Source organism: Microbacterium sp. LjRoot205 (assembly GCF_056175745.1).
Map to the genome: position 1 here is coordinate 1 of NZ_JBGFFH010000002.1, position 57,671 is coordinate 57,671.

Genomic DNA, 57,671 nt, shown 5'->3' on the forward strand with positions numbered 1-57,671 from the left:
GGCCCGGGCTTGGCCGGCTCGGAGCTGGTGCCGCGGCGGTCGGTGCCGACTCGTCGCCGGTCAGCGCGGCCGCGCGCTCGGCCAGACGCCGGGCGAGCTCGCCCGCGGCAGCGTCCTGCCTGGTCCGGGCGGGAAGGCCGCGCCCGGCGATGGGGGCGTCAGGCGGTGCCGCGGGTGCCCGGTAGGGGGCTTCGCCGGTGTCATGGAAGTTGGCGATGGTGCGCCGCAGCTGCCCGATCGAGACCATGTCGCTCGAGGCCGACACTGTCACCCAGGAGTTCTCGGCGGGCGAGAACTCCTCCAGGACCCAGGTGTATCCGTCGATGGAGCCCATGAAGTCCGCTTCGTCCCAGAACGCGAGGCGCCGCTGGCCGGGGTACTCGAACACGTCCGCGAAGACGTCGTTCGTGTAGTGCAGCCAGTGCGCCCGCGGGTAGCCGGCGGCGATGCGGTCGCCGAGCTCGTACGCCAACGGGTACACGCTGCTCGGGCCCTGTTCGCCGAGGTCGTGCTCGTCGATGAACGCGACGGCGATCTCGGCCATCGCGATCGGGTGCTCGGCGGTGCCCGACTGGCCTGGCACGGGCTCGTAGGTTTCCTGCGCCGGGTCCCAGCGTTCGACCTGCCAGGCGTAGCCGGGGTTCTCGTCGTCGCGTTCGATGCGCAGCAGGATCCGTTCGGGGAACACGATGGTCCCCGCGTTCGACCAGGCCGGGTCCGCGTCGTACGTCCAGGCTCCCGCGGGGCGGTCCTGCGCCTCAATGCGGCGGATGAGCTCGTGCGCGCTGGGCAGGGTGATCGCGTCAGGCATGGGCGGGCCTCACAAGGTGCTTCCGACGTTCAGCAGGAAGTTCATCCAGGCCACCCCGGCGCCGGCCAGCGCGGCGGCGCCGAGGGCGACGAACACGCCGACCCGGCCGCGGGAGGCAGCCTGGAAGTTGCCGTGCGCGGTGGAGACGGCCCACACGATGGCGCAGATCACCAGCATCAGCACGGCGATGATCAGGGTGATCGTCAGCAGCGCGCCGACGATGCTCATCAACGTCGACCGGCCGCCGACGGCGTCGAAGTCCGGGTAGACGTCCTCGGCGACGACCAGCAGCCGCAAGGTCAGGGGCACCACGGGGCCTCCTTCGGTCATCGGATAGCGCGGGGCATCCGACAGGTGCGCACCCCGCACCGGAAAAGGCTCGTCAGTAGGCGCAGCCGGGTCCGCCGGCGGTGGGAGCGTCGATCCCTTCCACGCCGTGCGCGGCCAACCACGGCACCGGGTCGACGGCCTCGGCGCCGGCCCCGCCGGGGTGGACCTCGAAGTGCAGATGCGGGCCGGTGGAGTGGCCGGAGCTACCGACGTCGCCGATGTGCTGCCCGGCGATGACCCGGTCGCCGGCGTGCACGTAGATCCCGTCGGCCCACATGTGGATGTACATGGTCGCGACCCGTTCGCCGCCGATGGTGTGCTCGACGGTGATCTGCCCGGAGTACCCGTCGACCATGCCCGCGTAAGTGACGATCCCGTCGGCCAGCGCGAAGATCGGCGTCCCGTCGGGGGCGGCCCAGTCGTTCCCATAGTGAAAACGAGGCTCTCCGGTGATCGGATCGATGCGGGGCCCGAACGGGGACGTCTGCACGTAGGTGCCGGTGGGCAGCGGGAACACCAGCCGGGTCGTCTCCGGGATGTTCGCGTCGCCGGGCACCCCGGAGCCGCCGGTGCCAGAGGAGATCGTCAGGGCCTGGAGGATGGCGCGGGCGACCGGCTCGTAGTTCTGATAGCGGTCCGGGAACGCCGAGACTTCGACCGACTGGGCGGCTTCGCCCTTGTCCATCTGCTGCCAGCCGGGGACGTCGAGCAGCCCGCGCGGAGAGCCGCCGTTCGGGCCGTCCGGGCCGCCGTAGAACGCGGCCGCCTGGTAGCGGGGATCCATCAGCTGCTCGACGCTGCCCCACCCGGACTGCGGGCGCATCTGAAACAGCCCGAGCGAGTCGTGGTCCCCGCCATCGCCGTCGTTCGGGTAGCCAGCCGACTCCGGGTAGGCCGACGCGTTCGCCAGCTGCCGCAGCGTGGACTCCGTCAGCGCGGCCATCAGCGCGATGAGGATCCCGTCACGGCCGACGCCGGCCGTGCGGGCGCCGGTCTCGATGATCGTGGCCGCGTGGGTGAGCTGGGTCCGGCTCAGGGTGAAGGTGGTCCCGTCGGCGGTGGTCACCTCCAGCTCGTCCGGGATCGGGCCGAGGACCACACCGGAGGCGATGCACACGGCCTGGTTCGTCACGGCCGGGTTCACCAGCACCGCGACGCCGAGCAGGGACAACATCGGGGCGAACAGCATGCTCACCAACGCCAGGACTAGCGCCTTCCTCATCGCCGGCCCCCGGCCTATCGAAGGGGGTTGTCGAGCTGCGACAGGCGCAGCAGCACGCACTGCGCGGTCGCCGGCGGGCAGGACAGGAACATCGTGAACGCCACCGGATGCTCCGAGGCCACCGGCTCGTCGAACCACACCCCGGTGCGGTGCCTCGTGCCCTCGACGGTGTAGGCGATCAGCCCGTCGGCGACTTGCCCGTCCGCCGCCTCGACCGCCTGATCCCACTGATCCGGCACCCAGAGCCGGTCGATGCTCAGGGTCTGCGCGGTGCGGTATTCCTGCAGGCTCCGCCACGTCGACGCGGACGGCAGGTAGTTGCCGAGATCGCCGATCAGCCCCGGGGTCTCCTCCCCGGTCGGATCCGCCGCCTGGAGGATCACCGCCCGGTGGTCCTGGACGGTGAGGGTGGTGAAGGTGTCCCAGGTGAACAGCGCCTGCGCCAACGCCCGCGCGAACACCTCCGGATCCTTCGTGTCCGGCAGCGGCGGCAGCGTCGGCGTACCCGGCGACGCGGGACCGCCGGGCGTGGGCGTGCTGGTCCCGGGTCGGGAGCCGGAGTCCGGGTCCGGGGGCGTCCGTGAAGCCGGGCCGGTGAGCAGGCCGTAGACGCCGACGGCGACGAACGCGAGCAGCACCAGCCCGGCGGCGGCCAGCGAGATGATCAGCCGCAGCCTGCGGGGACGGTCCGGGGTGGCGCGATCGGTCATGACGGGGCTGCCTCCTGTGCGAGTCGAATGCACCCGTCAGGTGCGACCCCCGCGCCGCCGATCAGTCCAACGCCCGCCCCGACGACGCCGGCCCAGACGGGCCCGGGCCGGGGTCCGACTCGTCGGTGAGCTCGACCTGGCGTGCCGCGAGCGCGTCCCGCACGCCGGGCTCGGTTGCCGGCTGCCAAGCGATCTGCCCGGCTGCGGAATGGGCCATCATCACCAGGTCGCTGGCCTGAGCGAGGGTGCTCGCGGCACCCAGCGCGAAGAACGCGGTCGCCCGGGCCTGGTCGGCGCCGGTCTCGACGTTCCCGTCGTCGGTTCGTGCGCGGTCGGTGTGCGCGAGGTTCCAGTGTGCGATCTGCTCCAGGCTCTGGATGAGCGCGCGCAGGGTCGCGGTCACCGCGCCGAACACGTCGTAGACGTCCTCGGGCCGATCGATGCCGCGGGTCGCGTGCGCGAGGCCGCGTGCGCTCTGCCACATCTCCTCCGCGTCGGCGGCCGGGTCACTGAACGTCGGCATCGTCACCGTCCTGAAGGCCCGTGTCGCGGGCGACGGTGGCCGCTTCGAGGAAACGGCTAGTGCCGGCCGCGTAGCTGGCGACCAGCTCCCACTGGTCCGGGTCGGCGTAGCGGCCGAAGTCGTCCGCGTCGAAGCGGTCCCACCAGCCGTGCTCGCGGCGCAGCAGGTCGACCAGGCGACGGTTCTGGTGCTTCTGCCGCAGCAGCGGGTCCGCGTCGGTCCATCCCGTCGGCCCCGCGGCGGTCGCCTGCTGCCGCAGCTGGGCCAGGTGGGTCAGGGCGCGGGTCGCCTCGCGCAGCATGTCTTTGGGCGCCTCCTGCGTTTGGGCGACCTGCAGCTCGGCGGATGCCGCCTGCCGCACCGGCTCCGGCTCGGCCGGGTCGTCGGCGGCGCGGCGCAGCGCGGCGAGGGCCTGCAGGATCTTCACCCGCAGGTAGCGGCCGTTGACCTTCCCGTCGGTGTTCAGCTCGATGAGCGCCTCGGCCGCCTCCTGCCGGATCTCCGGGTCCTCGGTCTCGGTCGCGGCGATCTGCTGCAGCTCGACGACCTGGTCGAGCATCGAGTGCGAGTCCCGCCCGGTCACGGCCTTCGCGGCCTGCACACGCGTCTTACCCGACGCCCCTGCTGCCTCGCTGTGCGGTGGTGTTGATTCGACACCACCGTCCCCACCCGGCCCGGCCGCCGCCTCGCCCGGGTCCGCGCTGGCCCCTTCCGGGTCCTGCGTGTCGGTGTCGGGGCGGGCGCCGAAGCGGGTGGCGCGCTGCTTGCGTGCGTTGTCCTCGGCGAGGATGTCCTTGTACTCCGTGTACAGCTCGGCCTGCTCGACTGGCGTGAGCATCTTCTGCAGGGCGTGCTCGTCCTTGATGGCCAGGACCGTGGCGAGTCTGTCGGAGATACCCGTGACGACCCAGACCGGCACGACCCGGTACTCGAGAATCCGCAACGCCGCCAGGCGCCGCTCGCCGGCGATCAGCACGTTCTGCGGGGTGATCGAGATCGGGACGAGCAGGCCGCCGGTGCGGCGGATCGACTCGACCAGCTCGTCCAGGTCGCCCAGGTCGCGGCGGAAGGAGAACCCGAGCTCGATCTCGTCGATCGAATGCTCCAGTACCAGGTAGCCCGAGCGGCTCATGGCGTCACCGCCGGGCCGAGCCGGGACGCCGCCGCCCGGGAGGCGCGTGACAGGTGCTCGTCGGCCAGCAGCTCCTGCGCGGTGTCGCCGAGCAGGGCACGGGCCAGCAGCCCGAGCCGGCCGGGGTGGCGCTTGCGAGCACGGATGCCGACGACCAGCGCGACCAGCTCCGTCCACACGTCCGGGGTGTAGCCGAGCCGCAGGGCGATGTTGTGCTCGCGGCTGACGATCTCGATCGCGGACTGGTGCGAGCCGAGCCCGGTGATGCGGTGGGCGATGTAGTCCACGGCCTGCTCGACCTGGCGTGCGGGCCACCCGGTGACGACGAGGAAGACGCTGACGGTGCGGATCACCCGCTCGGCGCCGTCGGTCTCGGCCGGGCCGCCGATCGGGGCGGCGTGCGGGTGGACGTCGTAGAAGAACTCTTCGTAGTGCCCGGCGCGCACCGGCTCCTCCTCGGGGCGCTTGGAGGGACGGCGGGCCTTGTCCTGGCTGGTCATGTTCCGGTCGGCGTGCACCTCGGCGGCGATGCCGAGCGCGACGGCGCGGGTGACGACCGCCCACGGGTCGACCGCGCGCAGCGTGGTCGGCTGCCGCATGGCGATGAACGCCTCGAACGCGGCATCGGCCGGGTCGCGGTGCCAGGCTCTCGCGATCGGCGTGTACTTCGCGGTGGCGTAGACCATCAGCGCGGTCGCGACCGGGCTGGAGGACCAGGTGCCGGTCGCGTTCAAGTCCGTGAGGACCTGGCGGAGCCCTTCGGGTGTGGTGAAGTCCGGCACATCGCCGGACGGGAAGGGGATGGTGTGGTGCATAGCGACTCCCTCAACGGATCTGGGTGCAAGCGAGGTATGAAGGGCCCGCAGCCGAAACGATCACGAGGGACGCGGTCAGGGCGTCGCCGGGGGCGTCGGCGGTTTTCGGCGTCGCTGAAGCACGCCACGCGCGCTCGCGGGTGGCTGCTGGGGCGGCCGGGGTTAGCCGGCGTCGATGTTGTGGATGGTCGTCTCGGTGCGGGGGCCGGGCATGCCGAGTGAACAAAGGCCCGGGCGGGATGGGGTCACCGGCTCACCCCCTGCCTTCCCGCCACCGGCGAGCTCGCCGTGGTGGGAGTGTCCGGGGTCAGGGCTTGCTCGCGGCGCGCCAACGCCTGCCGCAGCCGGTCGCGGGCGCCGCGGGCCGCCTCGAGGGCGGCCTGGCGGGCCAGGTCGACGCTGTGCTGGTTCAGCTCCACGCCCTTCTCCAGCACGCGCGCGCCCGCCCGGGCGGCCAGATCGGTCGGGCGTACCCATTGCACCCGCATCCGGTCGTCTTCCTCCGGGGCGTTCTGCTCCTGGGTGCTTTCCGCCTCCCGGCGCAGCGCCGGGTCGGTCCGGATCGCCTCGATGGCCGCCGCCTCTTCCTGCTCGCCTTCGTCCCGGGCTCGTTCGCCCGCTGGCGGGGCGGCGCGGTCCTGCGGGTCAGGGTCGGTGACGCCGGGGCGCGGCGTCGCGGAATCGGTGCTGTCGGGCAACGTGGTGTCGGGCAGGGTGGGGTCGGTCATCTCGCTTCTCCTTCCGCGGGCTGGTCAGGTACGGACAGCCACCGGCCGATCGTGGTGGGGTGCACGCCGAGCTCGGCGGCGATCTGCCGTTGCGAGACGCCGTCCGCGGCCAACGCCACCGCTCGCGCCCGGGTGTCGCTGCCGGTCCGGGTACGCGGGGCGCGTTCGATCGCCGCCGGCGCCCGCCCGGTGCGGGCCGGGGTCGCCACGAGGGCCACGGCGGTCTGCTCCGTCGCCGCCGGGTCGGCGTCCCGCTCGCTGGTGGTGTCGGCGTTGCGCAGCAGCTCCACCGTCAGGTGGGTCATCGCCAGCAGCACGAGGGGCGGGATGCAGGCGACCAGGGCGGCGATCAGGGCCGGCACGCGCGCGTCGGCGGCCACGACGGCGTGCGTGATGTTCGCGGCCACTGAGACTCCGGCCCCGGCGGATAGCAGCAGCCACGCGAAGCGGCGGGCGGAGGCGGCTTGGTTGCGCAGGGCGACGACGCTGATGGTCGCCTCGAGGATCACGCCGTCGACGATGAGGGGCCAGACCCATGCTTGGGTTTCGGGGATGCCGGCGAGCACCGCAAGATCGCGCAGCGCGGTGAAGCTCAGCCAGAACGCGCCCAGGGCGAGCAGGATCGTGCCCGACAGGCTGGTGCCGATCACCAGCCGTGACACGCCCGGTACGAGTCTGGCCGCACCCGCGCCCGACCGCACGTGCGGGTCGGGGCGGGCCGTGCCGGTCATCGCGCCACCGCCTCCCGGCTCGACCGAAACCGACTGCCGGCCGGTGAGGCGTCCGGGGTGAGCCGCACGGTGCGCCAGGCGGATCGGATCGTCGCCTCGATCTCACGCTCGCCCAGGCCGGCGGTGAGTGCCGGCCCGTCCAGGGCGTCCAGGATCCCCGGCTCGTCCATGCCGAGCTCGGCGAGCCGGCATGCCGCCCAGAACAGGCTGCTGTTGCGGTTGCCCTCCACCGCGCCGGCGAGCCAGCCGGCCAGCCGTTGCGTTGCCGGACCCGGGCTCGCTCCGATGACTGGGCGGGGCCGGGGCGGTCGGGGCGGGGTGAGCAGCTCACGGATCGCCTCAGCGTCGACTGGCGACCCGGTGCCACCGAGCGCGATCGTCTCGTACCGGCGCACCGTCCCGGCGACCGCGATGGCAGAGGGTGGGGCGATGATGTAGCCGCCGGTGCCGCGGAAGTCGACATGGGAGGTGCCACGCGCCCAGGTCCGCTGCGGCCGGGCAGGGTCGGACGGGAAGTAGAGGTGCACGCCGCCGGACGGGGAGCGCACCGACTGCAGGGCGCCGGAGACGAGGCCGTCACGGTGCAGCCGCTGCAGCACCTGGTATCCGTCGCCACCGGGATGCACGTCGATGTCGAGCACGTCGACACCATGCCCTGTGGCGATGCCGATGTTCGCGGCCGACTGCCATGCCCACCAGCCCCGGATTCGCCGGGTCGCGGTGGTCGCCTCCTGGAATCCGTTGTGCGTCAGCGGCGTTTTCCCGCCCGGTACGCAGGGAAACACCGGCAGCCCGGTGGCGGCGTAGGCGAGCGCCGCGTCGCGCAGCGCCGCTGGTGGGCGCTCGTGCAGTGCCGCCATGACTTCGCGCAGCTGGACCATGCTCGCCTCCTCCCACGGTCCCGGATGCTCGCGCATCCTGGCCGTCGGAGTCAGGTGCGTGTCGTCTGCTGGTAACCCGTGACCGCTACGGTGACCTCGGGATTTGTGCTGTGACCCTCCCGAGGCGTCCCGCAGCGGCGTCCTCTACCGATACGCGCCGCATCCTTGCTGCGTCCAGCGTCGGACTGGAGGATGCGCGGTTGAGCAATGGATCTGCGTGACTGAGTCACACACGCCGGGCCGAGCCTGCCGCGTGTCGGCCTCTGGTCGTGCTAGCGGGAGAGCCCTGGCCGGTGGTCGTCCGTGGGGCCTTCGGGCTCGGTATCGGGGTCGAGGGATTCGCCGCGTCCGGCGAGCAGACCGCGCAGGAGAGGGTGCCGCCACCCGCGGTCGGTGGACAGGCCGTCGAGATCGGCCGCCGGGCGGCCGGTGAAGGCGAGCACGGCGTTGACCGCCTCGAGGGTGCGAGCCGCCTGCGACCGGCCGATGCCTTCCAGGAGGAAGAAGATCCGGTCCAGCGCCGCCGCGTCGTGTGCTGCGGCGGTGAAGGCCACGGACTCCGCCTGGTCCGTCCCGTCGCGGGCGGCGCCGACCAGCAGGCGCAGCTGCCCGTCCCCATCAGGACTGGTCGCCCGGTAGCTGCCGGCGGGGATCCAGCGGTGCGCCTCGGAGGCGGGCCCCTCGTAGATCGCGGGCTCATCCGGGTGCTCCGGGTCGGGCACCACGACGTCCAGGTCCACCGCGCGCAGCAGCTCGGCGATGCGCTCGCGCTCCGTCGCACTCACCGCCAGGCCGGCGCCGTCCTCGGTCTCGGCGAGCCGGCGCAGCGTCTGCCACACCAGTAGGTCCGCCGGCGGCGGCACGACTGCCCCCGCCTCGGTGCCGGGAACCGGGATCCAGCTCTGGATGCTGGAGACGTCCTCGCCGGAGTATTCCCCGAACATCCGGTCCCCGTCGGTGACCACTGCGTCACCCGGGGCGGCGAGGTCTTCCATCAGGGTCTCCCGCACGATGTACGCAGCCTCCTGCTCGGAGCGGGCGAGCACGTCGAACGCGATCGTCACGGTGTGATGCTCCAGCGGGGCCGGCACATAGCCCAGCGGCGGGAGCCCGTTGTGATCGGCCATCATGACCCTGCTCTTCCTCGGTGCGCGGGCGTTCGCCGTCCGGATGACACGAGCCCGCTCCTGCAGGAAGGTGCGGGGGCAGGGTGCCGGCCCTCAGATCGGGCGCCGGGCGCGCGGGCAGCGCCGGGACGGTGGACTCCAGACGGCATGCGCGGCGTCAGCTCCGGGACTTCGGTTTCATCAGATGCCCGCCAGCCCGGGCACCGGGCGGCCGGCGAAGGGCGGGAAGGCTACGGGCCCGAGCCTGCTTGCGACACCTGATGCTCGGGTGCGTGCGGCAGGATCGGGATGGTTCGTTGGGGCAAGCACCCTCGGGCGGAACAGGTGCAGGACTAGGTTCCCGCAACCGGGAACGTCCCCGCACCTGCCGAGCCCTGGAAGGCAGGAAAAATTATGCCGGATATATATGGCTGACCGGAAGGGTTGTGGTTCGTCACCGTTGGACTCATGTCCTCCAACGCACCGTCTTCATGGGAGGACTACGCCCGCGCCGTCGGCATCGAACTGCAGCGCCGGCGCATCGCCGCCGACCTGACCCAAGAGAAGCTTGCACACAAGGCGGGCATCACGCGCAATCACTACCAGCAGCTCGAGCGTGGCTTCTGGAAGGCAGGCACGCCCGCGAACCCGTCGCTGAAGCATCTCGCCCGGCTCGCGCAGGCGTTGCAGATCGAAGTCGACGTGCTCCTGCCCTCGGTGGCAGAGATCGAATGGCCCGCGGACTGACCGCAGCGCGTTATCGCGACACCTCGTCAGGACCGGTGCCGCGGGTCAGCGAGTCCGCGGCGACGGCGGCGGGGCCGGTGTCGGAGTCCAGGCGTTCGCGGCGCTGACGGAGCAGTTCGTCCAGCAGCATTGCATGCTGCGCCGGGGACGCCGGGACGACGATCCGGTTGGCGACGTGACCGACGGTGGCGAGGATCCCGGCGAGACGGTCGCGCAGATTCCGGTCCGGCGCAGCCCGTGCCGCGAGCGCGATCTCGGTGATGACGGATTCGTTGTGCTGCTCGCGCAGGAACGCCGCCGAGTAGAGGGCGTTGTGCCGCCCTGCCGGCCCCACGACCAGCCGGGCCGGTTCGTCCCCGTACATTGTGGTCGCGTCGTACACCCCAGCCGGCAGGACTGCGGCAGCATGGGAAGCACGCCCGGTGTACTGGTCGGTGCCGTCGGCCCTGCGCACCCGCACCTGCAGGTCCGCGGTGTGGAGCATCGCCCGCAGGTGGGTGCGGACATCGCGCGAGAGCAGCCGTGTGGGTGGGTCGGACGAGTCCTCCTGGTTGACCAGATCGCGCAGCGCCTGCAGGCTCATGAGGTCCCGCGGCACCCACTCGTTCTGGAATCGTGGAGGCAGGGTCGGGCTGCGCCCGCCGGCGTCGGCGAGCAGCTGCAGGAGCTGCGGCTCGCGAGCCAGCGCGGCAGCGTGGAACGCGGACTCCCAGTGAGAGTGGTCCTCGTCATAGCGATCAGCGTCGATCTCGCCCCGGTAGTTCGGGGCGACGGTGACGAGATAGTCGTCCCTGTGGGGTTCCTCCGGAAGCCGGTCCCGCTCCAGTGCATCGGCGAGGTCGTCGCGGAGCGCCTCCGCACGGTCGAGGCGCTCGGTGAGGTCGTCGATGCGGGTGACCTTGATCGCCAGGTCGAGGGCCTCGTCGGTGAAGTTGTCGAAGGCGATGCCCCAGGCGTTCTCGTCGAGCTCGCCGCCGGCCGTGCGGTAGTCCTCCGGGTTAGGGGCCTCGGGGAACGCCTCGGCCAGCAGCTCCGTGACCGGGGTGTCCTCGTACTCGTCGATGAACGCGTTCGGGTTGCGCAGGTGCTGTGCCTCGCGGGTGTTCCCGTCGACGTGCTTCAGCGCCGCCTCGGGGAACCAGCGTGCCTTGACCGGATGGGTCGGGGCACCACGCTCGTCAAGGACGGGAGCCTTGGCGAGGTCGTCGCCCCACCGGGCAAGCAGCGCGTGCAGGAGCTGCGCTGCCTGCTCCCGGTCGCTGCCGACGATCTCGAACACCACCGGGATCCGGTGCCGTCGCTCTTCCTCGGCCATTCACGCCTCCTTGATCGTCCGCATCGGCACCCCGCGGGCGTCGACGCGGATCAGGTAGGTCACAGACCCCCGCGCGACTCGCGGGACGGAGCCGACGGCGCCGAGGGCTTGTTGCCGGTGGCAGCGCCGAGGTCCTGCGCACGCTGGTCGAGGGCGTGCGCAAGTGCCGAGCCGGCCGGTGTCCGGTCTGCCGGGCGGACCGGGATGGACTGGATGGAGAAGCTCGGGTAGGGAGTCGCCTCCTGCAGCGCGTTCAGCCAGGTGTCGACGTCCTCCGGATACTGCCAGTCGGCCGGGGCGGGGTGGGAGGTGAGGAATTCGGTCGCCCCCGCGAACGCGTCCGAGTCGCTGAGCGTCTCGTACAGCGTCGTGGCCATCGTGCGTGCCAGGCGCACCACGCTGATGTCGGCCAGCACCGTCGGTTCCTCGCCCTCCAGATTCGACCAGACGATGACGCCGACCGGCACGCGTGCCGGCGGTAGCGGCGGCCGCTCGGGCTCGCCCTCGAGCGGGACCCATGACGGGAACCCGCCTCTTCGTGTCGTGTTCACACGTCGACTGATCAGGCGGACGAGCTCGTCGAGCGGTTGCTGGCGGGTGTGTTGCTCGAGCAGCCGGGAGATCTCGTCCAAGGCGCGGGCGTCGTTGCGCTCCTTCGGGAACGCGGCCGAGATCCGCCCGGACGGGGACAGCTCCGACGGGGCGACCACGAGGGCGTACTCCCGGTCGTCGTAGTCGAAGGCCACGTAGACGCCCTCGGCGAGTTCCGCGGCGGCGGTGCTGGCGGAGCCCTCGAAGATCCTGGGCCCGCCGGTGCGGCCGGGATCCTCGGCGAAGATGTGCCGGTCCAGGCCCGACAGCACCTCCTGGATTCGCTCCCGAGTCTGCTCCGGCAGCGCACCGGGCGCGCGCAGCAGGACGCCGAGTCCCTCGATCACCGCGAGGTCGTTCACCAGCCCGGGGTACTTCTCCTGCACGAGCGCGGCCTGTGAGGGGCGGGCCGGGACCTGCTGCCAATCGAGCACACCCCACCGGAGGTAGTCGTCGACCTGACGCTGATCACGCAACAGGAACGGTCGCCCATCGGAGTCCTCGGCGGCCAGGACCTGCTCGAGGAGGGCTCGGGCCTCGCCCATGTCGCGTGCCGAGACGCCGAAATCGACGCCGACACGGAACTCCCACAGCGGCTCGCCTTCCTCGGGAGTGCTCAGGTCAACCATGCTCGTCCTTTCCTGCCGACCGACCCCAGCTCTTTCGGCCGGGCACCTCTCAGGTAGGTCGCATCGCAGCGCGCAGGCGGTTCAGGCTCGCTCGGGGTGTTCATGGTCGCTTCCTTGGCCGTGCTTCTCAACTCCCAGCCGTCCGCAGATCAGCGCTCACGGTCGGGAGCCGCACGGTCGCGGCCATGCCGCACCCCCGGGCCGGAGTCGGGCGTCCCCAGCTCCCGTTCTCTGCGCGCAAGCGCGAGCGCGAGCATCCGGGCAGCCTGCGCATGGTCGGTGCCGTCCGTGCCGCCGGTGACCGGGATGTCGTGAAAGGAGAACGCCGGAAACGACGCCGTGCTCCGCAGCGCCTCCAGCCAGTCGTCCACGTCCTGCGGTTCGACCCAGTCTTGCGCGGGCGGATGTTCTTCGAGGAACCTCGCGAGTGGGTCCGGGGCCGGTCCTTCCGAAAGCCGTTCGTGGATCAAAAGCGCGGTCGCTCGCGCCACCGCTGTGGGGTCCGGGCCGGCGAGCAACGTCGGATCGTCCTGCCCTTGGTCGTCCCAGACAATCACGCCGAGTGAGAGCGGCTGGAGGCCGAGTCGTGGCTGGGCTGGCGCGCGTGGGTCGACGCTGCGCCATCCGAGGACGCCCCACACGTCGCCGTCGGGAAGAACCAGTTGATTTCGCTGCACCGGGGCGGGCTCGGCGATCGTGCCTCCGGCCAATGCATCGTCGAGTACAGCGTGCGCCTCCTGCTCGTTCCGTGCGGAGACTTCGAATTCCCGCAGGACGCGATATGTCCACAGCGGCACGTTCTCACCAACCCCAGGCTTCTCTGGATCCGTCATAGCTGCCCGTTCAGTGCCACCCGGTCGACGCGGGAGGCGATCAGGGGGAGGAAGGTCGGGTCCTTCTCGATCGCCACCACCTGCATCCCCTCCAGCAATGCGGCCTCGACGGTTGAGCCGGACCCGGCGAACGGCTCCAGGACGAGACCGCCTGGCGGCGTCAGCAGGCGGATCAGCCACCGCATCAGCGACAGCGGCTTTACCGTCGCGTGCGACACCCCGAACGCGCGCGGCCGCTCCGACTCGGGCGCCTTCTGCTCGTATCGGAAGATCGGGAACCGGGCCGAGACCGGATCGGTTCGCCAGGTGCCCGTCAGCAGGTCCATCGCGTCGGCCTGYGACGGATCCAGCACGACGTTCGCCGGCCACTTGGCTTCTCCGAAGCGGGCCGCGTCGATATGGATCGCGCCGGTGCCGTGCGTGCGCACGTTGTCGACGACCGTGCCGACCATCGGCTTGCGGGCGATGATGATCGGCTCGAACGAGGGCCGCAGCCCGGTGCCCCAGCCCTCCCAGCGTTGCGCGTCCTCGCTGACCGCGGTGCCATGCTGCACCACCCGGCGGGTCGCGCCGAGCACGCCGTCGTGTTCGGACTGCTGCACGATCCGGTCCGGGCGACGGATGCCGTTGCGTTTGTCGAGTGCGTACCCCAGGTCCATGCTCTTCGGCATCCCGGAGGAGTAGATCCATGCAATCTGATCGCGCACCTCGAAGCCTGCGTTCTCGATGCCGCGCACCATCCGGTGCCAGGTGCGCGTGCCGCCGAACGCGGCCAGGTGCGCACCGGGCTTCAGGGCGTGCAGCGCGCCGCGCGCCCACGCGGCGCACCACTCCTCGAACACCTCGCCGTCGCTCATCCCCGCCACATCCACGTCCGGCAGGGACGCGGTGAACCCGGTCTTGCCATCCCAGTCGTTGCCGTTGAACTCCAGGCCGTACGGCGGGTCACTCACCAGCGCGTCCACCAGCTCGCCGCGCAGTCGGGGTAGGAGCTCGACCGAGTCGCCGGCCAGGATCACGGCGCCGTCGCGGTCCAGCTCGATCGGCAGCGGCTCGGGACCGAAGGCATGCGGACGCTCTGAGGGCATCGAGAACCAGCTCTCGTCARCGCTCGCCGCCGTTGCCCAGCGAGCAGGGATGCCAGCCAGGTACGCGGCTCCGCACGCGCGCGCTCGCACCTTCACGCCGCCGGTCCGGCTCGCCGCTCAGCCCCGGTCAGCTCCGCCCCTCGGTCCCAGGCAGGGCGGTCCACACGATCGGCAATCGACGCCAGTTAAAGGCCCCCTAGAAGGCGGCTCACCCGTGGGTGGCCTGCTCGTCCTCCTCCCGGACGGTCGATGACGCTGTTGCCGGCCACCGCGCGGGTGTCGCTCCGCGGGCTTGCACCGCGAAGAGGCTCGGGCTGACTCCATAGCGGCGCTTGAACGCTCGAGCCGCCGCAGACGGATTAATCCAGCCAGCCCTTCGGGCAGCCTCCGACACCGTCAACCTCGATCTCACCAGCAGCTCAGCCATGTGGTCGAGGCGAGCCTGCCAGAGGAAGGAGGCGGGGCTGAGGCCCAGCTCCCGGCGGAACAGACGACTCAACTGCGATTCCGAGATCGCAACTTCGCGCGCCAGCTCGCCTACCGTCCAGGGGTGGTCCAGCCGTGCCCTGAGCACTCCCGCAGCTGCGGCCACCGGCGTTCGTGGCAGCATCGCGCGATACGTAGTTCCGTCGGGCTCCGGCTCGGTGGCGCGGTCGTCGAGAGCAGATACTGCATCGAATAGATCCGCAGTCCGCGCAAAGATTGCGAAAGCAGTGCCGGAGCTCTCGCCGAGCGACACCAAGCTGCTCAACAGCGGCTGCAGCCGGCGCATACCGGCGTCGCCTACGTTGATTGCAGCCATCGCGTAGCCTTCCGATTGCGCGGCAATCGACTGGTGGACAACAGGGTGGCTCGCGGGCAGCCATGGGAGCTGCATCCGGAAGAACTCCTCGTGGACGTAGAACGCCACCGCGTCAACGAAGCCCTCCGCGATTAGCGAGCAGCGCATACCTTCGGGGACCGTCACTATGGAACCTGTCCGCAGTGCGACATCAACGCCGGGACCCCGTAGCCGCGCCCATCCTGCCGTTACGAACACGAGCTTCACGCAGTCTGCGGGCACGCGCAGTGAGCGCCGAGCCGTGGCGATCCGACGCGCAGTCATGGGCAACCCCTGACTCTCGAGCAGGGCCCGACAGGTTGGGAACGTCACCCGCGCCTCGCTACCGCTCCCTCGGCTGCGGCACACAGCCGACACGGACGACGCGCGCTGATCGACGGCCCAGTGGCTACCAGCCCGGAGCAAGGGCCATTCATGAGCCAGCCCGGCCCTCTGTGAAGGTCGCAGTTCACTTGTGCCTCCTCGAGCTGAGCGTCTTCACGCGGCGATACCGTGCAACCATTTGGTGCACCAGGGGCATGCACCACGGATCAGTGCGAGCGACATCGCGGAGTTCGCCCCAATAGGACGCCGCGCTTCGAGTGGCGAGACGGCTCTCGCTCTTGCCGCCTGCGATCTCGCCTTCTCGCGCCACCTGAATCGCGTGCGAGAACCGCTACTTACTCCACGTGATCCCCCTTCCGTCCACGAGCGTCATCCGCTGAATCCTGGGGGTCTTCGGCCCCCTTAAGTCGTCGGCCTACATGCTGTTCTACGACCACCTTGACCGACGTCCGCGCGTGGGTGGCGACCTCAAGCGAATCGGCCGGATCTACAATCGGATCGTCCGCCTCGCCCGGTCTGTCTCACACCGCCGCGGCACGGTGGAACGTAGCGGGGCCAGGACTCGGGACGTGCCTACTCGCCGCGCATTCGAGACCGATACCCCGTCGGACTCACGCCGAATCGACGTCGGAAGACCCGCGCCGCGTAGCTGCCGTCGTGCCATCCGACGTGGACTCCGATCTCGCCTACGCCCAGTTCGGAGCTCACCAGCAGGTGGGCCATCCGTTGAACGCGGACGTCCGACAAGTAGCGCATCGGCGCGATACCGAGTTCCGTGCGAAACAACACGGCAAGATGCGAGGGCGATACGTTGACCTGCCGCGCCAACTCATCGAGACTCCAGCGCCGGTCCATCTCATCCTGGAGAAGCTGCGCAGCCCGGGCGACTTCCACCCGCCTGGCGAGCAGCGGCGTACGTGCGCCACGGCGACGGTGGAGTGAGGACGGAACTATCGGCCGCGATGCCGCTTGGGCGATCGCTAGGGCTTCGAGAATGAGCCCGAGCTTATGGATCTGCACGGTCACATTCCCGAACGCGCTCTCGACTCCCACTCCGGCTCGCATTTCCTCAAATGCGGAGAACAGCCGTCGAGCATCCGCACCGGAGGGGCGCACCCGCCATACCCGGCCCGGCACAGGGGACTGTTCTTCTGCTGCCGGTGCCTCGTCGCCGCGCAGCAGCCAGCCGAGCCGCTCGCCGAGGAACACGTCGTCGATGTAGAGGACGCTTGCGAGCATCGACATCAGTGGGCTGATTTCGTATATCGACCCGCGCTCCAGAACGAGAACATCGCCGGCACCGAACTCGACGCTAGATCGCAAGGTCGCCAATACGCCGGCCCCCTCTTCGACCAGAACCAGCTTGCAACACTCACACGACAGCGGACCCAGCCTTCGGTCCACGAACAAGTGGCCTGCCCTGCCTGGAACGAGCTCAGACGGACCCAGGAGATCGGTACGGGAGAAGCGCCGGACTGGCCGTGCCCATCGGCGCACGCCCACGCCGGCTGGGGCACCGCCCGGCTCTGCTTCGTATCGGGAGCTCCCGGCGGAGCTAGTCACCACGGTGGCCGCGAAGTTCGTCGGCTGTGACGGCGACCTCCGCGTGCTTGACTCCGGCCGAGCGCGCCGGTTCCGGTGAAAGGGCTGGATGCGCCGCACCGGAATCGTGCTTGCCGACGATCACGTTTCATAGGGCCAGCCAGTGTAGGCCTCGGCGAGGTAGGCCCTGCCGGCGTCGGACTCGACGACGGAGCGCAGCTCGCCGAACTGTCGCCGTCGGTCGAACTCGTCGGCGTCGGTGGCGGTGTGCAGCATACTGGTCATCCACCAGGAGAAGTGCTGAGCTTTCCAGATACGGCGCAGCGCACGCTCGGCGTAACTGTCGATCAGGCCGGTGTCGTTCGCGCCCAGGAATGTCGAAAGGGCCTCGGCGAGCAGGATCACGTCGGCGATGGCGAGATTCATGCCCTTGGCGCCGGTCGGCGGCACCGTGTGCGCGGCATCGCCGACGAGCGCGGCGCGTCCGTGACGCAGCTCGCTGGCTACGAAGCTGCGGAAGCGCAACACGTCGCGCTGGAAGATCGGCCCTTCCTTCAGTGTCGTACCCGGGACGCGCGCCTGCAACGTGTCCCAGATCTGAGCTTCGCTCGGGGCCTGGGCATCGGCGTCGGGGGCACACTGGAAGTACATGCGCTGTACCTCGGGACTGCGCTGGCTGATGAGGGCGAAGCCGTCATCGGAATTGCTGTAGATGAGTTCGTCGCCGCTCGGGGGTGCTTCGCACAGGATGCCGAACCAGGCGAACGGGTACTCGCGGAAATATCCGCTCTTCGCCGCACCGGTCACCGCGGAGCGGACGACGGAGCGCGAACCGTCGGCACCGACCACGAAATCAGCATCGATCACGATTTCCTGACCACCGGAGTCCATGGCGATCACCCGGGGGCGGTCGGTGTCGGCGCCTTCCACCCGAGATGCCGAGACACCGAAGCGAATATCCTGTCCTGTGGCCAGGCGCAGGGCGAGCAGATCCTTCAAGACCTCATGCTGCGGATAGACCCAGACGCTGCGGCCGACGAGCGAGGGGAAGTCGATGCGGTGCCCTTCGCCCTGGAAGCGCAGCTCGATGCCGTCGTGGCGGTGGCCGACCGTGTCGACTCGTGTTGCGGGATCGATGCGGGTCAGCAGATCGACGGTGCCCTGCTCGAGGACGCCGGCGCGGATCGTCGACTCGATCTCGACACGTGAACGTTGGTCGATGATCATCGACTCGATGCCCTGCTCGGCGAGCAGGTGCGAGAGGATCAGGCCGGCGGGACCTGCGCCGACGATCGCGACGCGGGTGCGAATTGAGTGGGTCATGGCGTCTCCTTCGACGTGTCGTGCGCGGCGGGCGCTCGTCGATCAGTGTGCGCGATCGCCCGCTCTCGCGCGTCTGAGTTCCCGATGAATGGGATTCAGGAGGTCTTCAGCGAGCTCTCGATGGATCGCGCGGCTTCTTGCAGCACGGCGATCGCCGCGCCGATCTCCGCCTCACGCGGGAGGATGACCGACAGGGAGGCGGCGACCGTGCCGCGGTCGCGCACGGGCACAGCCACCCCGGTGGAGACGGTCTCGATCGATCCGGGCGCGACAACGAAGCCCTGTCGGCGGATGGCCGCGAGGAGAGAACGCAGCGCGGTGGGGTCAGTCACGGTTTCGGCCGAGACGGCGCGGAGCGGCGCGGCGAGGATGCGTTCGCGCACCGCAGGATCCGCGTGCGCGAGGAGCACAAGACCCGACGATGACGCGTGCAACGGAAGCCGGCCGGCGATGCGGGTGATGTTCGCGCCTGCATCCGGATGTGAGAGTCGCTCGAGGAAGAGCGCCTCGTCGTGTTCGAGCACGGACAGCTGGGTGTGTTCGCGGACGAGACGCTGCACCTTCTCCATATGCGGCAGGGCCGCCTGGCGTAGGCGGAGAGCGCTGGACCCTCGGAGCGCGAGCTCCCATAGACGCATGCCGAGCCGCACGCGCATCTCGTCGTCTCGCTCGAGCAGTCCGGCCCGGATCAGATCCCCCACGATCCGGTGCGCGGTCGAGGAGGAAAGTCCTGCGCGGTGTGCGATCTCGGTCGCACTCTGCGTCGTACGGTCGGCCGAGAACGTGTCGAGAACTCGCACGATGCGTTCCGTCATCGAGTCGCCCGAGGGGGAGTTGGCCATGTCGCCAGTCTTCCATGGGGGATGCCGTCACCGACGAGGTAGCCTCGCTGCATGACCTCCCCAGTGCCCAAGTCCGCCACACCCTGGCACGCCTTCGACGTCGTCGAGGTCACCGGGCTGTTGACGGGCTCGCCCGTGCTGTGGTGGCTGTCGGGCGGCGTTGCGCTGGACCGATGGGTGGGTGCGGCGATCCGCCCGCGCCCGAACATCGACGTGAGCGTGACGGCGGCCGATCTTGCATCGTTCGTCGGCGCGCTGCCCGCCGGCTTCAGCGCCTGGGCTTCCTCTGATGACGAAGGGCACGTCGTCCCGTTCGAAGCGGTCGCCGCGGATTCCGACCCGCAGCCGGTACTTGTGCGCGATGAGGTGCGAGGTGCCTGGGTGATGCAGGTGAACGTCGAGGATGGCACCTCGGCTGCGTGGGTCTACAAGCGCGATCCGAGGCTGACGCTGCCTTGGGATCGCGCGGTGCTCGACATTGACGGCATCCCGACGGGCGCCCCCGAGGTGCAGCTGGTGTGGAAGGCGCTCCGTCCGCGTCCTGAAGACACGGTCGACATGACCACCGTCCGGCCGACCCTGTCCGATGAGGCGGTGGCGTTCTTCGAGACGGCTCTGCTGCGTATCCATCCGCACTCGACGTGGTCGATCCACGTGCGCAGCCCGTTCACTCCCGCCAAGGCGAGCTGGAATCGGCCGAAGCGCTCCTAGCCTGGAGCTCGTCGGTACTCCTCGGTGCTGACGGCATCGCGCACGAGGGAGCGGAACCACCGCTGTGCGGGCGAGAGGTTCGCCTCGCGCCGGGTGTAGAGCGACACCGGCGTGCTCTGTGCCGGCCACGGGAGGTCCGAGATCTTTAAGCCCTGGAACCAACCGCTGAACACCTCGGCGACGTGGCGGGGCAGCAACACCACGAGGTCGGTGGTCTGAACGACGGCGGGCACCGTGGCGTACTCCTCGACGGTCAGAGCGACCTGGGGCATGAGTCCATGCTCGACGAGCGCCTGGAGGGGGAAGACATGCCCGCCGCGGGCCGAGACCCGCACGAAGTGGCGACCTTCGAACATGTCTGGCCCGGTGTCGGGCAGGGCGTGTGTCGTCGATGAGAGCGCCACGTACTCGACGGCGCGTACCTGCGTGCGCCAGAGGCGGGGGCTGCCGATCATCGATACCGTCATTGCGAGGTCGATCGCGCCCCGCACGAGTCCTTCTTCGACCTGGTCGGCGTCGAGGCGCTGCACCTGCAGGTGTGGTCGAGATTTCTCGCGCGCGAGCGCGGCCATCACGGGTGGAAGGAAGGTCTGTTCGCCGATCGAGGTGAGTCCGAGCGCGAGCTCGCCGCTGAATCCGGCCGGTTCGAAAGCGTCCGGATCGCTGACCGTCTCGTCGATCCGGGCGAGCGCCTCGTGCAGCGGCCCGAACAGCGCGGTCGCCTTCGCCGTCGGCACCATGTCGTGCCCCTCGCGGCGGAACAGCTCGTCTGCGAACCGTTCGCGCAGGCGTCGCAGGGTGTAGCTCACGGTGGGCTGGGTCACGTGCAGACGCTCGGCCGCCGCCGTGACGCTGCGCAGCTCGTAGAGCACGACGAAGGTGCGCAGCTGGTTCAGATCGGCGAGGGCCATGTATAGAGGCTATCTATGTTCGCAGCTTCCAGTATCTATTGGACTGCATCCGATGTCGCGACTTAAAGTCAAGGCATCTGCATCGAGTGACAAGGACGACACGCGTTGATCATCGACATCCACGGCCACTACACCACCGCCCCCGCACAGCTGGGCGCCTGGCGTGACCTGCAGATCGCATTCACCAAGGGCGACGGCCACGCGCCGAACCCGGCCGACCTGCACATCAGCGACGACGACATCCGCGAGACCATCGAGGCCAACCAGCTGCGCCTGATGAACGACCGCGGCAGCGACCTCACCGTCTTCAGCCCTCGTGCCTCGTTCATGGCCCACCACATCGGCGACCTCGCCGTCAGCGAGACCTGGGCGCGCATCTGCAACGACCTCGTCGCCCGCGTCGCAGAGCTGTTCCCCGACCGCTTCCTCATGGGCGCGATGCTCCCGCAGTCGCCCGGCGAAGACCCGAAGACGACGATCGCCGAGCTGACCCGCGCTGTCGAAGAGCTCGGCGCCGTCACCGTCAACCTCAACCCCGACCCCTCCGGCGGCAAGTGGTCGGCACCGGCGCTCACCGACCGCTCCTGGTACCCGATCTACGAGAAGCTCGTCGAGTACGAGCTCCCGGCGATGGTACACGTCAGCACCACCTGTCGCCCCGATGTCTTCCACACCACCGGCGACCACTACCTCGGTGCCGACAGCACCGCCTTCATGCAGTTGCTCAAGGGCGACCTGTTCCGCGACTTCCCCGACCTCAAGCTCGTCATCCCGCACGGCGGCGGCGCTGTCCCTTACCACTGGGGCCGGTTCCGTGGTCTCGCGATGGCGCTCGGCAAGCCTGAGCTCGACGAGCACCTGCTGAACAACGTCTACTTCGACACGTGCGTCTACCACCAGCCCGGCATCGACCTGCTGACCGACGTCATTCCGACGAAGAACATCCTGTTCGCCAGCGAGATGATCGGCGCCGTCCGCGACATCGACCCGCGCACCGGCCACTACTTCGACGACACCAAGCGCTACGTCGACGCGACCACCAACCTCAGCGACTCCCAGCGCGAAGCGGTGTTCGAGGGCAACGCCCGCAACGTCTACCCGCGCCTCGACCGCGCCCTCAAGGCCCGCGGACTGTGAGAGAGAAGAACATGCGACTGAACAATCTCGGCATCGTCCGGACCAGCATCCAGCGCCCCGACCCCGACGACGTCGCCCGTCTGTCGCAGTTCGGCGTCGCCACCATCCACGAGGCGATGGGCCGCGTCGGCCTCATGCGCCCGTACATCCGCCCGGCGTACAACGGCGYGAAGCTCTTCGGCCCGGCCGTCACCGTGCTGCTGCAGCCCGGCGACAACTGGATGTTCCACGTCGCCGCCGAGCAGGTGCAGGAGGGCGACGTGATCGTCGCCGGCTGCACCACCGAGAGCGAGGACGGCTTCTTCGGCGAGCTGCTGGCCACCTCGCTCACCGCTCGCGGCTGCAAGGGCCTCGTGATCGACGGCGGCGTCCGCGACGTCGCCGACCTCGAGAAGATGGACTTCCCGGTCTTCTCCCGCGCGATCAACTCCAAGGGCACCGTCAAGGCGACGCTCGGCTCGGTCAACGTGCCGGTCGTCGCCGCGAACGCCCTGGTCAACCCGGGCGACGTGGTCGTCGCCGACGTCGACGGCGTCGTCGTCGTGCCGCGCGAGCTCGTGGGCGCAGTAGCGGATGCCAGCCAGAAGCGCGAGGACAACGAGGAGTCCAAGCGGCAGAAGTTCCGCGAGGGCGTGCTCGGACTCGACCTGTACGGCATGCGCGAACCGCTCGCCGCCGCCGGCCTGGAATACGTGGAGGACTGACGGATGCCGCACCCTTCGACGAGCTCAGGGACCGAGACTGTTCACGGCGACACCACCGGCCCCTTCACCAAGACCGAGGGCTGGCTCGACTGGTACGACGGCCCCTCGAAGCCGGCATTCTCTCTGCCCGCAGGCGCCGTCGACGCGCACTGCCACGTCTTCGGCCCCGGCGCCGAGTTCCCGTACGCCCTCGAGCGCAAGTACACGCCGTGCGACGCCTCGGCCGGGCAGCTGTTCGCCCTGCGCGATCACCTCGGGTTCGAGCGCAACGTCATCGTGCAGGCGACCTGCCACGGCGCCGACAACAGCGCCCTCGTTGATGCGCTGCACCGCAGCGAGGGGCGCGCCCGCGGCGTCGCGACCGTCCGCCGTGACGTCACCGACGAGCAGCTGCAGGAGCTGCACGCGGCCGGCGTCCGCGGCGTCCGCTTCAACTTCGTCAAGCGTCTCGTCGACCGGGTCCCCACCGACTCGCTCGAGGAGATCGTCGCCAAGATCGCCCCGCTCGGATGGCACGTGGTCATCTACTTCGAGGCCGAGGACCTTCCCGAGCTGTACGACTTCTTCTCCAACATCCCGACCGACGTCGTCGTCGACCACATGGGCCGGCCCGACGTCACGAAGGATCCGAACGGCCCGGAATTCGAGCTGTTCCTGACGTTCATGCGCGAGAACGAGAACGTGTGGACCAAGGTCTCGTGCCCCGAGCGTCTGAGCGTCACGGGTCCCCGCGCCCTCCCCGAAGAGATCAGAGACGGAGAACTGCACGCGTACACCGACGTGGTGCCGTTCGCCCGACGTGTGGTCGAAGAGTTCCCCGACCGTGTGCTGTGGGGAACCGACTGGCCGCACCCCAACCTCAAGGACCACATGCCCGACGACGGGCTGCTGGTCGACTACATCCCGCAGATCGCGACGACGCCCGAACTGCAGCAGAAGCTGCTCGTCGACAACCCGTCGCGCCTCTACTGGGCCCGTTGAACCGCGGGGAAGACTGAAGGAGAACCATCATGGCACTCGACAAGCCGTACAAGAACGTTCCCGGCACCACCATCTACGACGCCGAACAGGCGCGCAAGGGCTATCACCTCAACCAGTTCGCGATGTCGCTCATGAAGCCCGAGAACCGTGAACGCTTCCTCGCCGACCAGGCCGCGTACCTCGACGAGTGGCCGCTGAACCCGATCCAGCGGCAGGCCGTGCTCGACATGGACCTGAACACCATGATCGCCGAGGGCGGCAACATCTACTTCCTCTCGAAGATCGGCGCCACGCACGGCCTGAGCTTCCAGCAGATGGCCGGATCCATGACAGGCATGAGCGAGGCCGCGTACCGCGACATGATGGTCGGCGGCGGTCGGAACCCTAAGGGCGCGCGCCTCAAGGACCTCGACGGGTGGACGCCGCCGTCGACCGAGAAGGCGACGACGATGCGCCCGGATGCTCCGGCGAAGTACACCTCGGCGCTGTTCACCTCGCACGTGCCCGCGATCGGCGCGGCGATGGACCTCGGCAAGACCGAGGAGCCATACTGGAAGCAGGTGTTCGACGGGTACCAGTGGACCCGCAAGTGGGCCAAGGAGAACACTCCCGACGTCGTCATCCTCGTCTACAACGACCACGCCACCGCGTTCGACGCGTCGATCATCCCCACCTTCGTGCTCGGCACGGGCGCGGAGTACCCGGTCGCCGACGAGGGCTACGGCCCCCGCCCCGTTCCCGACGTCAAGGGCTACCCGGAGTTCGCCGCGCACCTCGCGCAGTCGATCATCCAGGACGACTTCGACCTCACCCTCGTCAACGAGATGGTCGTCGACCACGGCCTGACCGTTCCGCTGTCGCTCGTCTACGGCGAGCTCGGACCCGACGAGCAGTGGCCCGTCCGAGTCATCCCGCTGGCCGTCAACGTCGTGCAGTACCCGGTGCCGTCCGGCCGCCGCTGCTACGAGCTCGGCAAGGCCCTGCGCCGCGCGATCGACAAGTGGGACGGCGAAGAGCTCAACGTGCAGATCTGGGGCACCGGCGGCATGAGCCACCAGCTGCAGGGTCCGCGCGCCGGCCTGATCAACAAGGAATGGGACAACGCGTTCCTCGACCACCTGATCGCCGACCCGCTGGGCCTGACCGAATGGCCGCACATGGAGTACGTCGACGAGGCGGGCTCCGAGGGCATCGAGCTCGTCGACTGGCTGATCGCCCGCGGCGCGATGGACGACCAGTTCGGCGGCGAGGAGCCGTCGACGGACCACCGGTTCTACCACGTGCCGGCATCCAACACCGCCGTCGGCCACCTCGTCATCTCGAACCCGATCGGCACTGTCGCCCTCGCTGCCGACGAGGTGGACACGAGTGAGCCCGAGGAGTCCGTCCTCGTGCCCGAGCCTGCGGAGACCGCCGCCGTGGCCAACGCCTGACACCTCGATACCGAATCTCGAAGAGGGAGAGCGCATGTGCGACAAGATCCGCATCGCCGTCGTGGGCGCGAACGGCGCCTTCGGCATGAAGCACCTGGACGGGCTGGCGAACATCGAGGACGCGGAGGTGACGGTCGTCGCCGCCATCTCGAAAGAGAAGGCGGATGCCGTCGCCGAGCAGTACGGCGTGCCGAACGCGGTCATCGGCCTCGACGCCGTGCTCGAGCGCGACGACGTGGATGCGGTGATCCTCGCCACGCCGACCGGACTGCACGCGAGCCAGACCCAGGCGGTGCTGGCCGCGGGCAAGCACGTGCAGGTCGAGATCCCGCTCGCCGATTCGCTGGCGGATGCTGAGGCTACGCTCGCCGTGGCCGAGGCCTCCGGGCTCGTGGCGATGGTCGGCCACACGCGCAGGTTCAACCCCTCGCATCAGCTCGTGCACCAGCGCATCGTCGCCGGGGAGTTCGCGGTGCAACAGATGGACGTGCAGACGTACTTCTTCCGCCGCACGAACACCAACGCCAAGGGCGAGGCGCGCAGCTGGACCGATCACCTGCTCTGGCACCACGCCGCGCACACGGTCGACCTGTTCGCGTACCAGGCGGGCAAGATCGTCGAGGCGCATGCGCTGCAGGGGCCGATCCATCCCGAGCTGGGCATCGCAATGGACATGTCGATCCAGCTCAAGAGCGAGACCCGAGCGATCTGCACGCTATCGCTGTCGTTCAACAACGAGGGCCCCTTCGGCACGTTCTTCCGCTACATCGGCGACACCGCGACCTACATCGCCCGCTACGACGACCTGTTCACCGGGGCGGACGAGCAGATCGACGTCTCGCACGTCGCCGTCAGCATGAACGGCATTGAGCTGCAGGACCGGGAGTTCGTCGCCGCGATCCGCGAGGGACGCGAGCCGAACTCGTCGCTCCGCCAGGTGATCGACTGCTACCGGGTGCTCGGACAGCTGGAGGAGCAGCTCGCGTGATGCTCCCCCGACTCGGCCTCGGATGCATGAGCCTCAGTCATGCGTACGGAGTCCCGCCGTCCGAGGATGAGGGGCTCGCCGTCATCCGCGGCGCCCTCGACGCCGGCGTGACGCACCTCGACACGGCCACCCTGTACGGCGGGGGCCGCAACGAAGAGCTCGTCGGGCAGGCTCTGCGCGGGCGCCGCGACGAGGTCGTGCTCGCCAGCAAGGGCGGCATGGCGCAGGTCGAGGGCAAGAAGGTCATCGACGGCCGTCCGGAGACACTGACCGCGCAGGTGGACGCCTCCCTGCGGCGCCTCGGCGTGGAGCAGATCGACCTGTACTACCTGCACCGCTGGGACAGGACAGTGCCGATCGGCGACAGCGTCGGCGCCCTGGCCGAGGCCGTGCAGGCGGGCAAGATCGGCGCGATCGGCCTGTCCGAGGTGTCGGTGACGCGGCTGCGCGAGGCACAGCAGGTCGCCCCGATCGCCGCCGTGCAGAACGAGTACTCGCTGTGGACCCGCAACCCCGAGCTCGGGATGCTGGAGGCCACGCGCTCGTCAGGGGTGGCGCTCGTCGCGTTCTCCCCGGTGGCACGCGGCTTCCTCGCCGACGGCGTCGGCGACCCGGCGCAGCTCGCCGAGAAGGACATCCGGCTCGGGATGCCGCGCTTCCAGGGCACGAACTGGGAGGCCAACGCCGCCCTGCTGCCCGCCTGGAGGGATCTCGCCGCCGAGGCCGGATGCACGCCGGCGCAGCTGGCGCTGGCCTGGCTGCTCTCGCGCGGCGATCACGTCGTCCCGATCCCCGGCACGACGAACCCGAATCACCTGCGCGAGGACTTCTCCGCGGCCACCGTCACGGTGGACGCCGCACTGCTCGAGCGGGCGGGTGAGCTCATCGACACATCCACGGTCGCCGGCCCGCGCTACGCGCCCGGCCCTGCCGCCGAGGTGGATGCCGAGACCTTCGAGGACGCCGTGTGAGGGGCATCTCGTCGATGGCGACGCGCGGCGTGCTCGCCGACCTGACCGTCGCCGCCACGGATGCCGGGATGCCTGCGGTCGAGGTCGAGTCGGTCGGGGGAGTGGACGCCGCCGCCCGTGTGGCGGACGGCGAGGCGTTCGACCTGATCTTCCTCGCCACCGGTGCGCTGCGCAAGCTCGCGGACGCCGGGCACGTGGACGCCGCGACCATCACCCCGCTCGTGCTCTCGCAGACCGCGGTCGCCGTGCCCGATGCCTTCGCCGGGCCGGCAGCTCACCCCGATGGTGCCGCGTTCGCGGACGCGGGCGAACTGCGCGACGCTCTGCGCGCCGCGACCCGGATCGGCTACTCCACCGGCCCCAGCGGCACCGCCCTGGTGAAGCTGATCGATGAGTGGGAGATGACCGGCGAGGTCGGCGACCGCCTCGTACAGGCTCAGCCCGGCATCCCGGTGGCGAAAACCATCGCCGCGGGCGTGGTGGACCTCGGATTCCAGCAACTCAGCGAGCTCGTCGGCCACCCGGGCATCCGCATCCTCGGCGTCATGCCCGAGGACTGTGCGATCGACACCGTCTTCGCCGGGGCCGTGACGATGGCATCCGCCGACCCGGACGGCGCGGCCGACCTGCTCACGTTCCTCGCCTCCGAGGCCGTGGCGCCGATCAAAGCCCGGCACGCCTTCAACGTGCCCTCGGCCTGACCTGCAGATGATCAAGTAACGGAAGAAGTGCGCGCCGCTCTCGAACAAGGCGACGTAGTCGTCGTGGTCGATGAAGGCCTGGCGCTCCTGGTCGGCGGAATCGAGCCAGCTGGTGGTCTCGACGGAATCGAGCCAGCTGGTGGTCTCGACGGAATCGTTCGTGCTCGGGCGGTGCCCATAGTCGGCCTCCCTCCATGATCACCCGTGCGTGTGCTTCCCCCAAGCGGAGCCGGTCCCGCCCTCGCGCGCGCAGTGCCTTCCGCGGCAACACCTTCTCAATGCGCTGCAACTCAGCCAGCCGAGGCTGACGACATCTTGAGGATAACTTTCCCTCGAGGGATGCGATCGTCAGCTTCGGGGACGGCGCTCCTCTGCGTTGTACATCTGGATCCACGTCGTGTACTCGGGCGCGAGAGCGCTGATCGAGTCAAGCTCGGACAGGTCCCGTTCAGTCAACTCGAGCTCGACAGCGGCGATATTGTCCGTGAGTTGTTCTACGCGCTTCGCACCGACGATGGTGCTCGTCACTCCGGGCTGAGCCAGCACCCAGGCGAGGGCGACCCGAGCGGCGCTGACACCATGGCGTGCCGCAACCGCGAGGACGACATCGATTATGTCGTAGGCGCGGTCTCGGTTCACGGGCGGGAAATCCAGGCTCACTCGGCGTGCGCTGGTGTCGCTCGAGGCGTCGCGAGTGAACTTGCCCGTCAGGAAACCGCCGGCCAAGGGGCTCCACACCATCAGCCCGAGGCCCTGGTTGCCAATCATCGGCAGCAGTTCGCGTTCCAGGTCCCGTCCCAAAAGCGAGTAGTACGCCTGCACAGATACGAACGTCTCGAGCCCCCGGAGGGCGGAGACGCCGAGTGCCTTCTGGACCTGCCATGCTGCCAGATTCGAGCAGCCGATGTACCGAACCTTGCCCTGGCGCACCGCATCGGTGAGCGCACCGAGCGACTCCTCCAGCGGCGTCAGCGGATCGAAGTTATGTATCTGGTACAGATCGACATAGTCAGTGTCCAGCCGGCGGAGACTATCCTCCAGCGCCTGCAGAATGTGGATGCGGGATTGCCCTACATCATTCGGACCCGCGCCGACGCGTGAGTTCAGTTTGGTAGCGAGAACGACGTCCCGCCGTCGGCCCCTCAAAGCCCTACCGAGCAACTCCTCTGACTCGCCACCTGAATAAACGTCGGCCGTATCGATAAAGTTCACACCCGCGTCAAGGGCCGTGCCCACTATCTGATCCGTACTGGCCTGATCCAGGCCTCCGACGACGTCGAACGGTGGCTTCCCGACACCGCCGAAAGTCATTGTCCCCAGGCAGATACGTGAGACGAATGTGCCAGTACGACCGAGCTGCTGATACTTCACGTGTGGCGCCCTTCTCGTTTCGCTTCTCGGGCAGAGTCCCTGATCTCTGAGTTGGTCACGACGGGCTCTGCGATCTCCCATAGCCGGTCGGTCTCGCGCGGGTCGAGGGCGTGTGCGGCGACGCCGTCGCCGGTGCCGTCGGAAGTGACTGGGGCTTCTTGGTTGTCCTCGAAGTAGCGTCCGGTGACGCCAGCCACAAGCGGGGACGCGGCCAGGAGCACGCTCGTAGCTGCGCCTTGCTCGGGGGTCTTGTAGTGGGGCAGGGTCGATGCGGTTGCTGTCCGCGTCGACCCTGCCCATCGCTTGGAGGGTCGCGAGATCGAGGTGGCGTTGCAGGTTGGTGGCGATCCAGCCAGGCATGAGCGCGTTGGCGGTGATGCCGTCGCCAGCCCAACGGTCTGCGATACCAACGGCAAGGAGGACATCCGCGGTCTTGGAGCGCCCGTAGGCGACCCAGGGGGCATACGGCGTGCGCTCGAACTGCGGATCGTCGAAGTCGAAGGGATGTCGGCGGTGTGCCCCGGAGCTGACGACGGCGACGCGTGCGCCGTTTGCGGCGCGAAGCGCGTCGTGCAGGCCGAGCGCGAGGGCGAAGTGGCCGAGGTAATTGGTCGCGAGCTGCATCTCCCATCCCTCGGGCGTGCGGTGCAGCTCGGGCAGGGCCATGATCCCGGCGTTGGCGACCAGGGCGTGCAGCGGCCCGTCCCAGGCTGCGGTGAAGGCGCGGACAGAGCCGAGGTCGGCGAGGTCGAGCCGGGCTGCGCGGACGGCACCCGACCAGTTCTCTTTAATGGCGACTCGGGCGAGGTCTTCCGCGGCGGCCGGGTCGCGGACGGCGGCGGTGACTTCGGCACCGGCCTTGGCGAGGGCGCGGACGGTCTGGGCCCCGATACCGGATGCGCCGCCCGTGACGATCATGCGCTTCCCGTCGAGGCGGACGCCGTCGAGGATGTCCTCGGCGATCGTGCGGGGTCCGAACGGGGTGGTGAACAGCTCAGGCATTCGCGGCCCGCTTCTCCAGGTGGGCCATAATCGCGTGGAGCTCGGCGGGCAGGTCGCCGGGCTTCCGGGCGGTGAAGAACTGGCCGTCCTGGACGACGTGCTCATTGATCCAGGTGCCGCCGGCCTCCTCGACCTCGGGGGCGACATCGAACCAGGACGTCATCCGGCGCCCATCGGCAAGTCCCGCCGCGACGAGCATCTGGGGCCTGTGGCACACCAGCCCGATGGTCTTGTCGGCAGCGGCGAAGGCGCGGATGAAGTCGATCGCCTCGGGAACCTCGCGTAGCGCAGTCGGGGCGAGGCCGCCAGGCACGTAGAGCATGAGGTAATCGGCCGGGTCCGCCTCGGCCAACGGGATGGTCTCCTGGATGCCGAGACCGCGGGCACCGGTCAGCTCGCCGCCTTCCGGGGTGATGACGTCGACCTGATAGCCGGCCTCGATGAAGCGGTAGTACGGGTAGAAGAACTCGACCTCCTCTACCTTGTCGGCGGTCAGGACCGCGATGCGGCCCTTGCTGGGCTCGCCGGTCGGAACGGCCACGCGATTGTCGGCGGGACGGTCGATGGTGGTGACGTCGGTCATGTGGTGCTCTTCTCGTGAACTTTCTTCCTCCACGGCAGGCGCGTACAGCTAGACTTTCCATTGCTATGAGTCCACAGAACTACATGGATCGTCCAGTGTCTATCGACGCTCTCGAAGATGTCCTCTCACTGGTCGAGGCTCGGGGCGAACTCTCCTCGACCCTCACCGGGCACGGGGACTGGGCGGTGCGGTTCCCCGCCCCGGCAGGGGCGAAGTTCAACTCTGTCCTCACCGGGTCCTGCACGTTAGACACGGACGGCCTGGAGTATCCGCTCACGCTCCGCGTTGGCGACTCCATCCTGCTCACCCGGCCGCAGGAGTTCGTGCTCGCCACCTCCTCCCATGCGGTCGAGCAGCCGGCCTCGCCACTGTTCCGCACCACGAGGGGACGCAGCGCGGAGGTCGGTCCCGCCGATCAGCCGGTGACCGCGGCGCTCATCGGCTGCAGCTTCACCTTCGACCGCCGCGCCCGCGAGCTGCTGCTGGACGCGTTGCCGCCGGTCATCCACCTGCCCTCGCACGCCGAGGGCGCCGTGATGGCCCAGCACCTGCTCACCCGCATCGGCCAGGAGGCGTCCGGGGAGCGCCTCGGCGCGGGCGTCATCGGCGCGCATCTGGCCGTCGTGCTGCTCATCGACCTCATCCGCCACCACCTCGCCCAGAACCCTGCCGACAACGGCTGGCTCCACGGGCTCACCGACCCCGTCACCGCCGCAGCGCTCCGCGCGATCCACGCCGACCCGGCCGCCCGGTGGACCGTGCAACTGCTCGCCGACGAGGCCCACGTCTCCCGCTCCACCCTGGCAGCCCGGTTCAAGACCGTTGTCGGCCTCGGGCCCCTGGAATACCTCACCCGCTGGCGCCTCGAGGTCGGCGCCCACCGCCTCGCCACGACCGAGCAGACCATCGCGCGCATCGCAGAGGATGTCGGTTACGGCTCGCAGACTGCCTTCGCTCTCGCCTTCAAGCGGCGGCTCGGCGTGCCTCCCGGCGGTTATCGGCGTGTCGCAACCCAGGGGCAGCAGCCGCAGTAGTCGGTCACCGCCCCTGGCCCATCTCAGGGCGAGGTGCTTCAGATGACCGCTTCGATGAGGTGGGGCCCATCCGCGGTGACTGCGGCAGTGAACGCTGCATCGAAGTCGCGGCCGGTCTCGACGCGGGTTGCTTCGACGCCCATTGACTCGGCGAGGCGTACCCAGTCGATGGACGGGTCGTAGAGGTCGAGCATGGTGGCGGCATTGTGCCCGCCGCCGGTCGCGCCGACACGGGTGAACTCGTGGCCGAGGACGGCGTAGGAACGGTTGGCGAAGATCACAGTGGTCACGTTCAGCCGCTCGCGGGCCTTGGCCCACAGCGCCTGTATGCGGCGATGAACTGGTGCTGAGCTCACCGAGCACGCTTGCTCGAGCGTTCACCTGCGCCCCTCGCGTGAGAGGCGGAGAGGAGAGGGAACAAGCCGTCGCCGAAGTAGGTGGACACTTCGTCCCAGTTGGCGTTGAGCAGGTCGACTAGCGGAGTCGGATGTGGAGTGGGTCCAGTGACTGACCGGCCGAGTACGTCCCATTGAAGAGTTGCGCGCCTTCTGCGGTCAGAGTTGCGGGTATCTCGATCCATTCGCCGACCGCAACGTGGACGACGGGTCGTGTGGGTTGAAGTTCGAGGAGGGCGACACGACCATCCTGTCTGGCGCTTTCAGCTGCATCGTCGATGATGAGCAAGGTCCGGGCGGGCCGTAGGAGGATGGCTGGACGTGCGATCACGAGTTGCATCATTCCTTCGTGTCCGGTGAAGGTGACTTTTCCCTGGAACTGAACCTCGCCGATGTGTGCAAGCCGTTTGACGGGGGCGTCGGGGGCGATGGGGAAATAGGCTTCCCCATCGCCGGTGAGTGCGGCGCCTCCCGCCGCGTGTACGGCACCGTCTTTCAAGGTCTGGATGTAGCGCCGGAAGCTTGCCTTCACACCCCACACGAGTCCGGTGATGTCCAGCGGCGCGCTGTTCTCGGTCACTTCTTCAAGGTCACCCGGACGGGCAGCGACTCCCAGGCGCGGAGCGTGTTGTTGTGGTGGCGGGTGGGGGCTCCGGCCAGTTCGATCGTATCGACGCGCTTGAGGAGCGCGGCCAGGAGGGTTGCAGCTTCGAGGCGGGCGACGTGCTGTCCGACGCATTGGTGGATGCCCATGCCGAAGCCGACGTGTCCGGAGGGGTCGCGGGTCAGGTCGAACTTGTCGGGGTTGTCCCAGTGGCGGGGGTCGCGGTTGGCGGCGCCGAGGAACATGAGGATCTTCTCCCCGTCGGGGATGAGAGTCTCTCCGACCATGATGTCGGTGGTGGCGGTTCGGAAGAAGGTCTGCACGGGCGATTCGAGGCGGATGGCTTCGTCGAACCCGGTTCGGGTCAGCGCCGGGTTCTGTTTGAGTGCTGCCCATTGGTCGGGGTTCGCGGCGAAGCCGTACAGGACGGCGCCGAGTGCGTGGACGGTCGTGTCGATACCGGCGGACAGCAGGGATCGCACGATGAGCGGCGCCTGTGCCTCCATAACGTCGCCTCGGTCGGCAGCGGCCCAAATCTCGGCTCCGAACCCGTCGCTGGTGAGGACATCGCGGGCACACTGTTCATTCACCCAGCCGGCGAGTTCTCCGACACGGTCTTCTCCCTTCTTCACGAGTTCGTTGGCGGGGCCGAATGCGTTGAAGAGGTGGTCGCCGTAGGGCAGCAGGTTCTCGCGTCCGCCCTGGGGAATGCCGACTGCGTCGGGGAACACGCGCAGCGGGAACGCTTCGGTGAGTTCGGTGACGGCGTCGAACTCGAGGGTGCGCGCAAGCAACGTGTCGACGAGGTCGTCCGCGTCGGCGGCCCACCGGTCCCGCAGCCGGTGAAGTTGCCGTGGTCCCAGGATCTTGGCCAGCACCGCGCGCGGTGCACCGTGGTGCGGGGGGTCGGCTTCGAGGAGGAGGCTGGGTGGCCGCCAGGGCTTCTCGAAGCGGAAGTTGCTCAACCCGACTCCGGCCGATGACTGGAAGGTCTGCCAGTCGACGAGAGCGCTGTGCACTTCTTTGTATCGGGCCATACCGTAGACGCCGTACTGCTCCAGGTACACCACGGTCCCGGCGTCGCGGAGCCGGGTCTGGAACGGCAGCGGGTTCTCGAGGATCTCGTCGCCGAACGGGTCCTCGTGGTTGACCGGTGTGATCGCCGGCTGCTCGATCATGGTCATGGTGTTCTCCTCTGGTGGTGTTCAGGTCGGTGATGCTGCGGGTGGGCGTGTCAGAGCGCAACCACGATCCGGTCGCTGCGGGCGCGGGACACGCAGGGGAACATGCAGTTGTTCGCGTGGCGTTCGGCGTCGTCGAGGATCGAGTCGCGGTGATCGGGTTCGCCTGCCAGGACGGTGGTTTCGCAGGTGCCGCACACCCCGATGGCGCAGGAGGTCATCACAGTCTGCCCGGCGGCGCGCAGCGCTGTCACGACGTTCTCTTCCGGGGAGACGGTGATGACTTTGCCGGTGCCGGCGATCTCGATCTCGAACGGCGTGCTACGGGCCGGAGAGCCTTGCTCCTTGGCAGAGAAGCGCTCCATCCGCACCCACCCGTGCCGCCAGGCGCCGCAGAGTTCGTCGACGCCGTCGAGGAGACGGGCGGGCCCGCACACGTACACCTTGGTGTCTTGTCGTTGCTCGCTGAGCCAGTCGCCGAGGTCCGCGCGGCCGAGTTCGTCTGCGGCGTGGATGGTGACCCGGTCGCCGTAGACGGACAGTTCGTCGAGGAACGCCATCGTGGACCGGCTTCGCCCGAGATACAGCAGCGACCATTCGGCGCCCATCTGCTCGGCTTGTCTCAGCATGGGCAGCAGGGGGGTGATGCCGATGCCCCCGGCGATGAACAGGTACCGGTCGGAGGGCACGAGGGCGAAGTTGTTGCGCGGCCCGCCGAGCCCGACGGCCATGTCCGGGGTGAGGATGTCGTGGATGTATTGGGAGCCGCCGCGCCCCGCGGGCTCGCGGAGCACCCCGATCCGGTATCGGTATGCGTCCCAGGGGTCTCCGCACAGTGAGTATTGACGGGTCAGGCCGTTGGGAAGGACCAGGTCGATGTGCGCGCCGGGTGTCCAGTCCGGCAGGCGGCTGCCGTCGGCGGCGGTCAGGGTGAGGGTGAGCAGGTCGTCCGCGACGAGGGTCTTCTCCTCGATGCGCAGGCGCACCTGGGTGGTCGATGCGAGCGGGAGGGTCGTTGTCGAGTGCATGGTCGTTCTCGGTGAGGTCATGCGGCGGTGGCCGCGGCGGGGCGGTGCCCCTTCTTGGCGAGCTGGATCTGCTCGTAGACGTGGTGGCGCAGTTCGGTGAACCGCGGCAGGGACCGTGTCTCGAGCTGGTCGCGTTCGGCGGGTAGGTCGATGGTGATGTCTTCCTGGATCACGGTGGGCGAGCTGGAGAGGATGATGACCCGCTCCCCGAGGTACACGGACTCGTCGATGTCGTGGGTGACGAATAAGACAGTGACGCCGAGCTTTCTCCAGACGGCGCGGATCAGGTCTTCCAGGTCTGCGCGGGTCTGCGCGTCGACGGCCGCGAATGGCTCGTCCATGAGCAGCACCTCGGGCTGGTAGGCGATTGCGCGGGCGATGGCGACGCGCTGCTGCATCCCGCCGGACAGCTGCCACGGGTAGGAGCGGGGCACGTGGGCGAGGCCGACTGCTTCGAGGGCTTCGTCGACGAGCTGGTCCCGCTCGACGCGGGGCACTCTCTGGTTCTTCAACGGGAGTTCGACGTTCTCCCGCACCCGCATCCAGGGGAACAGGGACCGGCCGTACTCCTGGAAGACGACGGCCATTCTCTTGGGCGGCCCGACCACCTTGCTGCCGTCCAGGAGGACCTCGCCGTCGGTGGGGGTCATCAGCCCCGAGATGCATTTCAGGAGCGTGGTCTTCCCTGACCCGGAGGGGCCGACCAGGCATGCCAGCTCGCCGGCGCGCAGGTCGAAGGTGAGGTTGCGGACGGCTTCCACACCGCCGCCGTCAGTCTGGTACACCTTCTTCAGGCCCCGCACGGACAGCACGGATGCTCCTGGCTGCCGAACCGTGTGGGTGTCGGCTTGCTGTTCAACTGGCATTCTCTACTTCTTTCTGACCGTGGTACCAGCGCAGGACGTTGCGCTCGACTCCTTGGAAAATGAAGGACAGGGCGACGCCGATCAGGCCCAGCAGCACGATCCCGGACCACATCTCGGGGATCGCGAACGACCGCTGGAACTGGACGATGGTGAATCCCAGTCCTGAGGATGAGGCGAACATCTCGGAGATGACCATCAGGATCAGCGCGAGGGACAGGGACTGCCGGACGCCTGCCATGATCTGCGGGCTGGCGCTGGGCAGCACGAGGTGCCAGATCCGCGGCCACCGGGAGATCCCGTAGGTGCGGGTGGAGTCCGACAGCACGCTGTCGACGGCCCGGACCCCTTCCACGGTGTTCAGCAGGACCGGCCAGATGCAGCCGAAGACGATCGTGACGATCTTCATCTCGTCGGAGATCCCCATGATGAGCATCAGCACCGGGATCAGCACGGGCGGGGGGATCGCCCGCAGGAACTCCATCAGCGGTTCCAGGAGCGCGCGCAGCCACGGGATGGAGCCGACGGCGAGCCCGATCACGATCCCGATCACGATGGCGGCCAGCAGCCCTGCGGTCATGCGGGCCAGGCTCGGCAGCACGTCGGTGAGGAACCGGCCCGAGAACCACACCTCCCCGAAGGTCTCGAACAGCACCGCGGGTGTCGGGACGTAGAAGTTCGTCTCTCCCAGGGTCAGCGCCCACCACAGCCCGAGCAGCAGCAGCGGCAGTCCGAGGATGTAGGCGATGGACTTCAGGGCGCTCATGTCACGATCTCCCCTCGCACGGAGGAGTGCCAGGACAGGGCGCGGCGCTCGATGAACCGCATGAGCATGTTCACCAGCAGCCCGATCAGGCCGGTGGCCACGACCAGCGCGTACATCCGGGTGGTCGCCCCGCCCGATTGGGCGAGCGCGATCGACCGGCCCAGCCCGGGACTGCCGATCACCAGTTCTGCCGTGATGGCCAGGATCAGCGCGATCGCCGCGGCCAGCCGCACCCCGGTCATCAGGTATGGCAGCGCTGTCGGGAAGGTCACGTACCGGATGCGCGCGATCCGGCCGAGCCCGTAGGAGCGGGCGGTGTTGTTGGCGACCATGTCCACGTCCGCGACGCCGTACAGCACCTGGATCAGGATCTGCCAGAACGACGCATACACGATCAGCAGCAGCGAGGACTCCAGCCGGATGCCGAACAGCAGCACGGCGAGCGGGATCAGCGCCACCGACGGGATGGGCCGCAGGAACTCGATGGTCGAGTTGGTGGCCTTGCGCAGGAACCGGCTGGAGCCGATCACGAACCCGGCGAGGACGCCAGCGATGATCGCGATCGACAGCCCCACCGACCACGCCAGCATCGTCTCGCCCGTCGCGGCCCAGAACGCCTCCTCGGTGAGGTTCTGCCCCAGGGTGACCAGCACGTCGCTGGCGGGAGGCAGAAAGCGGGGGTCGATCAGTTGCGTCCATGCGGTCAGCTGCCACAACGTCAGGAACCCGACGACCCCTACCGCGCCCAGCAGGGGCTTCACCGGCCACCGTCTCCTGCTGCCGCCCCGGGCCACGTTCGGGGCGGCATCGTCGGGCTCCACCGCCGCGGCGGGCAGTACCGGAACCGTGCCGGCGCTGATCGCGGGGCCGGCACGGTTCGGGATTGCGGGGGTCCTGATGCTCACGCGACGATGCCTGGATCTGTGGCGGGCCGGAGCGCGCCCGCCGCGACGATGAGGTCGACGACCGCGGTCGGTTGGGACTGCATGGGGATGTGGCCGGAGTCCAGCCGGATCGGGTCAACGCCGGCGGCGGCGGTCATGGCCTCCTGGGCGAACGGGGGGATGGCCGCGTCTTGCTCGGCGAGCAGGTAGCTGACAGGAGTGTCTCCCCATCCTGGGGTGCTGCTGGGCTGCGCGAACGCGAGCACCGACTGGGCCACGAGCCGCCCGGTGTGCGCGGCGACCTGGGTGGGGTCGTCGTATCCGTCGGCCATCACTCGGGCGGCGTCGCTCGCTGCGACGGCGCAGAAATGGCCCGCCTCGTCGACCTCGATCCAGTCGGGCAGGACCCCGCCGACCAGGTCGAGTACGGACGCTCCCGCGGGCGGGAGGAACGCGGCGACGTACACGGCGCTGGCCACGTTCGGGTGGCCAGCAAGCTCGGAGAGCACCATCCCGCCGTACGAGTGGCCGACGAGCGTGACCGGGTCGGTAGCCCGGTCGAGGATGTCACGGACGAACCGCGCGTCCGCGGCCAGGCCCAAAGCGGGGTCGCCGGTGGTGGAGGGCAGCTGGTCGACGATGGTGACGGACACGCCGCGCTCGCGCAGCGCGTCGGCGACCTCACCCCAGGACCAGCCGCCGTGCCAGGCGCCGTGGACGAGGAGTGCATTGCGGGTGGGGTTTTCGGTGGTCATCTGGGACTCTCCTATGCTCATCTGCGTTGATGGGGTATGGATACGGCGGGGCCTATCCGGCCACGAGGCTGTTCACGTCGAGGTCGGCGTCGATGATCCCGTACTGCTTCATCAGGTCTGCGGACAGTTGCAGGGCGGGCAGGTCCAGCTCGGTCTGGAAGGTGGGCAGGGTGATCGCCGCGGCCACCTCGGGGCTGACCTGTGTGAACGTCGGGACCAGTTCGACGAGCTTGTCGTTATCTGCGGACAGCTGCTCGGCGGACGCGGCGATGGCCCGCTGGAACTGGGCGATCGCTTCGGGGTTGTCGGCGGCGAACTGCTCGGTGGTGATCCACCCGGCCACCGGCACGTCGGCGAGGGAGCCGGTGAACATGTTCGAGATCCGCACCAGCCCGGCAGACTCGGCACGAGCCTGGAACGGCTCGACCTGCCAGATCGCGTCCACCGAGCCGCGCTCCAGGGCCGCTTGCATGTCCGGGTAGGGCATCTCCACCAGGTTCACCGCCGTCGGATCCAGCCCCGCGTCAGTCATCAGGGAGTACACCGCCAGCGTGCCGATGTTCTGCAGGTTGTTCACCGCGAACGTCTTGCCGACCAGGTCGGCCGCGCCGGTGATGCCGGAGTCGGCGGCGACGAAGATGCCGTGGTCGTCCGCGCCGACGTCGTTGGCCGCGACCAGGCGGATGGGAAGCCCCTGCGACGCCGCCAGCAGCGCCGAGGTGTAGTTCGTGTAGATGATGTCAAGCGCGCCGGAGGTCAGCGCGGTGATCGCGGTGGCGCCGCCCTCGGTCTGTACGAGCTCGACGGAAAGCCCTTCCGCCTCGAACAGTCCCTCGTTCTCCGCGTTGACCACGGTGGAGGTGTGCGCAAGCGGGAAGTACCCGACACGGACGGTCTCTGCCTCGCCGCTGGGCTCGGGAGAGCCCTGACCGCTGCACGCGGTGAGCAGCAGCCCGGCGGCGGCCAGTGCCGTCAGGACAGTGGTGGCCAACAGCTTTCGTCGTTGAAACATATGGGTCCGCTTTCCGTGAGGTCCTCGTTGACTTCGTTGGTGGGACTGTATGCTCCAGACCGACCCTCGCAGTAGAGGGTTTTCCGATGAAGCGAAACATTTCTGGTGGGGCGGTCCTGCGCGGCGTATCGTGGGAAAGGCCCGATCCTTGGACCGGGACCACGAATCGCCGCTCGAAGGAGAGTGCCATGGCGCGGGCATCGGATGGACGCTCATCGCTGAGCAGGCATCTGCAGATCCTGGAGGCGTTCAGCGTTGACACCCCGTATCTGACGGTCTCGCAACTGTCCCGGCGGACCGGGCTCGCGCTGGCGACCGTGCACCGGCTCGTCACCGAGCTGCAAGAGCACCAGCTTCTGGAGCGCCGCGACGACAAGACCTACCGGCTCGGGATCCTGCTCTGGGAGCTCGCCTGCCGCACCCCGGGCGCCCTGGGCGTCAGGGAGATCGCGATGCCCCACATTCAGGAGGTGCACGCCCTGGTGCGCCAGCACACCCAGCTGGGCGTCCTGGCAGGCCACGAGGTCCTGTTCCTGGAAAGGCTGTCCACCCGCGAGGCGGTCGTCAACATCACCCTGGTCGGCGGCCGATTGCCGCTGAACGCGTCCTCGTCCGGCCTGGTGCTGCTGGCGCACTCCACACCCGAGTTCCAGGACGACGTGCTCGCCTCCGACCTGCAGCGCTTCACCGACAAGACCGTGCATGAGCCCCGTGAACTGCGCAGGTTGCTGCGACGCATCCGCGTCGAGGGATACGCGGTCGGCGACGGGTACATCCACCCGGACGCCAGGGGAATCGCGGTGCCGGTGTTCGGCGCCAACCACACCGTCGTCGCCGCGCTCAGCGTCATCGTCCCCAACGACGACGAGCCCGCCGCCCCCAAGATCGAGCTGCTCCGTGCCGCCTCCGCGCAGATCTCCGAAGCGATGCACGCCGCCTACCTGCCCAGCGGGCACCCGCAAGCCGTCCCCGGAGGCCGTCTCCGGCCCCTCGTCAGCTCGTCCGTAAGGTCCATGGAATATCTCAGCACCACCTACCGGGCGCCCGCAGATCTCCACTGACCTGCCGCGGCTGCCATCCCGAGAGCACAACTCGCTGTGCTCTCGGGACGGCAGGATGCCAGCGCCCCGGCCCCGGCTCGACCTGTGCTGCCGTGGCCGCGGGATGCGGCCTGTGCGGGTCAGCGGTAGATGGTCTTGAGGGACTGGTAGGCGGTGATCGAGTCGGGGCCGAGCTCGCGGCCGATGCCGCTGGCCTTGACTCCGCCGAACGGGCTGGACGGGTCGGGCAGGTAGGTGTTGACCCCGATCGTGCCGGTGCGCACCCGGCGCGCCACCTGCAGCCCGCGGTCGGGGTCGGAGGTCCAGACGGTGCCGCCCAGCCCGTACTCGGAGTCGTTTGCGATGCGGATCGCGTCGTCGTCGTCCTGGTAGGGGATGACCGTCAGCACGGGGCCGAAGATCTCCTCTCGGGCGATGGTCGAGGTGTTGTCGAGCCCGGCGAACACAGTGGGCTCGAGGAAGAACCCCCGGTCGAACCCCTCGGGGCGACCGCCACCGGCGACGACGCGTCCGCCTTCGGCGCGCCCCTGGGCGATGTATCCCTCGACGCGGTCGCGTTGGCGGGCGCTGACCAGCGGGCCGATCAGCACGTCGTCGTCGAGCGCGTTGCCCACCGGCAGGGAGGAGGCGAACCCGGCGAACAGGTCCACGATCTCGTCGTAGCGTCGACGGGGGGCGAGCACGCGGGTGCCGATGAAGCAGGTCTGTCCGTTGTTGAGCAGCGTCGCCCCGTACAGCTGCTGGCCGATGGCAGCGAGGTCCAGGTCTGCGTCGTCCAGAACGATCGCGGCCGACTTTCCGCCCAGCTCGAGGGTGACCGGGCGCAGCAGCTCGCCGCACACCCGGGCGATGGACCGGCCGGCTCCGGTCGAGCCGGTGAACGCCACCCGGTCGATGCCCGGGTGGGACACGAGGTACTCGCCCAGCTCACGGCCGCCGGGCAGCACGCTGACCACGCCTTCGGGGATCTCGGACGCGGCCACGGCCTCGGCGAACAGGGCCGCGTCCAGCACCGTCTCCGGGGATGGCTTGAGGATGAGCGTGCAGCCGGCGGCAAGGGCGGGAGCGTACTTGAACGAGGCGAGCGCTTGCGGGAAGTTCCACGGCACGATTCCCAGCACCACCCCGGCGGGTTCGCGGCGCACGGTGGAGGTCCCGCCGAGCAGGTGCGGGTGGGACTGCTCGACCGGTGCCTGATCGATGAGAGAGGTGGTGTAGCGCAGAACACCGACCGGGAATCGGCCTTCCAGCTGCCGGGCGATCTGGATCGGCATCCCGTTCTGCGCAGCGACCCGCTGCGCCATCTCCTCCGCGCGCGACTCGAGCTGGTCGGCGAGAGAGCTCAGCGCGGCGATGCGGCGGTCAGGTTCCCAGTCGGCCCACCCGCCGGGGGCGTCGAAGGCGCGTCGGGCAGCCGCGACGGCGGCGTCCGCGTCGGCGTCGTGCGCTTCGGGGACGGACCCGATCAGCTCCTCGGTGCTGGCCGAGTGCACCTCGATCCGGTCTGCGGTGGTCGGGGCGACCCAGCGGCCGCCGATGAACAGGTGCTGCACGTGTGTGGGCGCGACAACGGTGTCGGAGATAGTCATGGTCCCAATGGTGTGCCGCCGTACATGAGGCGACTGTTCAGGATCTGGACGTTTTCGGGTCACCCGAGGATTCGCAACTCACGCATCTTCTTGTACAGGGTGGTGCGCGAGATGCGCAGTTCCTGGGCGACCGCGGTCTTGTTGAACTTGTGCCGGCTGAGCGCGGCGTGGATCGCGTCCCGCTCAGAGCGCTCCAGCGCTGTGAGCTGATCGATGATCTGTTCTTTGGGGAGATTCAGGTCCGTCGGGAGGACTTCCGGGCCGTTACGGCGGTCCGCGGCGAAGGCCACGGTCTCTTTCAGCTCGCGGATGTTCCCCGGCCACCGCCGCCCGGTCAGCGCCACCAGCGCGGTCGGTGCGAACCGCGCCCGCGGGTCTCGTTCCCTCAGCAGTTCACGCGCGAGATCCGGGATCCGGTCCGGGGTCGCCCGCAGCGGCGGAAGCTCTTCCAGCTGATCTGCGAGCGCGGCCAGCTGGCGGTGCTCGGGGGTGGTGTCGCCTTCGGCGATGGTGAGCACGAACGAGCATCCTGAGTCCTCCAGGAGTTCGCGGGCGCGGCGGGCGACGGCGGTGGGAAGCAGYTCGATGTTCTCGATCACCACCAGGCCGGCAGGATCGGCGACGGCGGCCCGGAGCGAATCGAGCCATGCCGCCTGGGCGTGGTCGGCAAGCGCGGCGGCATGCAGGATCGTCGGATCCGGATGCAGTGCCGCCGCGGCGGTGGTCTTGCCTGTCCCGGATTCGCCGCGGATCAGCATCGCGATGCGCTGCGCACGCCGGGACGCGGGGCGTGCGGGCGTGCGGGCGGTGGCGGCCTGGACGAGGGGAAGGTGGACGCGGATGATCGCGCCGCCGTCTGGCTGCACGAACGTCCATTGCACGTGCGCGGAGGAGCCGGAGCTGAGGGTGATGGTCGTCTGAGCGGCTCCGCCGGGTCGTTCCTCGTCGATGACGGCGCGCAGCACGGCATGGTCGACGGGGTCGATGAGGGTCCCGGCCTTCGCGTTGGTGAGGGCGATGCCGTCCGCGAAGGCCATGACGGCCTCGTCGCGGTGGCGTCCCACGGCGTCCTGGAACGCGGCGAGCAGAAACTGCTCACGGCGGCGGGAGCGATCTAGCAGCCGGGATTGCACGTCGTCGACGGCGCGGCGCAGCATCGGGCCGAGCAGGGCGTTGTCATCGGCGTTGAGGCAGGTGATGTCCAGGACGCCCTCGAGACGGTGGGTCGCGGGATGGATGAGCGGCATGCCGTAGCAGGTGAACTTCTTCATCGCATGGATGAAGTGCTCGCCGCCGGACACCCGCAGCGGTTGTCGGGTCTCGTGGACGGTCGCGAGGGTGTTGGTGCCGGTGGTGGCCTCCACGAACCTCCGGCCCCTGATCGCGCCGTCCTGGGCCATCCGTTCGGACAGCCGGCGCTGCCCGAACCGGAGATCGACCAGGCGAGCGTCTCGGTCGGCGAGGATCACGCAGTATCCGGTGTCGTCCAGGTCGTTGCTGATTCGGTCGAGGACCGGGGAGGCGGCCTCGAGCAGACGGCTGCGCCGGTTCACGTCCTCGATCGCGAGGTCGTCGAGGGAGTCCTCGGGACTCAATCCGCTCAGCGCGGCGCGCTGCCAGGACTTGCGGATCTCCTCCCGCAGCTGCGGCGCGGAGCTGGTCGTGCTCATGACCGGCCGGGGCGCGACCGCGACCGCATCGCCTCTTGGGCGGGGTGCAGCGGGTTCGTGTTCATCGTCGGCCTCGGCAACGTCGCCTGTCCTTCAACGGGGGCGGGGCCGGTCGGACTTCCTGACCCCGGTGTCGCCCAGTCTACCTGCGGCCCTGCGACGGGCGTCGGAGCACCGCTCGCGCGGTGGCGTGGACGCGGTAGCGGTCACCGGACGAGGGCGGTCAGTTCTGCCCGGTTGTTGGCGCCGGATTTTCGGAGCAGGTTCGCGACGTGGTACTTGACGGTGTTCTCGGAGATCCCCAGCGAGGCGGCGATGGTGCGGTTGCGGGCGCCGGAGGCCAGCAGCTGCAGCACGTGCTTCTCCCGGGACGTCAGCGTCCAGTCCACCAGCACGTGCGTGTCCGGGGAGGGCGCGTCCAGCGGGAGGGCGACGGACAGTTCCGATCCCCAGCCTGGGGTGCCGCTGAGGGTGATGTCGCCGTTGAGGGCGGCGACCCGGGCCGCCAGCTGTTCCACGCTGCGCGCCTCCGCATCCAGGGTCCCGGGGCCGTCGTCGCGGATCCCGATCAGCAGGTTGCTGCCGTCGCAGTCCCATTGCACCCGGACTCGTCCCACGCCGGGTTGTTCGACGACAGCGAGCACGGCTCCGCGCACGATCGCCCGACCGGCGTGGGCGACCTCCCCGGGCAGGGCGCGGCCGTCGACGGGCGGCTCGACGAACTGGATGTCGAGGTCCCGGAACCGCTCCAGCGGGCGCAGCTCGTCGCGGAGCCGTTCGAAGGCCTGTGTGACGGGTTCCTCGGACAGCATCCTGTCGCGGTCGGCGGCGGATTTCAGGTTCACCATCGCCGAGGACGCGATGTCGATCGCGGACTGCCGGGCGGCAGTGTCGCTCGCGCTGCGGGAGCGCAGCACACTCAGCAGCAGTTCCAGGGTTGTCGCGTGCGCATCGGTAAGCTCGCCGATCACGCGGGAGCGTTCGCTGGAGGCCATCCGGGAGTCGCGCAGGTACGCGGGGCCGGCGGCGGCGACCTGGTGGCGGATGCCGATCGCGACGATCTCCCAGACACGACCGATCCGCGCCGCGATCTCCGCGGTCGGTTCGTTGATGTGGGTGAGCACGAGCAGCGCGTTGGTCGTGCTCACCCACGCTGCGACCGGCCGCGATTCCCCGGCGATCACCGCATCGGCCCCGGTGAAAGCGTGCCCTGCGGCAGTGGTCTCCTCACGGAGCGCGTCCAGTTCGCCGATGGTCACCTTGTCGATGATCGCTCTCGCGCCGGCCTTCTTCTGCGGCCTGCCCGTGCAATCCTCGGTGAAGATCACGAGCGCCGAGTGCGGCAAAGTCGCGGTCAGCTGCCGGGACAGTGCGGGGGCGATGTCCAGCAGCGGCGCCGCGAGCACCGTCGCCAGTTCGGCGAGCAGTTCGTTCGGGTCGGCTGTCATCCCAGCACTGTACCGCGGGAGGAGATTCCTACTCGAAAGGACGGGAAGGACTGTCCCACAGATCAGCACCGAACCTGCTCGAACGGAAGAACCATGGTGGGGTGACCACACCAGACGCGACGCGGGAGTCGCTCACCAGTATCAGCGCTGAGATCACCGATCTGCTCGCTGTCGTCGCGGCGCCCCGGACTGCCCCCCTGGACGAGGCAGTCCGGTTGCTGACGTCCGCGCCGCGGGTGTTCGTGCTCGGCGCGGGACGCTCCGGGCTGGCATTGCGGATGACGGCGATGCGGCTGATGCACCTGGGCCTGACCGTGCACGTCGCTGGCGACACCACCACCCCCGCGATCGGAACCGGCGACGTGCTGCTGGTCGCCAGCGGCTCGGGCACCACCCCGGGGATCGTGCGCGCGGCGACGGCGGCGGACGAGGTCGGCGCGAAGGTGATCGCGCTCACCACCGCACTGGACTCTCCGGTCGCGCAGATCGCGACAGCGACCGTCCTCGTCCCGGCTGCGCAGAAGCTCGACCGGGACGGAGCCCGGTCCGTGCAGTACGCCGGAAGCCTGTTCGAGCAGGCCGTGGTCCTGATCGGCGACGCCTTCTTCCACGCGGCATGGCAGGCATCCGGTCAGACGGCGGACGAGCTGTGGCCGCGGCACGCGAACCTCGAATGACCCCCGCCCGACACGCGGCCACCCTACAGAAATCCGACAGGAAGAAAGCACAACTATGAAACTGCAAGTCGCCATGGACGTCCTCAGCACCGAGGCCGCTCTCGAGCTCGCCGGCAAGGTCGCCCCGTACGTCGAGATCCTCGAACTGGGAACCCCACTGATCAAGAGCGAGGGCCTTCGCGCCATCCGCGCAGTCAAAGATGCGCACCCCGACAAGCTCGTCCTCGCCGACCTGAAAACCATGGACGCCGGTGAGCTCGAGGCCGACATCGCCTTCGCCGCAGGCGCCGACTACGTCACCGTCCTCGGCGCGGCCGGGAACTCCACCATCGCCGGGGCCGTGCAAGCGGCAAAGGCGCACGGCAAGGGCGTCGTGGTGGACCTCATCGGCGTGAAGGACAAGGTTGCCCGGGCAAAGGAGGTCACCGACCTCGGCGCGGAGTTCGTCGAGATGCACGCCGGCCTCGACGAACAGGCCGAGCCCGGGTTCACCTTCTCCACGCTCCTCAACGACGGGGAAGCCGCGAAGGTCCCGTTCTCCGTCGCCGGCGGTGTGAACCTTTCCTCGATCCTGTCCGTGCAGCGCGCCGGAGCGACCGTCGCAGTCGCCGGAGGCGCCATCTATGGCGCCGACGACCCCGCCGCCGCCGCCGCGGAGCTGCGCGCCGCGATCATCTGACAGCGCCCGCCGCACTCTCGTCGACGCCGGGGCCGGCGCCCCGACACCGGAGCCGCGGCCCTCGCGTCGTTGCCGCCAGGCGCCGCGCTCGCACCGGACACCGTGCCTTCTCGTGCCACCGCCTTGCAGGGGTTGGATCAGTCGTGATCGTGAGGCTCGAGTCCGTGGACGTCCTCGAGCGCGCTGTACTCCAGATCCTCCTCTCGCACGTAGCCGTGCCGCTCCCGGTGGATCGCTAGCCGGCGACCGAACACCAGGACGCCGATTCCTGCGAGCAGCAGAACCCCGGCGCCGATCCCGAAAGGCAGCAGCCAGTCGCCGCCACCCGTGTGCGCTAGCTCGCCGGGCAACGGGCCGGAGGGCGGCGGGGTGGACTCCGGCGTTGGAGGCGGGGTCTCCGAGACGATGGTCGTCTCGCCGGGCGCACCGCAGATTCCGCGGACGAGCTCTGAGCCGTCGGCACCCCTGATCGTCTCGATCCAGAAGTAGGTCCCGGCGACCTCGAACACGACAGGCTCCGAGACATACTCGCCGGCGTCGTCAAGCGGGATCGGTTCGGTGGTGTCCATGAGCTCGTCGGCCGTGCAGGCTGGCTCGTCGCCGTCCTGCAGGTACGACTGGAAGCTCAGCGTCGCGCCCTCCGGGACGGAGCCGGTGACGGTCGCGGTATCGGTGGCGGGCGTGCCGAGCTCGACCTGCGGTGTCGCGTTCGTCGTTACGGTCAGCGGCTGCGGCTCATCGGTGACGACGGTCGTCTCGCCGGGTGCGCCGCAGACTCCCTCGACGAGAACTTCCTCGTCGGAGTCGTACAGCGTCTCGATCCAGTAGACGGCCCCGCCCTGCGTCGCGCTGGTCGTTCCGGAGCGGTAGACCCCGGCCTGGGAGACGGCGATCGGCTCGGAGGTGTAGAACGGCACTTCGCACACCGGCGCCGCGTCCAACGGTTGCGGCCCGTAGGCGCGGAACACGACTGTCGATCCGGCAGGGGCGTCGCCTTGCACGAGCGCGAGGTCCTCGAACGGCTCGCCGACCGCATCGGTGTCGGCCTGCCAGTAGCCGTCGCCGTGGAAGTCACCATGGTCGGCGGGGAAGCCGCTCACGGTCACCGCGTCAAAGACCCTGCCGCCCGAGTGCACGTTGTACTCGCGCAGCAGCGACGAGATGTGCAGCGGCCACCGCACCGAGGTCGACTCGACCGGGATGCCGTAGCGGTCAGCCCAGTCGTCGGCGAGGTAGGGGCGCACCCAGTCCGGCTGGGAGGCCTTCTTCATCTCCCACACCCAGCTCACGAACCCGCCCGCAGGCGCGACGACCATCGGGGCGATGTATCGGCCGGGGCCGGTCGCGGTGATCGTCACCGTGCCGATCGGCACCGCGCCCGGGTCGACCGCGGCGGACTCCGTGGGCGGGCGCACGCCAGGCACCCGATACGCGGCGCCCTCGAACACGACAGGGATGGGCTCTCCGTCGACGCGCAGCCAGGGGCCGTTGCCGCTGGAGACGACGATCGTGTCGGTCAGCGGGTCGCCTGAGACCGCGAGGTGCTGGTCGGCGGTGGAGACGGCCAGCGGCTGGAACGGCGTGACCGATGACTCGGCCAGCCTCCCGAATCGGTCGGTGAACGAGCCCGTCAGGTATCGCGCGTACTCGCCCTGATCCTCCTTCGCGATCCGCCAGACCCAGGTGTAGAACCCGGAGCTCGGCGCCTCGATCGTCCCCGGCGACGTGTACGAGCCCGCGCCGGTCAGCGTGACCTGCTCGACCCCGGCGACCGGCGCACCCAGTGGCGGCGTGTCCGCCTCGCTCGGCTGCTGGTCGAACGGACCGTAGAGCGTCCCCTCGGCGACGATCGGGATGCGCGAGCCGCCCAGTCGCGTCCAGGTGCCCTTCGTGAGGGTCACCTCGAGCTGGTCGACGAAGGCGTCGCCCTCCGTGACGTAGCGCGAGGAGACCTGCGTGGCGATCACGGGCTAGAAGTCGAGGTCGATCACCGGCGTCTGCGCCGACGCCGACAGCGCCGCGGGCGAGCCCGCGACCGAGGCGATGATCCGCTGCTCGTCGCCGGCAGAGGTGTAGAGCGACAGCTTCGCCCCGTACCCGTCTGCGGCGACGCTCATCGATGCGCCGATCTGGTACGACGGTGCGCCGTCAGAAGGCGTGCCCGTGATCCCGAACTGCCCGCCGCCGACACTCCGGCTGCTCGTTCCGTTGCCGAACGCGGCTCCGGTCAGGTTCACCGTGCCCTGCAGGTGCGAGGGGTTCGCGGCGACCGTGAGCGTGCCCGCATACTGATCGGCCATGTCGATCGAGAGCGACAGCGACGGATCGACGACGGCATTGACCGGTGCTTCGGTGCGCATCGTGGCGAGGTTCGCGAGGATCATTGACCGTGCGCTGGCAGGAGCGCGGGCGACGTAGTAGGCGTCGCCGGAGATCTCGTGCGAGTTGTAGACGCCGGGATCTCCCACCGACCAGACATAGAGCGCGACCGCGGCGGTGACGTTCGCGTCGCCGCTCTGACCCCAGCGTGCGAGCACGTAGTTCAGCTCGGCGATCTGCTGGCGACTCAACGAATCCAGCGACTTGATGGTCTGCGGACCCGAGGTCGGCGAGAACGGCGCGTTCATCCCGAGATCGATGCAGTACGCCTGGCGGCCATCCGAGCCGGTGCTGTACGAGCCCAGCCAGCCCGCTCCGATGTCGTAGCCGACTCCGTGACTGCCCGCATGGGCCGGGGAGGCGCCAGGGAGCATGGTGCCGATCGCGATGATCAGGATCACCAGGGTGGCGACCAGCCGTGCTGCTCGTCGTCGTGTGGGCGGATCGCCTGCTCCCGGTGAGCCGACGGTGGTTGCAGATGACATGCGCTTCCTCTCGATCGCGGTCGCGGACTTTGCCGCGGAGGAGAGGTAGGGGCACCACATCCCGGATTGCCTCGTGCGTGCGGGGAGCGCACCTGGGAGTGTGACGGTTTCGATCCGGGTGATGAGTGCGGGGCACGGCTATCGCTACTTGCTGGACTCGGTCGTCGTCGGGGACGGACAACGTGATGCGGCGCAGGCGCTGACCCGCTACTACAACGAGTCGGGAACCCCGCCGGGCCGATGGGTTGGCGCGGGCGTGTCCGGGTTCGCCGGTCTTGATGCCGAGGCTGATGTGACCGAGGAGCAGCTGCGTCGCCTGATGGGTTTCGGGCAGGATCCCGTCACAGACGAGCAGCTCGGGCGCCCATATCGGAAGTTCGCGACCACCCAGGCGCGTGTCGAGCGTCGCCTCTCGGGCCTCCCGGACACGTTGAGCCCCGCCGAGCAGGCCGAACAGCGGATCATGATCGAGACCGAAGAGCACGCGAAGCCGACCGGCGCACCGGTGGCTGGATTCGATCTGACGTTCTCGGTCCCGAAGTCCGTGTCCACGCTCTGGGCCGTCGCGGATGCCGGCACGCAGGCCCTCATCGCGCAAGCGCATCACGCCGCGATGCGTGATGTGATCGAGCTGGTCGAGCGCGAGGTCGCGATGACCCGGGTGGGTGCCGCCGGCCCGCGGGGCGCGGTCGCGCAGGTCGACGTGCGCGGGGTCGTCGGGACGGCCTACCACCATTACGACTCGAGGTCCGCCGACCCGCAGTTGCATACGCACGTCGTGGTCGCCAACCGGGTGCAGGGTGCCCATGATGGGAAGTGGCGCACCCTCGATTCCCGAGCCCTGCATGCCGCGGTCAGCGGCCTGTCGGAGCACTACAACGCACTCCTGTCGGACCATCTCGCCCGGCTGCTCGGGGTGGGGTGGGAAGCCCGTGAGCGCGGCCCTGGCCGGATGACGGCGTGGGAAATCGCCGGGGTTCCCCAAGGCCTGATGGACGAGTTCTCCTCCCGCACCCGCGACATCGAACGCAGCAAGGACCGCCTGGTCGCCGAGTACACCGAGCGACACGGCAGGGCGCCGTCACGGAAGATGCTGTGGCAGATCCGCCAGCAGGCGACACTGGAGACGCGGCCGGAGAAGCAGAAGCACTCCCTGGCCGAACTGACCTCACAGTGGCGGCGCCGTGCCGGGCGGGTGCTGGACGAGGACCCCGTCGGATGGGCAAGGCAGGTCGTCGCTGCGGGCTCGCATGAGGCGTTGCTGCGTGCCGATGACGTCGATCTCGAGGAGATCGATCGCCTTGCGCACGTCGTGGTGGTGCAGGTCGCGGACCGGCGTTCGACGTGGCGACGGTGGAACCTCCATGCCGAAGCGGTCCGGCAGACGATGGATCTGCGCTTCGTCTCCACCGCCGACCGGGAGGCGGTCGTCGGCCTGATCGTCGATGGCGCCGAGGCCGCGTCGCTGCGCCTCACCCCGCCCGAACTCGCCTCCAGCCCCGCCACGTTCCGCCGAGCCGACGGTGAGAGCGTGTTCCGGCCGAAGGCGTCAACCGTCTACTCCTCGGAGGCGGTGCTCGCGGCGGAGGATCGACTCCTCGCCTTCGCCGAGCAGCGGACCGCTCCCACGGTCGATCTGGCCGCCGTGGAGCGGGCATCCCGTGCCAGCGGGAAGCGGCGGGCGCTGTCGGCGGATCAGCTTGATGCGCTTGCGAAGGTCGCTGTCTCCGCCCGGGTCGYCGATGTTCTGGTGGGGCCGGCAGGGGCGGGAAAGACCACGACGATGAGCGCGCTCCGACAGGCCTGGGAGTCGAGCCACGGGCGCGGGTCGGTCGTTGGCCTCGCCCCGTCGGCCGCGGCCGCGCAGGTGCTCGGTGAGGAGCTGCGGATCCCGACGGAGAACACCGCGAAATGGATCCACGAGCACAAGCAAGGCAGCTGGGACCTCAAGCCCGGCCAGCTCGTGATCATTGATGAAGCGTCCCTCGCGGGGACGTTCGCGCTCGACCACATCGCGGCCCATGCGGCCGAGGTCGGTGCGAAGGTCTTGCTCGTGGGCGATTGGGCGCAGCTGCAGGCTGTGGACGCCGGCGGCTCGTTCGGACTGCTCGTGCGCTCCCGCGATGACGCCCCAGAGCTGTTGGACGTGCGACGGTTCCGCAACGTGTGGGAGAAGCGCGCGTCTCTCCAGTTGCGCATCGGCGACACCGACGTCATCGACAGCTACCTCGCCCACGACCGGGTCACCGGCACCGACCGCGACGGCGTCCTCGACGCCGCCTACCAGGGATGGCTCGCCGACCAGCGGGCAGGCAAGAGCAGCGTGTTGATCGCTGAGGYCCGCGAGACCGTCAGCGACCTCAACGACCGTGCCCGCACCGACCGGGTCCTCGCCGGTCTCGTCGAGGAAGGCGGCATCCGCCTGCACGATGGCACCCGTGCATCCCGGGGCGACATCGTGATCACCCGCCGCAACGACCGCCGCCTGGCTCTCGGGCGCAGCTGGGTGAAGAACAACGACCGCTGGATCGTCACGACCGCGAACGAGGACGGGTCGCTGACTCTCCGCCGCGAGAAGTCCCGGTGGCGCACGACGCTCACCCTGCCTGCCGCCTACGTCGCCGAGAACGTGGAGCTCGGTTACGCGATCACCGCTCACCGTGCGCAGGGCGCGAACGTCGACACGGCGCACGCGGTCGTGTCCTCCCCGGAGATGACCCGTGAGGCGCTGTACGTCGCGATGACCCGCGGCCGCGAGTCGAACCGGGTCTACGTGGCCACCGACGAGCAGCACCTCGAGGAGCATCAGCACCGTGCCGACCTGCAGATGACTGCCCGGTCGATCCTGTTCGGCATCCTGCAGCACACCGGCGCCGAGCTGTCGGCGCACGAGACGATCACCGCTGAGCACGACGAATGGGCCTCGATCGCGCAGCTCGCCGGCGAGTACGACACGATCGCGCAGACCGCCCAGCACGAGCGATGGATCTCCCTCCTGGAGCAGGGCGGCCTCGACGAGTCCACGATCGACGAGCTCATCGACACCGACGCCTACGGCATCCTCACCACCGAGCTGCGCCGCCTGGAAGCCGAAGGGCACAACATCGATGACCTGCTGCCGCGAGTCATCCGCGCCGGCGGCCTCGAGGGCGTCGACGACCTCGGCTCGCTGCTGCGCTATCGCGTCCAAGTCGTCGCCGCCCGCTACCAGCCAGCCGCGCGTCAGCGCCAGCTGATCGCTGGCCTCATCCCCAGGGCGAGCGGGCCGATGGTCGAGGACATGCAGCGAGCCCTCACCGAACGCGAGGCACTCATCCTCCAGCGCGCACGCACCCTCGCCGAAGCGGCCATCGTCGAGCAGCCGCCGTGGGTACAGCACCTGAACGTTGCAGGCGCGGGCACTGCCGAGCAGAAGCAGGTCCTGCTGCATCTGACCACGGTTGCCGCGTATCGGGACCGCTACGGGATCACCGCCACCTCGAGTGCGCTCGGGTCGATCCCGGAGGGTGACGCGCAGCGCGTCGACTATGAACGTGCCCGTGCCGCCGTCCGAGAGCTGGGCGAAGTCTCGGAGATGGACCTCGGCTCGGCACCGAGCCGAGAGGCGCCGGTGCGGGAGCTCTGAGCCGTCCCTCTACCGCACGTCGGAGGAGGGGCGTATCCTCAAATCAGCGGTAGGAAGACTCATTGACCGTGCCAGGCCCTTGCGGGATTGGCATGGTGGCCCCGCAAGGGGAAGACCTCATTCGCACAAGGCCTCACCGCCCACTCGGGACTGTGCCCCGGAGAACGCGATGAGGAGTCTGCTGTGCTGATCTATCTGCTCTTGGTCCTGAGCGTCCGCGTCCGCAATTTCATGCGCGTCTGGATGCCGACGAACATCTTCCTCGACTACCTGCGCACGCGCCGTGGCGGCAAGCGCGACGGGACCGCACTCCTCGTCGGCGCCAGCTACCTCGCCCTCGCCATCGGCTGCGCCCGGGCGGTCGAGCTGGGCTGGCCCGGATGGCTCTACCTCGCCTTCTGGCTCTTCCTGTGGAACGCGAGCAAGTTCCTCCTCTTCCCACCCATCGAGGCCGGCCGGCGCCGGGTCCACCGTCTGCGCGCAGTCCGTGCCCGGCTCTCGCAACGCCTCGCCGCGCCCGACGGCGCGAGTGCTCAGGACCTGACGCCCCAGCAGCAGACCGGGGTCGACTACGTGGGCACCGGACGCTGAAGCGGCCGCCTACTCCGTCTCATCGAGCGTGTGGCGCACGGCCTGCGCGATCGTGTAGCGCGAGACCCGACGGCTCGGATCCCCGTGCGCATAAAGATCCTCGACAACCTCCAGCACCGGACCCAGCACGTCCGCGGTCAGCTTGTGCGGCACCGACAGCACAAGCTCAGTGGCCTCGTCCAGCGTGTACGAGCCCGTCTGGGTGGACGCGAGGTGGTCGATCATCAGTCCGAGCTGCTCCCGCACGGACTCCTCGATCGACAGCTCCACCACGTCACCATCGGCCTCGAACGAGGCAAGCGCTGCGGCATCCCGCTCGCGCTCGAGGAGGTACTCCCATTCCGCTGGTTCCACCACGCGCAAGTCGTCGTCCAGGAGGCCGCTCGTGTCGATGACGTATTCGCTCTCGCCGCGGGTCTCGTGGAAGTACGCCATCACCAGCTCGCGCGGCGCGTCGATCTCGAAGATCTGGTGTGCGTGCCCGGACACCGCGCCGATCCGGGTCGCGAACCAGTGCGCCCGCTCGAAGCTCGTCGTCCACGACAGCCCCAGCTCGTGCCCTTCCGTCGCCGCACGATACAGCGGCAGCGTCTCCGGCACCGACGAGAGATCGCGCAGCTCGTGCTCGTGGAGGTACTTCCCGTCGGCGCCGGCGACGTCGAACGCGTACCGCCAGACGTCGTAGTCGGCCGCGCGGCCGGGCCATTCGCAGGTGGTCCAGGCGTCCTCGAGGCCAATCCTGATCTGTTGCGGATCGGTGAGCACGTCCATCGCGATCGCCGTCAGCAGGATCGCCGGCTTGTCGTTCCGGCCCGCTCGTGCCGACAGGTCCTCCCACCTCATCGGCGGCGCCTCGCCCCGAGGGTGCTCGCGCACGGGACCTCCTCTCGCCAGATCATGTGTCTGTTGTACCTCGTACATTCCACGATCTCGCTCATCATGAGGCCCGCCGGCCGGTGACCGATCCATGACCGAAAGGTAGGAGTGAGTCATGGCGACGCCCTCTGGAGTCCTTGAGGGGCGGGCGTCTACGCAAAAAGGTCGGACGGCCCCCGGTAGTCGAGCTCGACGACACCGCCGACTCCGGTCCCAGTGACTTTCAGCAGCCCCTGACGGCGCGGGTTCAGGTGCGCGACCAGTACCCCGACTTGACGACCATCTGCTGACTCGATCACGGTTGTTCCGTCCGCATGGGGGAGCGCCCGGTATGGCTCGCCGGAGCCAGGCTGGAAGTCCTGAATCCAGGTCACTATCGACTCGTGAACTTCATGAACCCACGTTCGCTGGCGAGACGTGACAGTGCGCGTGGCGAAACTCATCCACAGTTCGTGGGTGGTCAGAGTCGGCCACGCTGTGTCTCCGGCTGCGAGTTGTGTCGCGTCGGACGTCATCCACTCATGTAACCCGCCAAGCGTCGAGAACTCGGCTCCGGTTGATTCCACCGCGGCGAGCGCTCCCGATCGTGAGGCGAAGCCTGCTCGCATCAGTGTCGACGCGGCCCTGTTCAGGGTGCCGGCTTCTACAGCGGCGACGCTCAGTCCGGTCTCCGGACTGGATAGGTCCCAGGGGAATGCATCGGGAGTGGGATGTGCTGCAGCGCGGACACGGACGGCTTCGAGCGCCCACGGGAGTCGGTATGCCAGGGTGTCTTCGATGAACTCAGCCGTTTCGAGGCTGTCGTCCGCCGCGATGTCTGCGACAGGGCGCCCTCGCAGCCACCCGACCAGGATCTCCTCCCAGTTGTCTGGTCGAGTCTTGGGAGTGAAGGGGAAGATATCGAGCACGATCCTGGCGAAGCGGGTGATCGCGTCGATCGCTTCGTCGTCCATGCCGAGTTGGATGGCTGCTTCGGCGATTTGCAGGTGACGGTTGAGTTGCTCAGCATTTGAATCGAGATCCCGGCCGGTCGCGAGGCCAACGCCGGCCAGGTAATAGCCGCGCCGCTGATCCGGAGTCGTGGTCCGCCAGATGACTCCAGCTCGGGCTACGAGACCTGTCCGCAGGGCGTTGCGCACAGCTTCCTGGTAGCGAGCGACTGTCCGTGCCCACAGCGATGAAGCGAGAACTGCATCGAGCGCGGCGCCGAGATCCTGCTCTGTGACGGAGGAGTCGCTGAGCAGTCCGAGGATCGCGCAGTCCAGGCTCGCGAGTTGGCCCGGCCAGATTTTCATGGCTTCGCTCGCGGTCTCTTCGTCTTCGGCGGCAATTGCTGGGAAGGACCAGTCGGCAAGCCCCGTGACGTACTCAGTGAAGTCGTCCCAGTCGACCTCGCCGAGACTGTCGGACATTCTCTTGAGCATGGTGGTGAGGAGTCGGACGAGTCCGCTCTGCATATCCCGCAACTGGGAATCTTCGACGAGCTGTTGCCAGTTCTGTCGTGCTCGTCGGGTGGGCTCGAACATCGGATGCACCACGAGTCCGGATGAGTCGACGAACGCTCGTCCGGCTCGGCCGACGATATTGCGGAACTCGGCGGCGTCAATGATCTTCCGGTTGCGCCACAGACTATGCACCACAAGCGCGCTCGCCGATAGGTTCAGTCCCTGCGCCAGCGTGGGGGAGGAGATCGTAATCTTCAGTTCTCCCTGTTGCAGAAGTTTTTCGACTTCCTTGCGGTAGGGCCCTGGCAGAGAGCCGTGATGGATGGCGACACCCATGCGTAGGCAGGCAAGGAGAGGATGGTCGGCCCCGAACCATTCTTCACCGATACTGAGTGCGGTGTTCAGGACAGTCGGGTCGCCGTCGAAGACATTGCGGAGCGCGCCTTGCCGGGCCAGCTTGACGACCAGCTTGGCGAACGCGTTGACGGACGTCTTCAGCGGGCAGAACACCAGGACGGTCTGGCCATCGTCGACCAGGCGCAAGGCGGTGGCCAGAGTCAGCTCTTGCGCGTCTTTCGGGAAAGGGAGCTTGCGTTGCTTGCTGGGGACGATCTCCGCGGTGAGGAACCGGGGCACATACGGTTCCTCACCGCCGACAGTGATGTTCAGCCTCGCGTTGTCTTCGCGCCAGACGACTTCTCCGTACCGGAGGATGGTGGGACGCCAGTCACTACTGATCAATCCATCGGGTTCATCGTCGGTGAGCCAACCGACGAAATCCTTCACCTCATCGCCCTCGGGCAGGATCGCTGAGAGGCAGATGATGCGACGAGTCTTCGCGTCCGGGCGACGGAGAAGTCGCTGAATTTGGACCTCGTACCGCACCTCCCGCTCGTTCGCTCCGATCATGTGTCCCTCGTCGAGCACGATCAACCCGACATCGTTGAGTAGATCGGGATCGTTGCGGAGCGCGAAGTCGAGCTTCTCGGGAGTTGAGACCACAATGTCGCGCTCCTGGAGGATGCTCTCGTCGACATCGCTGACCCCAGTGGTGCCGTACAAGGACGAGATGGTCTTGCCGAGAGGGACGAAGGTGTGTTCCAGAGCGGTCTCCGTCTGTGCGGACAGCGCCCGGAGCGGGGTGACGAACACCACGCGTTTGCCTTCGGCCAGGGTCGCGAGGATACACAGTTCTGCGATGCGAGTCTTGCCGGCGCTCGTGGGCAAGGAGAGCACGAGATTGTCTTGGGTATTGAGTACCCGTGACGCGGCTTCCAGTTGGGAGGGCCAGAGGTCGATCTCGGAGCGCCGTCGGCGGAAGAGCGAGGCGATGAACGTGGCGCGCAGGCGATCCCAGTCGCCAGCGTCCCCGTTTCCCGGACCCGTCGGCAGGACCACATGGAAGCTGGACTCCCACAGGCCCCGCAGCAGGTGGATCGCCAGCCGATGACACCACCACTGCGGCACCATGCTCAGAGCGGCCGCGCCGCGCATTCCCACCTCGAGCCGTGCAATGGCGTCCGTGAGGAGAGCAGGCTCACCACGTTCGAACGCCAACATGGCCACGCTGATCGCACCCATGAACGCGTCGGTCATCGCGGTGTCGACCACATCCAGGACATCGGCTCCGCCCTCAAGGTCGTCGTTACCGTTGTCCGGATCGAGCGTGGAACGCAACTCCTCGGCAAGGCTCGCATCCGACGCCTTGTCATCCGCGCGGCTTCCAGAGACGAGCCTCGTCAGGGTGTCCAGATCCCGGAGCATGAGCAGCACCAAGGATCGCTCGGTGGGGGACACGTTCTGATCGTTTCGCGTCGCTGCCAGAAGGGAATAGGCCCGCGCTGAGTATCGTGCGAGATGAAAGCCTGCTGCGGCCACCACCCGATGAAAACTCAACTCTGGCGTCGCCTCCCCGCGGGCGATGACCGATTCGATCGCTGACGCTGCGTTCTCGAACGCCCGCCGAGACACTTCGGCAGATCCCTCCAGATCGCTCAGCTCCAGTCCGTGCTCCAGAAGCGCGTAACCGTAGGAGAGGAGATCGTGGCTCAGTAGGACGTCAAATGG

Annotated in this window: 53 protein-coding genes (1 of these 53 running past the window's edge); 15 read left to right on the plus strand and 38 right to left on the minus strand. The window is 68.8% G+C overall.

Annotated elements, in window-relative coordinates:
• The 11 genes from AC04ME_RS05820 to AC04ME_RS05870 all read right to left on the minus strand — a co-directional run.
• Positions 1–811: hypothetical protein (locus tag AC04ME_RS05820; protein WP_475434000.1), on the minus strand; the 811-nt coding region annotated here is incomplete at its 3' end.
• 9 nt (positions 812–820) lie between these two features.
• A complete protein-coding gene (locus AC04ME_RS05825; protein WP_256971630.1) occupies positions 821–1,123 on the minus strand; it encodes a DUF6112 family protein in 303 nt (100 codons plus the stop codon).
• Positions 1,124–1,193: 70 nt separating this feature from the next.
• Positions 1,194–2,315, minus strand: coding sequence for a M23 family metallopeptidase (locus AC04ME_RS05830; RefSeq protein ID WP_475434002.1), 1,122 nt, complete (start codon positions 2,313–2,315; stop codon positions 1,194–1,196).
• 62 nt (positions 2,316–2,377) lie between these two features.
• Positions 2,378–3,073 (minus strand): hypothetical protein, encoded by a 696-nt coding sequence (locus tag AC04ME_RS05835; RefSeq protein WP_475434004.1) that lies wholly within the window; start codon positions 3,071–3,073, stop codon positions 2,378–2,380.
• A 61-nt stretch (positions 3,074–3,134) separates the two neighbouring features.
• Entirely contained in the window at positions 3,135–3,596 is a 462-nt protein-coding gene (locus AC04ME_RS05840) for a hypothetical protein (protein WP_475434006.1), read from the minus strand.
• Complete coding sequence (locus tag AC04ME_RS05845) at positions 3,580–4,728, minus strand: ParB N-terminal domain-containing protein (RefSeq protein WP_087132362.1); 1,149 nt, start codon at positions 4,726–4,728, stop codon at positions 3,580–3,582. The genes AC04ME_RS05840 and AC04ME_RS05845 overlap by 17 nt, the downstream gene beginning before the upstream one ends.
• A complete protein-coding gene (locus AC04ME_RS05850; protein WP_475434008.1) occupies positions 4,725–5,543 on the minus strand; it encodes a hypothetical protein in 819 nt (272 codons plus the stop codon). Before AC04ME_RS05850 ends, AC04ME_RS05845 begins: the two co-directional genes overlap by 4 nt.
• A gap of 245 nt (positions 5,544–5,788) precedes the next feature.
• Positions 5,789–6,271, minus strand: coding sequence for a hypothetical protein (locus tag AC04ME_RS05855; RefSeq protein ID WP_475434010.1), 483 nt, complete (start codon positions 6,269–6,271; stop codon positions 5,789–5,791).
• Positions 6,268–7,002: a DUF2637 domain-containing protein gene (locus tag AC04ME_RS05860; RefSeq protein ID WP_087132365.1), complete on the minus strand. Its 735-nt coding sequence runs from the start codon at positions 7,000–7,002 to the stop codon at positions 6,268–6,270. The genes AC04ME_RS05855 and AC04ME_RS05860 overlap by 4 nt, the downstream gene beginning before the upstream one ends.
• Complete coding sequence (locus AC04ME_RS05865) at positions 6,999–7,883, minus strand: bifunctional DNA primase/polymerase (RefSeq protein WP_475434012.1); 885 nt, start codon at positions 7,881–7,883, stop codon at positions 6,999–7,001. The genes AC04ME_RS05860 and AC04ME_RS05865 overlap by 4 nt, the downstream gene beginning before the upstream one ends.
• Before the next feature lie 272 nt (positions 7,884–8,155).
• Entirely contained in the window at positions 8,156–9,010 is an 855-nt protein-coding gene (locus tag AC04ME_RS05870) for a hypothetical protein (protein WP_179206767.1), read from the minus strand.
• Between the two features lie 447 nt (positions 9,011–9,457).
• On the opposite strand from AC04ME_RS05870, the gene AC04ME_RS05875 reads away from it, so the two are divergent.
• Complete coding sequence (locus AC04ME_RS05875) at positions 9,458–9,736, plus strand: helix-turn-helix domain-containing protein (protein WP_087132368.1); 279 nt, start codon at positions 9,458–9,460, stop codon at positions 9,734–9,736.
• 10 nt (positions 9,737–9,746) lie between these two features.
• On the opposite strand, the gene AC04ME_RS05880 is transcribed toward AC04ME_RS05875, so the two are convergent.
• From AC04ME_RS05880 to AC04ME_RS05915, 8 genes are all read right to left on the minus strand, one after another.
• Positions 9,747–11,051 (minus strand): hypothetical protein, encoded by a 1,305-nt coding sequence (locus AC04ME_RS05880; protein WP_475434014.1) that lies wholly within the window; start codon positions 11,049–11,051, stop codon positions 9,747–9,749.
• A 59-nt stretch (positions 11,052–11,110) separates the two neighbouring features.
• Positions 11,111–12,271 (minus strand): hypothetical protein, encoded by a 1,161-nt coding sequence (locus AC04ME_RS05885; protein WP_087132370.1) that lies wholly within the window; start codon positions 12,269–12,271, stop codon positions 11,111–11,113.
• A 149-nt stretch (positions 12,272–12,420) separates the two neighbouring features.
• Complete coding sequence (locus tag AC04ME_RS05890; RefSeq protein ID WP_143738359.1) at positions 12,421–13,104, minus strand: hypothetical protein; 684 nt, start codon at positions 13,102–13,104, stop codon at positions 12,421–12,423.
• Positions 13,101–14,192 (minus strand): DNA-methyltransferase, encoded by a 1,092-nt coding sequence (locus tag AC04ME_RS05895; RefSeq protein WP_087132421.1) that lies wholly within the window; start codon positions 14,190–14,192, stop codon positions 13,101–13,103. The genes AC04ME_RS05890 and AC04ME_RS05895 overlap by 4 nt, the downstream gene beginning before the upstream one ends.
• Before the next feature lie 208 nt (positions 14,193–14,400).
• Complete coding sequence (locus AC04ME_RS05900; RefSeq protein ID WP_475434017.1) at positions 14,401–15,159, minus strand: helix-turn-helix transcriptional regulator; 759 nt, start codon at positions 15,157–15,159, stop codon at positions 14,401–14,403.
• A gap of 771 nt (positions 15,160–15,930) precedes the next feature.
• Positions 15,931–16,761, minus strand: a complete 831-nt coding sequence (locus tag AC04ME_RS05905) for a helix-turn-helix domain-containing protein (RefSeq protein ID WP_475434434.1) — start codon at positions 16,759–16,761, stop codon at positions 15,931–15,933.
• Between the two features lie 279 nt (positions 16,762–17,040).
• Complete coding sequence (locus AC04ME_RS05910) at positions 17,041–18,222, minus strand: 4-hydroxybenzoate 3-monooxygenase (RefSeq protein ID WP_475434019.1); 1,182 nt, start codon at positions 18,220–18,222, stop codon at positions 17,041–17,043.
• A gap of 95 nt (positions 18,223–18,317) precedes the next feature.
• Complete coding sequence (locus AC04ME_RS05915) at positions 18,318–19,064, minus strand: IclR family transcriptional regulator (RefSeq protein ID WP_475434021.1); 747 nt, start codon at positions 19,062–19,064, stop codon at positions 18,318–18,320.
• A gap of 51 nt (positions 19,065–19,115) precedes the next feature.
• Between AC04ME_RS05915 and AC04ME_RS05920 the strand changes: the two genes are divergently transcribed.
• Positions 19,116–19,775, plus strand: coding sequence for a hypothetical protein (locus tag AC04ME_RS05920; RefSeq protein WP_475434023.1), 660 nt, complete (start codon positions 19,116–19,118; stop codon positions 19,773–19,775).
• On the opposite strand, the gene AC04ME_RS05925 is transcribed toward AC04ME_RS05920, so the two are convergent.
• Positions 19,772–20,686 (minus strand): LysR family transcriptional regulator, encoded by a 915-nt coding sequence (locus AC04ME_RS05925; RefSeq protein WP_475434025.1) that lies wholly within the window; start codon positions 20,684–20,686, stop codon positions 19,772–19,774. The two genes, AC04ME_RS05920 and AC04ME_RS05925, sit on opposite strands and share 4 nt — an antisense overlap.
• A 105-nt stretch (positions 20,687–20,791) precedes the next feature.
• Between AC04ME_RS05925 and AC04ME_RS05930 the strand changes: the two genes are divergently transcribed.
• Genes AC04ME_RS05930 through AC04ME_RS05960 form a run of 7 tightly spaced genes read left to right on the plus strand, consistent with a single transcriptional unit; the run spans position 20,792 to position 27,601 of the window.
• On the plus strand, positions 20,792–21,823 hold the full coding sequence (locus tag AC04ME_RS05930) for an amidohydrolase family protein (RefSeq protein WP_475434027.1): 1,032 nt from the start codon (positions 20,792–20,794) through the stop codon (positions 21,821–21,823).
• Positions 21,824–21,834: 11 nt separating this feature from the next.
• Positions 21,835–22,527: a 4-carboxy-4-hydroxy-2-oxoadipate aldolase/oxaloacetate decarboxylase gene (gene ligK / locus AC04ME_RS05935; RefSeq protein ID WP_475434028.1), complete on the plus strand. Its 693-nt coding sequence runs from the start codon at positions 21,835–21,837 to the stop codon at positions 22,525–22,527.
• 3 nt (positions 22,528–22,530) lie between these two features.
• On the plus strand, positions 22,531–23,508 hold the full coding sequence (locus AC04ME_RS05940) for an amidohydrolase family protein (RefSeq protein ID WP_475434030.1): 978 nt from the start codon (positions 22,531–22,533) through the stop codon (positions 23,506–23,508).
• A gap of 29 nt (positions 23,509–23,537) precedes the next feature.
• Positions 23,538–24,941, plus strand: a complete 1,404-nt coding sequence (locus tag AC04ME_RS05945) for a protocatechuate 4,5-dioxygenase subunit alpha/beta (RefSeq protein WP_475434032.1) — start codon at positions 23,538–23,540, stop codon at positions 24,939–24,941.
• Positions 24,942–24,975: 34 nt separating this feature from the next.
• The gene (locus tag AC04ME_RS05950) at positions 24,976–25,929 is read left to right on the plus strand and encodes a Gfo/Idh/MocA family oxidoreductase (protein ID WP_475434034.1); all 954 of its coding nucleotides are present in this window, start codon (positions 24,976–24,978) and stop codon (positions 25,927–25,929) included.
• Positions 25,929–26,900 (plus strand): aldo/keto reductase, encoded by a 972-nt coding sequence (locus tag AC04ME_RS05955; protein WP_475434436.1) that lies wholly within the window; start codon positions 25,929–25,931, stop codon positions 26,898–26,900. The genes AC04ME_RS05950 and AC04ME_RS05955 overlap by 1 nt, the downstream gene beginning before the upstream one ends.
• Before the next feature lie 14 nt (positions 26,901–26,914).
• The gene (locus tag AC04ME_RS05960; protein ID WP_475434036.1) at positions 26,915–27,601 is read left to right on the plus strand and encodes a substrate-binding domain-containing protein; all 687 of its coding nucleotides are present in this window, start codon (positions 26,915–26,917) and stop codon (positions 27,599–27,601) included.
• Positions 27,602–27,949: 348 nt separating this feature from the next.
• On the opposite strand, the gene AC04ME_RS05965 is transcribed toward AC04ME_RS05960, so the two are convergent.
• On the minus strand, positions 27,950–29,974 hold the full coding sequence (locus AC04ME_RS05965) for an aldo/keto reductase (protein WP_475434038.1): 2,025 nt from the start codon (positions 29,972–29,974) through the stop codon (positions 27,950–27,952).
• Entirely contained in the window at positions 29,967–30,557 is a 591-nt protein-coding gene (locus AC04ME_RS05970; RefSeq protein ID WP_475434040.1) for a DJ-1/PfpI family protein, read from the minus strand. The genes AC04ME_RS05965 and AC04ME_RS05970 overlap by 8 nt, the downstream gene beginning before the upstream one ends.
• Before the next feature lie 95 nt (positions 30,558–30,652).
• Between AC04ME_RS05970 and AC04ME_RS05975 the strand changes: the two genes are divergently transcribed.
• The gene (locus AC04ME_RS05975; protein WP_475434042.1) at positions 30,653–31,591 is read left to right on the plus strand and encodes an AraC family transcriptional regulator; all 939 of its coding nucleotides are present in this window, start codon (positions 30,653–30,655) and stop codon (positions 31,589–31,591) included.
• 38 nt (positions 31,592–31,629) lie between these two features.
• On the opposite strand, the gene AC04ME_RS05980 is transcribed toward AC04ME_RS05975, so the two are convergent.
• From AC04ME_RS05980 to AC04ME_RS06020, 9 genes are all read right to left on the minus strand, one after another.
• The gene (locus tag AC04ME_RS05980) at positions 31,630–31,947 is read right to left on the minus strand and encodes a thiamine pyrophosphate-dependent enzyme (RefSeq protein WP_475434044.1); all 318 of its coding nucleotides are present in this window, start codon (positions 31,945–31,947) and stop codon (positions 31,630–31,632) included.
• Between the two features lie 118 nt (positions 31,948–32,065).
• Positions 32,066–32,566: an HtaA domain-containing protein gene (locus tag AC04ME_RS05985; protein WP_475434046.1), complete on the minus strand. Its 501-nt coding sequence runs from the start codon at positions 32,564–32,566 to the stop codon at positions 32,066–32,068.
• A complete protein-coding gene (locus tag AC04ME_RS05990) occupies positions 32,563–33,774 on the minus strand; it encodes a cytochrome P450 (protein WP_475434048.1) in 1,212 nt (403 codons plus the stop codon). Before AC04ME_RS05990 ends, AC04ME_RS05985 begins: the two co-directional genes overlap by 4 nt.
• Before the next feature lie 50 nt (positions 33,775–33,824).
• The gene (locus AC04ME_RS05995) at positions 33,825–34,757 is read right to left on the minus strand and encodes a PDR/VanB family oxidoreductase (RefSeq protein WP_475434050.1); all 933 of its coding nucleotides are present in this window, start codon (positions 34,755–34,757) and stop codon (positions 33,825–33,827) included.
• Positions 34,758–34,816: 59 nt separating this feature from the next.
• Positions 34,817–35,665, minus strand: coding sequence for an ABC transporter ATP-binding protein (locus tag AC04ME_RS06000; protein ID WP_475434052.1), 849 nt, complete (start codon positions 35,663–35,665; stop codon positions 34,817–34,819).
• Complete coding sequence (locus AC04ME_RS06005) at positions 35,655–36,428, minus strand: ABC transporter permease (protein WP_475434054.1); 774 nt, start codon at positions 36,426–36,428, stop codon at positions 35,655–35,657. Before AC04ME_RS06005 ends, AC04ME_RS06000 begins: the two co-directional genes overlap by 11 nt.
• Positions 36,425–37,264, minus strand: a complete 840-nt coding sequence (locus AC04ME_RS06010) for an ABC transporter permease (protein ID WP_475434438.1) — start codon at positions 37,262–37,264, stop codon at positions 36,425–36,427. The genes AC04ME_RS06005 and AC04ME_RS06010 overlap by 4 nt, the downstream gene beginning before the upstream one ends.
• 65 nt (positions 37,265–37,329) lie before the next feature.
• Positions 37,330–38,067 carry an alpha/beta fold hydrolase gene (locus tag AC04ME_RS06015; protein ID WP_475434056.1) on the minus strand — a complete coding sequence of 246 codons (738 nt, stop codon included), beginning with the start codon at positions 38,065–38,067 and terminating at the stop codon, positions 37,330–37,332.
• 52 nt (positions 38,068–38,119) lie between these two features.
• Positions 38,120–39,058, minus strand: coding sequence for an ABC transporter substrate-binding protein (locus AC04ME_RS06020; RefSeq protein WP_475434057.1), 939 nt, complete (start codon positions 39,056–39,058; stop codon positions 38,120–38,122).
• Between the two features lie 209 nt (positions 39,059–39,267).
• On the opposite strand from AC04ME_RS06020, the gene AC04ME_RS06025 reads away from it, so the two are divergent.
• Complete coding sequence (locus AC04ME_RS06025; protein WP_475434059.1) at positions 39,268–40,140, plus strand: IclR family transcriptional regulator; 873 nt, start codon at positions 39,268–39,270, stop codon at positions 40,138–40,140.
• Between the two features lie 119 nt (positions 40,141–40,259).
• On the opposite strand, the gene AC04ME_RS06030 is transcribed toward AC04ME_RS06025, so the two are convergent.
• The 3 genes from AC04ME_RS06030 to AC04ME_RS06040 all read right to left on the minus strand — a co-directional run bounded on the left by AC04ME_RS06030 (position 40,260) and on the right by AC04ME_RS06040 (position 44,805).
• Positions 40,260–41,729 carry an aldehyde dehydrogenase gene (locus AC04ME_RS06030; RefSeq protein WP_475434061.1) on the minus strand — a complete coding sequence of 490 codons (1,470 nt, stop codon included), beginning with the start codon at positions 41,727–41,729 and terminating at the stop codon, positions 40,260–40,262.
• Positions 41,730–41,788: 59 nt separating this feature from the next.
• Positions 41,789–43,399: a sigma-54-dependent Fis family transcriptional regulator gene (locus tag AC04ME_RS06035; RefSeq protein ID WP_475434063.1), complete on the minus strand. Its 1,611-nt coding sequence runs from the start codon at positions 43,397–43,399 to the stop codon at positions 41,789–41,791.
• A 206-nt stretch (positions 43,400–43,605) separates the two neighbouring features.
• Positions 43,606–44,805, minus strand: coding sequence for a helix-turn-helix transcriptional regulator (locus tag AC04ME_RS06040; RefSeq protein ID WP_475434065.1), 1,200 nt, complete (start codon positions 44,803–44,805; stop codon positions 43,606–43,608).
• Between the two features lie 143 nt (positions 44,806–44,948).
• Here AC04ME_RS06040 and hxlB point away from each other — a divergent pair, with 143 nt between their 5' ends.
• Entirely contained in the window at positions 44,949–45,524 is a 576-nt protein-coding gene (gene hxlB / locus AC04ME_RS06045) for a 6-phospho-3-hexuloisomerase (protein ID WP_475434067.1), read from the plus strand.
• Positions 45,525–45,579: 55 nt separating this feature from the next.
• A complete protein-coding gene (gene hxlA / locus AC04ME_RS06050; protein ID WP_475434069.1) occupies positions 45,580–46,203 on the plus strand; it encodes a 3-hexulose-6-phosphate synthase in 624 nt (207 codons plus the stop codon).
• A 137-nt stretch (positions 46,204–46,340) separates the two neighbouring features.
• Here the strand turns inward: hxlA and AC04ME_RS06055 are convergent, their stop codons facing one another.
• Both AC04ME_RS06055 and AC04ME_RS06060 read right to left on the minus strand, forming a co-directional pair.
• Positions 46,341–48,170: a hypothetical protein gene (locus AC04ME_RS06055; RefSeq protein WP_475434071.1), complete on the minus strand. Its 1,830-nt coding sequence runs from the start codon at positions 48,168–48,170 to the stop codon at positions 46,341–46,343.
• A gap of 3 nt (positions 48,171–48,173) precedes the next feature.
• Complete coding sequence (locus AC04ME_RS06060) at positions 48,174–49,067, minus strand: hypothetical protein (protein ID WP_475434072.1); 894 nt, start codon at positions 49,065–49,067, stop codon at positions 48,174–48,176.
• A gap of 121 nt (positions 49,068–49,188) precedes the next feature.
• Between AC04ME_RS06060 and mobF the strand changes: the two genes are divergently transcribed.
• Both mobF and AC04ME_RS06070 read left to right on the plus strand, forming a co-directional pair.
• Positions 49,189–52,692, plus strand: coding sequence for a MobF family relaxase (mobF, locus tag AC04ME_RS06065; RefSeq protein WP_475434074.1), 3,504 nt, complete (start codon positions 49,189–49,191; stop codon positions 52,690–52,692).
• 183 nt (positions 52,693–52,875) lie between these two features.
• Positions 52,876–53,283, plus strand: a complete 408-nt coding sequence (locus tag AC04ME_RS06070; protein ID WP_087132394.1) for a hypothetical protein — start codon at positions 52,876–52,878, stop codon at positions 53,281–53,283.
• A gap of 9 nt (positions 53,284–53,292) precedes the next feature.
• Here AC04ME_RS06070 and AC04ME_RS06075 read toward each other — a convergent pair whose 3' ends face one another.
• Together AC04ME_RS06075 and AC04ME_RS06080 are read right to left on the minus strand one after the other, a co-directional pair.
• Positions 53,293–54,126 carry a hypothetical protein gene (locus AC04ME_RS06075; protein ID WP_475434076.1) on the minus strand — a complete coding sequence of 278 codons (834 nt, stop codon included), beginning with the start codon at positions 54,124–54,126 and terminating at the stop codon, positions 53,293–53,295.
• Between the two features lie 185 nt (positions 54,127–54,311).
• A protein-coding gene (locus tag AC04ME_RS06080; protein ID WP_475434078.1) for a DEAD/DEAH box helicase crosses the window boundary here: on the minus strand, positions 54,312–57,671 show its 3' portion. Its footprint extends 39 nt past the window's final position; only the last 3,360 of its 3,399 coding nucleotides appear in the window; the start codon falls outside the window, past its right edge; its stop codon occupies positions 54,312–54,314.

Coding starts and splice junctions, on each gene's coding strand:
- AC04ME_RS05830 (WP_475434002.1), bottom strand. CDS start 2,315: ATGTTGTCCCTGCTCGGCGTCGCGGTGCTGGTGAACCCGGCCGTGACG.
- AC04ME_RS05835 (WP_475434004.1), bottom strand. CDS start 3,073: ATGACCGATCGCGCCACCCCGGACCGTCCCCGCAGGCTGCGGCTGATC.
- AC04ME_RS05840 (WP_475434006.1), bottom strand. CDS start 3,596: ATGCCGACGTTCAGTGACCCGGCCGCCGACGCGGAGGAGATGTGGCAG.
- AC04ME_RS05845 (WP_087132362.1), bottom strand. CDS start 4,728: ATGAGCCGCTCGGGCTACCTGGTACTGGAGCATTCGATCGACGAGATC.
- AC04ME_RS05850 (WP_475434008.1), bottom strand. CDS start 5,543: ATGCACCACACCATCCCCTTCCCGTCCGGCGATGTGCCGGACTTCACC.
- AC04ME_RS05855 (WP_475434010.1), bottom strand. CDS start 6,271: ATGACCGACCCCACCCTGCCCGACACCACGTTGCCCGACAGCACCGAT.
- AC04ME_RS05860 (WP_087132365.1), bottom strand. CDS start 7,002: ATGACCGGCACGGCCCGCCCCGACCCGCACGTGCGGTCGGGCGCGGGT.
- AC04ME_RS05865 (WP_475434012.1), bottom strand. CDS start 7,883: ATGGTCCAGCTGCGCGAAGTCATGGCGGCACTGCACGAGCGCCCACCA.
- AC04ME_RS05870 (WP_179206767.1), bottom strand. CDS start 9,010: ATGGCCGATCACAACGGGCTCCCGCCGCTGGGCTATGTGCCGGCCCCG.
- AC04ME_RS05875 (WP_087132368.1), top strand. CDS start 9,458: ATGTCCTCCAACGCACCGTCTTCATGGGAGGACTACGCCCGCGCCGTC.
- AC04ME_RS05880 (WP_475434014.1), bottom strand. CDS start 11,051: ATGGCCGAGGAAGAGCGACGGCACCGGATCCCGGTGGTGTTCGAGATC.
- AC04ME_RS05885 (WP_087132370.1), bottom strand. CDS start 12,271: ATGGTTGACCTGAGCACTCCCGAGGAAGGCGAGCCGCTGTGGGAGTTC.
- AC04ME_RS05890 (WP_143738359.1), bottom strand. CDS start 13,104: ATGACGGATCCAGAGAAGCCTGGGGTTGGTGAGAACGTGCCGCTGTGG.
- AC04ME_RS05910 (WP_475434019.1), bottom strand. CDS start 18,222: ATGACCCACTCAATTCGCACCCGCGTCGCGATCGTCGGCGCAGGTCCC.
- AC04ME_RS05915 (WP_475434021.1), bottom strand. CDS start 19,064: ATGGCCAACTCCCCCTCGGGCGACTCGATGACGGAACGCATCGTGCGA.
- AC04ME_RS05920 (WP_475434023.1), top strand. CDS start 19,116: ATGACCTCCCCAGTGCCCAAGTCCGCCACACCCTGGCACGCCTTCGAC.
- AC04ME_RS05925 (WP_475434025.1), bottom strand. CDS start 20,686: ATGGCCCTCGCCGATCTGAACCAGCTGCGCACCTTCGTCGTGCTCTAC.
- AC04ME_RS05940 (WP_475434030.1), top strand. CDS start 22,531: ATGCCGCACCCTTCGACGAGCTCAGGGACCGAGACTGTTCACGGCGAC.
- AC04ME_RS05945 (WP_475434032.1), top strand. CDS start 23,538: ATGGCACTCGACAAGCCGTACAAGAACGTTCCCGGCACCACCATCTAC.
- AC04ME_RS05950 (WP_475434034.1), top strand. CDS start 24,976: ATGTGCGACAAGATCCGCATCGCCGTCGTGGGCGCGAACGGCGCCTTC.
- AC04ME_RS05955 (WP_475434436.1), top strand. CDS start 25,929: ATGCTCCCCCGACTCGGCCTCGGATGCATGAGCCTCAGTCATGCGTAC.
- AC04ME_RS05960 (WP_475434036.1), top strand. CDS start 26,915: ATGGCGACGCGCGGCGTGCTCGCCGACCTGACCGTCGCCGCCACGGAT.
- AC04ME_RS05965 (WP_475434038.1), bottom strand. CDS start 29,974: ATGCCTGAGCTGTTCACCACCCCGTTCGGACCCCGCACGATCGCCGAG.
- AC04ME_RS05970 (WP_475434040.1), bottom strand. CDS start 30,557: ATGACCGACGTCACCACCATCGACCGTCCCGCCGACAATCGCGTGGCC.
- AC04ME_RS05990 (WP_475434048.1), bottom strand. CDS start 33,774: ATGACCATGATCGAGCAGCCGGCGATCACACCGGTCAACCACGAGGAC.
- AC04ME_RS06000 (WP_475434052.1), bottom strand. CDS start 35,665: ATGCCAGTTGAACAGCAAGCCGACACCCACACGGTTCGGCAGCCAGGA.
- AC04ME_RS06005 (WP_475434054.1), bottom strand. CDS start 36,428: ATGAGCGCCCTGAAGTCCATCGCCTACATCCTCGGACTGCCGCTGCTG.
- AC04ME_RS06015 (WP_475434056.1), bottom strand. CDS start 38,067: ATGACCACCGAAAACCCCACCCGCAATGCACTCCTCGTCCACGGCGCC.
- AC04ME_RS06025 (WP_475434059.1), top strand. CDS start 39,268: ATGGCGCGGGCATCGGATGGACGCTCATCGCTGAGCAGGCATCTGCAG.
- AC04ME_RS06030 (WP_475434061.1), bottom strand. CDS start 41,729: ATGACTATCTCCGACACCGTTGTCGCGCCCACACACGTGCAGCACCTG.
- hxlA (WP_475434069.1), top strand. CDS start 45,580: ATGAAACTGCAAGTCGCCATGGACGTCCTCAGCACCGAGGCCGCTCTC.
- AC04ME_RS06060 (WP_475434072.1), bottom strand. CDS start 49,067: ATGTCATCTGCAACCACCGTCGGCTCACCGGGAGCAGGCGATCCGCCC.
- AC04ME_RS06075 (WP_475434076.1), bottom strand. CDS start 54,126: ATGAGGTGGGAGGACCTGTCGGCACGAGCGGGCCGGAACGACAAGCCG.